51 protein-coding genes, 4 pseudogenes and 1 other annotated feature (1 of these 56 running past the window's edge) are annotated in these 57,671 nt (G+C 56.9%); of the genes and pseudogenes, 23 read left to right on the forward strand and 32 right to left on the reverse strand.

Annotated elements, in window-relative coordinates:
- Positions 1 to 224: 224 nt before the first annotated feature.
- The 3 genes from shn_RS30135 (at position 225) to shn_RS30150 (ending at position 2,416) form a co-directional block, all read left to right on the forward strand.
- A complete protein-coding gene (locus shn_RS30135; RefSeq protein WP_064334239.1) occupies positions 225 to 677 on the forward strand; it encodes an SgcJ/EcaC family oxidoreductase in 453 nt (150 codons plus the stop codon).
- Positions 678 to 773: 96 nt separating this feature from the next.
- Positions 774 to 1,720 (forward strand): IS630 family transposase gene (locus tag shn_RS35330; RefSeq protein WP_145926104.1). Its coding sequence is split into 2 segments (ribosomal slippage): positions 774 to 1,113 and positions 1,113 to 1,720, totalling 948 coding nucleotides; the frame shifts between segments, so codons are not numbered across the junction.
- 147 nt (positions 1,721 to 1,867) lie between these two features.
- The gene (locus shn_RS30150) at positions 1,868 to 2,416 is read left to right on the forward strand and encodes a YqhA family protein (RefSeq protein ID WP_084438671.1); all 549 of its coding nucleotides are present in this window, start codon (positions 1,868 to 1,870) and stop codon (positions 2,414 to 2,416) included.
- 145 nt (positions 2,417 to 2,561) lie between these two features.
- On the opposite strand, the pseudogene shn_RS35335 reads toward shn_RS30150, so the two are convergent.
- Both shn_RS35335 and shn_RS30155 read right to left on the reverse strand, forming a co-directional pair.
- A pseudogene (locus shn_RS35335) lies at positions 2,562 to 2,911 on the reverse strand (transposase); the annotation flags it as partial.
- Positions 2,889 to 3,471: pseudogene (locus shn_RS30155) on the reverse strand (Asp/Glu racemase); the annotation flags it as partial. The pseudogenes shn_RS30155 and shn_RS35335, both read right to left, overlap by 23 nt.
- Positions 3,472 to 3,928: 457 nt before the next feature.
- Between shn_RS30155 and shn_RS30160 the strand changes: the two are divergent.
- The 3 genes from shn_RS30160 to shn_RS30170 all read left to right on the forward strand — a co-directional run bounded on the left by shn_RS30160 (position 3,929) and on the right by shn_RS30170 (position 7,155).
- Positions 3,929 to 5,290, forward strand: a complete 1,362-nt coding sequence (locus shn_RS30160) for an NAD(P)/FAD-dependent oxidoreductase (protein WP_064334242.1) — start codon at positions 3,929 to 3,931, stop codon at positions 5,288 to 5,290.
- A 219-nt stretch (positions 5,291 to 5,509) separates the two neighbouring features.
- On the forward strand, positions 5,510 to 5,758 hold the full coding sequence (locus shn_RS36640; RefSeq protein WP_064334243.1) for a hypothetical protein: 249 nt from the start codon (positions 5,510 to 5,512) through the stop codon (positions 5,756 to 5,758).
- A gap of 17 nt (positions 5,759 to 5,775) precedes the next feature.
- A complete protein-coding gene (locus shn_RS30170) occupies positions 5,776 to 7,155 on the forward strand; it encodes an FAD-binding oxidoreductase (protein ID WP_245337528.1) in 1,380 nt (459 codons plus the stop codon).
- Positions 7,156 to 7,235: 80 nt separating this feature from the next.
- Here shn_RS30170 and shn_RS30175 read toward each other — a convergent pair whose 3' ends face one another.
- Entirely contained in the window at positions 7,236 to 8,900 is a 1,665-nt protein-coding gene (locus shn_RS30175) for an electron transfer flavoprotein-ubiquinone oxidoreductase (RefSeq protein ID WP_064334245.1), read from the reverse strand.
- Between the two features lie 111 nt (positions 8,901 to 9,011).
- On the opposite strand from shn_RS30175, the gene shn_RS36065 reads away from it, so the two are divergent.
- Positions 9,012 to 9,362, forward strand: a complete 351-nt coding sequence (locus tag shn_RS36065; RefSeq protein WP_145926105.1) for a hypothetical protein — start codon at positions 9,012 to 9,014, stop codon at positions 9,360 to 9,362.
- A gap of 98 nt (positions 9,363 to 9,460) precedes the next feature.
- Here shn_RS36065 and shn_RS30180 read toward each other — a convergent pair whose 3' ends face one another.
- The 3 genes from shn_RS30180 to shn_RS30190 form a co-directional block, all read right to left on the reverse strand.
- On the reverse strand, positions 9,461 to 10,390 hold the full coding sequence (locus shn_RS30180; protein WP_064334246.1) for an electron transfer flavoprotein subunit alpha/FixB family protein: 930 nt from the start codon (positions 10,388 to 10,390) through the stop codon (positions 9,461 to 9,463).
- A 77-nt stretch (positions 10,391 to 10,467) separates the two neighbouring features.
- Positions 10,468 to 11,217, reverse strand: coding sequence for an electron transfer flavoprotein subunit beta/FixA family protein (locus shn_RS30185; protein ID WP_024899813.1), 750 nt, complete (start codon positions 11,215 to 11,217; stop codon positions 10,468 to 10,470).
- Between the two features lie 306 nt (positions 11,218 to 11,523).
- Positions 11,524 to 12,873, reverse strand: coding sequence for an MFS transporter (locus shn_RS30190; RefSeq protein ID WP_084438673.1), 1,350 nt, complete (start codon positions 12,871 to 12,873; stop codon positions 11,524 to 11,526).
- A gap of 446 nt (positions 12,874 to 13,319) precedes the next feature.
- Between shn_RS30190 and shn_RS30195 the strand changes: the two genes are divergently transcribed.
- From shn_RS30195 to shn_RS30215, 6 genes are all read left to right on the forward strand, one after another.
- Positions 13,320 to 14,495 carry an NAD(P)/FAD-dependent oxidoreductase gene (locus shn_RS30195; RefSeq protein ID WP_024899816.1) on the forward strand — a complete coding sequence of 392 codons (1,176 nt, stop codon included), beginning with the start codon at positions 13,320 to 13,322 and terminating at the stop codon, positions 14,493 to 14,495.
- 112 nt (positions 14,496 to 14,607) lie between these two features.
- Positions 14,608 to 15,417 (forward strand): alpha/beta fold hydrolase, encoded by an 810-nt coding sequence (locus tag shn_RS37665; protein WP_371328634.1) that lies wholly within the window; start codon positions 14,608 to 14,610, stop codon positions 15,415 to 15,417.
- A gap of 122 nt (positions 15,418 to 15,539) precedes the next feature.
- A complete protein-coding gene (locus shn_RS30200; RefSeq protein ID WP_064334247.1) occupies positions 15,540 to 15,917 on the forward strand; it encodes a nuclear transport factor 2 family protein in 378 nt (125 codons plus the stop codon).
- 102 nt (positions 15,918 to 16,019) lie between these two features.
- A complete protein-coding gene (ndpC, locus tag shn_RS30205) occupies positions 16,020 to 18,035 on the forward strand; it encodes a 6-hydroxypseudooxynicotine oxidase (protein WP_024899819.1) in 2,016 nt (671 codons plus the stop codon).
- A gap of 194 nt (positions 18,036 to 18,229) precedes the next feature.
- Complete coding sequence (locus shn_RS30210; protein WP_064334248.1) at positions 18,230 to 18,523, forward strand: hypothetical protein; 294 nt, start codon at positions 18,230 to 18,232, stop codon at positions 18,521 to 18,523.
- 160 nt (positions 18,524 to 18,683) lie between these two features.
- Positions 18,684 to 19,397, forward strand: a complete 714-nt coding sequence (locus shn_RS30215; protein WP_145926107.1) for an IS110 family transposase — start codon at positions 18,684 to 18,686, stop codon at positions 19,395 to 19,397.
- Positions 19,398 to 19,808: 411 nt separating this feature from the next.
- Here the strand turns inward: shn_RS30215 and shn_RS30220 are convergent.
- The 3 genes from shn_RS30220 to shn_RS30235 form a co-directional block, all read right to left on the reverse strand.
- Positions 19,809 to 20,947, reverse strand: a protein-coding gene (locus tag shn_RS30220) for an IS3 family transposase (protein WP_168168997.1) whose coding sequence is annotated in 2 segments (ribosomal slippage) — positions 19,809 to 20,689 and positions 20,689 to 20,947 — 1,140 coding nt in all. Because the reading frame shifts where the segments join, the coding sequence is not laid out codon by codon here.
- Between the two features lie 142 nt (positions 20,948 to 21,089).
- Positions 21,090 to 23,300 (reverse strand): methyl-accepting chemotaxis protein, encoded by a 2,211-nt coding sequence (locus tag shn_RS30230; RefSeq protein WP_064334251.1) that lies wholly within the window; start codon positions 23,298 to 23,300, stop codon positions 21,090 to 21,092.
- A gap of 894 nt (positions 23,301 to 24,194) precedes the next feature.
- Positions 24,195 to 25,229 (reverse strand): extracellular solute-binding protein, encoded by a 1,035-nt coding sequence (locus tag shn_RS30235; protein WP_024899825.1) that lies wholly within the window; start codon positions 25,227 to 25,229, stop codon positions 24,195 to 24,197.
- A 370-nt stretch (positions 25,230 to 25,599) separates the two neighbouring features.
- Between shn_RS30235 and shn_RS30245 the strand changes: the two are divergent.
- Positions 25,600 to 26,798: pseudogene (locus shn_RS30245) on the forward strand (IS3 family transposase).
- Positions 25,884 to 25,986 (forward strand) — a sequence feature (AL1L pseudoknot). Its footprint overlaps the pseudogene before it by 103 nt.
- A gap of 292 nt (positions 26,799 to 27,090) precedes the next feature.
- Positions 27,091 to 28,167, forward strand: coding sequence for an IS630 family transposase (locus shn_RS30250; protein WP_064334252.1), 1,077 nt, complete (start codon positions 27,091 to 27,093; stop codon positions 28,165 to 28,167).
- 393 nt (positions 28,168 to 28,560) lie between these two features.
- On the opposite strand, the gene shn_RS30255 is transcribed toward shn_RS30250, so the two are convergent.
- From shn_RS30255 to shn_RS30295, 9 genes are all read right to left on the reverse strand, one after another.
- Positions 28,561 to 29,256: a TetR/AcrR family transcriptional regulator gene (locus shn_RS30255; protein WP_245337525.1), complete on the reverse strand. Its 696-nt coding sequence runs from the start codon at positions 29,254 to 29,256 to the stop codon at positions 28,561 to 28,563.
- Positions 29,257 to 29,416: 160 nt separating this feature from the next.
- The gene (locus tag shn_RS30260) at positions 29,417 to 30,451 is read right to left on the reverse strand and encodes an extracellular solute-binding protein (protein ID WP_064334254.1); all 1,035 of its coding nucleotides are present in this window, start codon (positions 30,449 to 30,451) and stop codon (positions 29,417 to 29,419) included.
- 31 nt (positions 30,452 to 30,482) lie between these two features.
- Positions 30,483 to 31,283, reverse strand: a complete 801-nt coding sequence (locus tag shn_RS30265) for an ABC transporter permease (protein ID WP_024899989.1) — start codon at positions 31,281 to 31,283, stop codon at positions 30,483 to 30,485.
- Positions 31,276 to 32,181 (reverse strand): ABC transporter permease, encoded by a 906-nt coding sequence (locus shn_RS30270; RefSeq protein WP_024899990.1) that lies wholly within the window; start codon positions 32,179 to 32,181, stop codon positions 31,276 to 31,278. Before shn_RS30270 ends, shn_RS30265 begins: the two co-directional genes overlap by 8 nt.
- 2 nt (positions 32,182 to 32,183) lie before the next feature.
- Entirely contained in the window at positions 32,184 to 33,299 is a 1,116-nt protein-coding gene (locus shn_RS30275) for an ABC transporter ATP-binding protein (protein WP_243016884.1), read from the reverse strand.
- Positions 33,300 to 33,433: 134 nt separating this feature from the next.
- Entirely contained in the window at positions 33,434 to 34,066 is a 633-nt protein-coding gene (locus tag shn_RS30280) for an isochorismatase family protein (protein WP_024899992.1), read from the reverse strand.
- A gap of 61 nt (positions 34,067 to 34,127) precedes the next feature.
- Entirely contained in the window at positions 34,128 to 35,156 is a 1,029-nt protein-coding gene (locus shn_RS30285) for a hypothetical protein (protein WP_064334255.1), read from the reverse strand.
- Positions 35,157 to 35,182: 26 nt separating this feature from the next.
- The gene (locus tag shn_RS30290) at positions 35,183 to 35,965 is read right to left on the reverse strand and encodes an alpha/beta fold hydrolase (protein WP_024899994.1); all 783 of its coding nucleotides are present in this window, start codon (positions 35,963 to 35,965) and stop codon (positions 35,183 to 35,185) included.
- Between the two features lie 12 nt (positions 35,966 to 35,977).
- Entirely contained in the window at positions 35,978 to 36,679 is a 702-nt protein-coding gene (locus shn_RS30295; protein ID WP_145926120.1) for an Asp/Glu racemase, read from the reverse strand.
- 586 nt (positions 36,680 to 37,265) lie between these two features.
- Between shn_RS30295 and shn_RS35345 the strand changes: the two genes are divergently transcribed.
- The 3 genes from shn_RS35345 (at position 37,266) to shn_RS30305 (ending at position 40,697) form a co-directional block, all read left to right on the forward strand.
- Positions 37,266 to 37,673, forward strand: a complete 408-nt coding sequence (locus shn_RS35345) for a Rid family hydrolase (RefSeq protein ID WP_024899996.1) — start codon at positions 37,266 to 37,268, stop codon at positions 37,671 to 37,673.
- 283 nt (positions 37,674 to 37,956) lie between these two features.
- Positions 37,957 to 39,354: an aldehyde dehydrogenase family protein gene (locus tag shn_RS30300; RefSeq protein ID WP_024899997.1), complete on the forward strand. Its 1,398-nt coding sequence runs from the start codon at positions 37,957 to 37,959 to the stop codon at positions 39,352 to 39,354.
- Positions 39,355 to 39,383: 29 nt separating this feature from the next.
- On the forward strand, positions 39,384 to 40,697 hold the full coding sequence (locus shn_RS30305; RefSeq protein WP_064334256.1) for an NAD(P)/FAD-dependent oxidoreductase: 1,314 nt from the start codon (positions 39,384 to 39,386) through the stop codon (positions 40,695 to 40,697).
- 106 nt (positions 40,698 to 40,803) lie between these two features.
- Here shn_RS30305 and shn_RS35350 read toward each other — a convergent pair whose 3' ends face one another.
- The 7 genes from shn_RS35350 to shn_RS30330 all read right to left on the reverse strand — a co-directional run bounded on the left by shn_RS35350 (position 40,804) and on the right by shn_RS30330 (position 46,596).
- A complete protein-coding gene (locus shn_RS35350) occupies positions 40,804 to 40,965 on the reverse strand; it encodes a hypothetical protein (RefSeq protein WP_245337526.1) in 162 nt (53 codons plus the stop codon).
- 46 nt (positions 40,966 to 41,011) lie between these two features.
- Positions 41,012 to 42,667, reverse strand: coding sequence for an IS66 family transposase (locus shn_RS30310; protein WP_064334257.1), 1,656 nt, complete (start codon positions 42,665 to 42,667; stop codon positions 41,012 to 41,014).
- Positions 42,668 to 42,712: 45 nt separating this feature from the next.
- Positions 42,713 to 43,060, reverse strand: coding sequence for an IS66 family insertion sequence element accessory protein TnpB (gene tnpB / locus shn_RS30315; RefSeq protein ID WP_064334258.1), 348 nt, complete (start codon positions 43,058 to 43,060; stop codon positions 42,713 to 42,715).
- On the reverse strand, positions 43,057 to 43,467 hold the full coding sequence (locus tag shn_RS30320; RefSeq protein ID WP_037407864.1) for a transposase: 411 nt from the start codon (positions 43,465 to 43,467) through the stop codon (positions 43,057 to 43,059). Before shn_RS30320 ends, tnpB begins: the two co-directional genes overlap by 4 nt.
- Positions 43,468 to 43,541: 74 nt before the next feature.
- Positions 43,542 to 43,817, reverse strand: a complete 276-nt coding sequence (locus shn_RS35355; RefSeq protein WP_245337527.1) for a plastocyanin/azurin family copper-binding protein — start codon at positions 43,815 to 43,817, stop codon at positions 43,542 to 43,544.
- Between the two features lie 65 nt (positions 43,818 to 43,882).
- Positions 43,883 to 46,132, reverse strand: coding sequence for a nicotine dehydrogenase subunit alpha NdhA (gene ndhA, locus shn_RS30325; RefSeq protein WP_084438676.1), 2,250 nt, complete (start codon positions 46,130 to 46,132; stop codon positions 43,883 to 43,885).
- Positions 46,129 to 46,596, reverse strand: coding sequence for a (2Fe-2S)-binding protein (locus tag shn_RS30330; RefSeq protein WP_024900002.1), 468 nt, complete (start codon positions 46,594 to 46,596; stop codon positions 46,129 to 46,131). Before shn_RS30330 ends, ndhA begins: the two co-directional genes overlap by 4 nt.
- 283 nt (positions 46,597 to 46,879) lie before the next feature.
- On the opposite strand from shn_RS30330, the gene shn_RS30335 reads away from it, so the two are divergent.
- Positions 46,880 to 47,548 carry a TetR/AcrR family transcriptional regulator gene (locus shn_RS30335; RefSeq protein WP_145926109.1) on the forward strand — a complete coding sequence of 223 codons (669 nt, stop codon included), beginning with the start codon at positions 46,880 to 46,882 and terminating at the stop codon, positions 47,546 to 47,548.
- A gap of 162 nt (positions 47,549 to 47,710) precedes the next feature.
- Here the strand turns inward: shn_RS30335 and shn_RS30340 are convergent, their stop codons facing one another.
- From shn_RS30340 to shn_RS30355, 4 genes and pseudogenes are all read right to left on the reverse strand, one after another.
- A complete protein-coding gene (locus shn_RS30340; RefSeq protein WP_064334260.1) occupies positions 47,711 to 48,613 on the reverse strand; it encodes an NADP-dependent oxidoreductase in 903 nt (300 codons plus the stop codon).
- A gap of 86 nt (positions 48,614 to 48,699) precedes the next feature.
- Positions 48,700 to 49,098: a DoxX family protein gene (locus shn_RS30345; RefSeq protein WP_024900006.1), complete on the reverse strand. Its 399-nt coding sequence runs from the start codon at positions 49,096 to 49,098 to the stop codon at positions 48,700 to 48,702.
- Positions 49,099 to 49,129: 31 nt separating this feature from the next.
- Entirely contained in the window at positions 49,130 to 49,510 is a 381-nt protein-coding gene (locus shn_RS30350) for a glutathione S-transferase N-terminal domain-containing protein (protein WP_024900007.1), read from the reverse strand.
- Positions 49,507 to 50,351, reverse strand: a pseudogene (locus tag shn_RS30355) (class III extradiol ring-cleavage dioxygenase). Before shn_RS30355 ends, shn_RS30350 begins: the two are co-directional and overlap by 4 nt.
- Positions 50,352 to 50,509: 158 nt before the next feature.
- On the opposite strand from shn_RS30355, the gene shn_RS30360 reads away from it, so the two are divergent.
- The gene (locus tag shn_RS30360) at positions 50,510 to 51,424 is read left to right on the forward strand and encodes a LysR family transcriptional regulator (RefSeq protein ID WP_035209847.1); all 915 of its coding nucleotides are present in this window, start codon (positions 50,510 to 50,512) and stop codon (positions 51,422 to 51,424) included.
- Positions 51,425 to 51,808: 384 nt separating this feature from the next.
- Here shn_RS30360 and istB read toward each other — a convergent pair whose 3' ends face one another.
- Together istB and istA are read right to left on the reverse strand one after the other, a co-directional pair.
- Positions 51,809 to 52,621 carry an IS21-like element helper ATPase IstB gene (gene istB / locus shn_RS30365; RefSeq protein ID WP_064334261.1) on the reverse strand — a complete coding sequence of 271 codons (813 nt, stop codon included), beginning with the start codon at positions 52,619 to 52,621 and terminating at the stop codon, positions 51,809 to 51,811.
- Positions 52,611 to 54,137, reverse strand: a complete 1,527-nt coding sequence (gene istA / locus shn_RS30370) for an IS21 family transposase (RefSeq protein WP_145926110.1) — start codon at positions 54,135 to 54,137, stop codon at positions 52,611 to 52,613. The genes istB and istA overlap by 11 nt, the downstream gene beginning before the upstream one ends.
- Before the next feature lie 50 nt (positions 54,138 to 54,187).
- Here istA and shn_RS30375 point away from each other — a divergent pair, with 50 nt between their 5' ends.
- Positions 54,188 to 54,445 (forward strand): hypothetical protein, encoded by a 258-nt coding sequence (locus shn_RS30375; protein WP_064334262.1) that lies wholly within the window; start codon positions 54,188 to 54,190, stop codon positions 54,443 to 54,445.
- Entirely contained in the window at positions 54,445 to 54,915 is a 471-nt protein-coding gene (locus shn_RS30380; RefSeq protein ID WP_064334263.1) for a hypothetical protein, read from the forward strand. The genes shn_RS30375 and shn_RS30380 overlap by 1 nt, the downstream gene beginning before the upstream one ends.
- An 87-nt stretch (positions 54,916 to 55,002) precedes the next feature.
- Here the strand turns inward: shn_RS30380 and shn_RS30385 are convergent, their stop codons facing one another.
- Complete coding sequence (locus shn_RS30385) at positions 55,003 to 56,151, reverse strand: RHE_PE00001 family protein (RefSeq protein WP_064334264.1); 1,149 nt, start codon at positions 56,149 to 56,151, stop codon at positions 55,003 to 55,005.
- 14 nt (positions 56,152 to 56,165) lie between these two features.
- On the opposite strand from shn_RS30385, the gene shn_RS30390 reads away from it, so the two are divergent.
- Positions 56,166 to 57,671: the 5' portion of a transposase gene (locus shn_RS30390; protein WP_064334265.1), read on the forward strand. 156 nt of this gene lie beyond the right edge of the window; the window shows 1,506 of its 1,662 coding nt (coding positions 1-1,506); it begins with the start codon at positions 56,166 to 56,168; the stop codon falls past the right edge of the window.

The following is a 57,671-nucleotide window of genomic DNA, read 5'->3' on the forward strand; positions in this document are numbered from 1 at the left end:
GTGACTCAGTAAGACTAAGCAACCGGATATCGCTCCGCCGAGCCGACTTCCGCCGCCGAAGAGCTCCCAATTGCGCTCAACTTATCCATATCGCGCACTGTTCGCGCCCGGCGACCACAAATCATTCGGAACGATCTGGACTGCAGATCTGGACTGCATAGGCTGGGATAACTACGTCGCGCCTCCGCATTGCGGATAGAAAACAAACGTTGATGGAGACTGAGATGAAAAGGCACTTACTCGCCGCTTCCTTCGCGGCTCTGCTGGCGACGCCGGCCCTTGCCACCGAATGCACGCCGATCACTAAAACACAGGTCGAGCATCTGTTTGATCGATGGAACGCCTCTCTATCGACGCTTGATCCCGAAAAGGTCGTAGAAAATTATGCAGCTGATGCCCTTCTTCTGCCTACGCTTTCGAACAAACCACGCCTGACCCAGAAGGAACGCGCCGAATACTTCGCTGAATTCCTGCAAAAGCATCCCAAGGGGGAAATCGACAGCCGGACGATCAAACTCGGCTGCAACGATGCCATCGACACGGGCATCTACACCTTTACGTTGAAGGACGGCACCGAGGTCCCTGCGCGTTATACCTTCACCTACGAATTCAAGAACGGCAAATGGCTGATTTCGTCGCATCATTCTTCTGCCATGCCTGAAAGAGAGCCTAGCTGAGCTTTTAGAGCGGTTCCCTGACTGATTGAATCTGTAGGGGCTTTGCAAATCAGCCGTGTTCTGATTCAAACTATCTGCCGATGGAGGTCGGCGGATATGTCAAAAGCCCTTTCTGTCGATCTGCGTGTTCGCGTGCTTGCTGCGGTTTCCGCTGGTGCTACCCACCGTGAAGCTGCTGAACGGTTCGGCGTGAGTGCCGCAAGCGTCAGCCGCTGGCGAAATCTGCAACTTCGCCAGGGCGACGTGCGGCCCGGTCCTCTTGGTGGAGATCGAAATTCTCGCAAGACAGAGGCCCATGGCGAGGCGATCATGGCATGGCTTGCAGAGCACCGTGATGGAACCTTGTTCGAACTGCGCGATGCGCTTTCTGCCCAGGGCGTGACGATCAGCAAATCGGCTTTGCATCGGTTTCTTGTCCGGCACGGCCAGTCTCGCAAAAAAAGACTGGCCACGCGGTAGAGCAAAGCCGTCCCGACGTCCTGGAACAGCGCCAGCAGTGGTTCGATGATCAACTGGACCTTGATCCTGCCAAGCTCGTCTTCATCGACGAAACCTGGACCGCGACGAACATGGCGCGCACGCACGGACGCTGCAGGAAGGGAGAGCGCCTGCGAATGGGCTTCCCGCACGGCCACCGCAAGACCACGACGCTGGTGGCTGGCTTGCGCAGCACAGGAATGGTTGCGCCGCTCGTCATCGACGGGCCGATCAACGGAGAATGGTTTGAGGCCTATGTCACTCAGGTTCTCGTTCCGACCCTGAAGCCTGGCGATGTCGTCATCCTCGACAATCTCTCCAGCCATAAGCGACCGGCGGCGCGTGCAATGATCGAAGCCGCCGGTGCGCGCATGCTCTTCCTGCCGCCCTACAGTCCAGACTTCAATCCCATAGAGAAGGCATTCTCAAAGCTCAAAGCGCTCCTGCGCAAAGCGGCAGAGCGAACCGTTACCGGCCTTTGGGACAGGATCGGGAAACTGCTCGACCTTATCGAGCCTCAGGAGGCTCGGAACTTCTTCACGTCATGCGGATACGATCCAACATGAACGGGAAATGCTCTAGGGAGTGTCCGAATCACCGACACTCCCGCCTCCCTTTGCAATCAGAGAACGGGCGCCGAACCTTTAACCTCCTGAAGCAAATATAAAATCGACGATGAATCCTCTCCAGAAACCGAGTTGATATGTATAGTTATGAAGTCATTGCAAATGCTCATCGAGCGCGTCATCCTGTATAGACGCCGTATACTCGTTATTTTTTACTTTGGATTAGCTGCAGCGCTGGCGCTCTATAGCGTTTCATTCGGATTGAAATTCATCAAGCTAGCGGGTTCTGTTTTGGATGCCAGCGCAGAAGACATGATCCTGTCTATACTATGGCTGATTGATGGCGCATTGGTCGGCGGGCTGATCGTTATGGTGATGATTTCTGGCTACGAGAACTTCGTAAGTCGATTTGATGAAGCGGAGAAACACTACGACCGCGAGGTCTCGTTCATGGGTAAGCTTGATTCCGGGAGCTTGAAGATTAAGGTCGCTTCATCCATCGTTGCTATCTCGTCGATACATCTGCTTCAAATTTTTCTGAACGCGGGCCAATACGAGAGCTCCCAGCTCGTGGTATTGACCGGTATACATCTGGCGTTTGTGGTGTCCGCTTTGCTGATGGGGCTGCTTGAAAATATCATGAAAAACACGCATAGCTTGCATCGCATTGGCGCTGCAGCATCCCCTTTTGAGTAGAGAGCCAAGATTGCTGTGGGGCGACCTCGCCATCATCCGGGTGGCGGGCGGATCGAACTGAGCGCGTTCAACGCAGCGGGCGAAAGCCCGCAACGTGCCGGCGTGTTTGCTGAAAAGAGTAGCCGAGCGAGTGGCGCAGTTCGATGTAACCTTCGGCCTTCTCACGGAGGAATTCTGCGACTGAGAAGAGGCCCATGATGTCGCCGAGCGCCTGCGTAATCGTATCGAAGCTGCGAGCGGCTCGCTTTCGCAGAAGCGCTTTGAGTTTTGAGAATGCCATTTCGATGGGGTTCAGGTCCGGCGAATAAGGCGGCAGGAAGAGAAGCCACGCCCCTTTCGCCTTGACCAACTGTTCGGCACGCTCGCTTTTATGGAACCGACATTGTCGAGGATGACGACATCGCCTTTTGACAACGTCGGGGCAAGCTGGGTGTCGACCCATGTTTCGAAGATGCGGCAGTTCATCGGCGCATTGACGATCCATGGCGCGCTCAGCCGCCAGCGAGGGCATCTGAACGCAGGCGGACAGCACGATGGCATTGACATCGCTCGTGTCCATCGAACGGACAATGCCGGGCAGCTTCATCGGATCGTGTGCGGCCACCGCGAGGTTGTCGGAAATTTCGAGCGCGCGCCATACGCTGACCTCGATGCCTTCGTTGCGGATGTAGTCCACGACGAGCTCAGTGAGCGGCTTCATGTAAGGCGCGACGAGCGCGATTTTCTTCGCGCCCATCGCCTGGATGCCCTCGACCAGCGCACCGGCCGACGTCACCACTGGTGCGGGATTGCCGTTGTCGACCGTCGCCTTGTGCAGGCGCTCCCGTGACTGGCGATGGTAGCCATGCCCCATTGCCATGATTGCTACCAGACAGGCATAACCCATAACATCGACGCGCGCGTCCGAAAGTTCGAGGGGCAATGGTCGCTGTCCCTGTGGCCTTCAATTCCTCGGCGGTTACATGCTTCATCCGCATGCGGGAGGAGTGAAAAGTGAACCGCTCTGGCGACACGAGTTCGCGAGCCCGCAATAGTGCCGGTATTTTCGTTTCCATCGTGATGTTGGAGCTCGGAACGATCTGACCAATACGAAAGCGCTTCATTTGCTGGACCCTTGTTTCGAGTAGGTTTCACCACATTAATTATTCATACCGTGAAATATCAAGACAAGGTAAGCCCCAAAACGCCAAATGCTTTCATTATTCCATCCGGCCAGAGAGAGTTTTGGGTGGCCTCAAAGCGATTTGCGTCAACAGATTGATTTAAAAGTTATTTTCTCAAGTTTCCCAGCCTCATCGCCCGCCTTCCGCGCTAACCTTTTATTAGAAACGGCGACATCTGAATGGCGCGCAGAGATTGAACGGTGCTTGCCGTATACCCAGTCGTAATATAACTTTGAATAATAAATTCGGGCGCTTGAGGAGGCGATCTTACGGGCTTCACAAGATCGCGACTGCCGCATCGGCGAGCCCGTCACCGATCACGGCATGCCGTCATTGAGGGGGAATTTGCATGGAACAAGAAACCGATTTCGACGTCATCGTGCTTGGTGCCGGCTTCGCCGGCGTCACGGCGGCCCGCGAATTGAAGAACAACGGCCGCAAGGTCGCCGTGCTTGAGGCGCGAGATCGCATCGGCGGGCGCGCCTGGACGTCGGACCTCGACGGCCATAAGGTTGAGTTGGGCTGTACGTGGATCCACTGGTTCCAGCCCTATGTCTGGGCAGAATTCGTTCGCTCCGGCCTGAAGCTGCATGAAGATCCCTGGTTGCCGCCGCTCACCATCTGGGTAGACGGCAAGCCGCAGGACATCGAGTTCCGTGAGTTCCGGGCGATCCTTCAAAGTGCCTGGAAGAAATTCGCCGGCGATACGCCGGATGGTCCGCGCATGGACAGGCCCTACAGTCTCGAAGCGATCGCAGAGGCTGAGGAACTCGACACGCTGAGCGTTCAGGACGTACTCGACCGGATGGGCCTATCGCCGCTCGAGAAAGCAGCCTTCGCCGCTGAGGTGAGTGCCCAGACGAACGCGCCGCTGGACCAGTCCGGATACCTGTCCCAGCTGCGCTGGTGGTCCATTTCCGGCTGGGATATTGGGCTGATGATCGATTGCCTCGCCCGCTACAAGGTCGACAGTGGCGTTACATCCCTCATCACCTATATGGCGGAACGCGCCAATCTCGACATCCGCCTCAACTCCCCCGTCGCCGACGTGGTGCAGGACGAGCGCGGCGTCACAGCGACGACCCGTGACGGCCGTCGCTTCACGGCGAAGAAACTAGTCTGCGCCGTCCCGATGAACTGTCTGAAAAACATCCGGTTCACGCCGGCGCTTGCGCAGGACAAACTAGTCCTTTCGCACGAGGAACATGCCGCAAAGGGCATGAAAGTACTGTTCCGCACGGAAGGCGAAGCCACCGGCCATGCCGTCATCGCTCCGCCCGGCACACCACTTAGCCTCCTCAACCCCATCCGTGTAGAGGGCGAAACCCGCATCTACGTCGGCTTCGGCACGGATGGCGCGGCTTTCGACCCGAAGAACCTCGACGAAGTCAACGCGGTGCTTGCCAGCCTTCACCCCGAATTGAAGGCAGTTTCGACCACCGGGCACGACTGGGCAAACGACGAGTTCTCACTTGGCACCTGGCACATGGCGCGGCCGACACAGAACGTGCGGATCGCAAAGGCCTTCAAGACGCCGGACGGCCATGTCCATTTCGCCGGCGACTATCTCGGGCGAAATTGGGTAGGCTTTATGGACGGCGCAATCGAGTCCGGCCTGCTAACTGCGGACAAGGTGGAAACTGAAATGCGCTCTGCCTCAAACCCAACGTCCTCACGTCGCTTTAAGGCGCCGCCCGGTCTCACTGGCTAACGCCGCATCGAGTGAAGCCACTCTGCCTTGATCATATCTTAATTTTCGACCAGGAACTGGCATGCCAAAGAAACCGCTATTTTTCCACATGCTTCCTGAGATGGAGAAGCACTATTGTATGTCAATGGCCGTTCGTGCCGGCGATTATCTTTTCATCGGTGGCCTGACGTCCACAGATGACGAGGCAACGAAATCCATGCCGACGACCCGGCCGCGCAGATGAAGCGGATCTACGAGATCCTCGGCAGCACCCTGCCAAAGTCCGGCGGCGCGCCGCGCGATGTGGTCAGCGAAACCATCTACTACAATGTCAGTGTGGACGAGTTCAACGAGACGCTGTTCCCGCATCGCCAGGCCTTCTACGGCGAGGAGGGGCCCTCGGTCGCGGGCATGGAAGTAGTCGGCTTTACCAGCCCGGCGATCCGCGTCGAGACGACGGCCGTCGCCTATCTCCCCCAGTCAAACTGACACGAGGCACTGTGATCATGCAGGCTCACGGATCAGCGCCCCATTCGGGAAAATCCTTCTGGCTGCATGACTACGGCATGTATGCCCCGAACCATGCCGTGGATGGGCGGATCGATTGCGATGTCGCCATCATTGGCGGTGGAATCGCCGGTATGTCCACTGCCTGGCATGCGGCGAAGGACGGTACCGGCCGCATCGTGCTGATCGAAGGCGAGATCGTTGGTTTCGGGGCCAGCGGCCGCGCCGCTGGCTGGATCATGCCGCAGTTCGGTATGGATCAGTTCACTATCCGCCGAAAATACGGCCTCGAGCGCTCGAAGGCGGCGTTCGATTACTGTCTGCGCGCGATGGTCTATACACGCGAGATCATCGAGAGCAACGGGCTCCAGTGTGACTACCGGCATCCGGGTCTGATGCGGGTGGCCTTCGACGAACGCTGGGTAGACGACGCCCGCGCCCTGCAGGCGATGTATTCCGAGTTCGGCATGCAGGGGCTGCAGTGGATGGACGGGCCTAGCTTGCAGGCGGAATTTGCCGGCAATCCGAATTTCAAGGCGGCATTGTTCGATCCCAATCTTGGCCTGCTTAACCCCTGCAAGCAGGTGCGCGAACTGAAACGCCTCGCGGAAGCCGCCGGCGCGCGTGTCTACGAAAACAGCCCCGCCATTCACATCGAGCGCCTGGCATCGGGCGTCCGGATCGTCACTCCGCGCGGGGAGATTCTTGCAAGCACGGTGGTGATCGCGACCAACGCTTTCACCCACATGCTTGAAGGCCCTGTCGGACGCGAGTTACGCCGGTTTCAATCCCCGGTCTTCGCACGAGGCGCGGTGACGGAGCGCCTGACGCCCGCACAATGGCAGGCGATCGGTTGGCAGCGCGGCAATGCGATCGAAAGTACGCTCGACCTGTTCCACTACATGGCGCCCACCGCCGACGGTCGTATCCAGTTCTACTGGATCTATTACGGCGGGCACTCGATGTTCGGCGAAATGGAGCCGACGGCCAGCGCGGAGGGCGGAGAAGTTTCACTGCAGCATCTCAAGCGGATTTTCCCGCAGTTGAGCGATATTCGCATCGCCCAGACTTGGGGCGGGCACATGTCCGGGACGATGGACCTGGTGCCGCACCTGACGACGCTCGGCGACCGGCGCGTGATCTATGTTGGCGGGTGCTGGGGCCATGGGCTGGCGATCAACCATCTGCACGGCCAGACCGTCTCGCACATGCTCAACGACGTCAGCAGCGACCTCACCGATTTCTGGATCGTCAACCGGACGCCGCGGAAATGGCCGCCGACCCCTTTTGACTATCTGGGCAAGGGGCTGGCTTGGAGCGCGCTGCGGAGAAAGGCTCGCCGGCAACTGGTGGGCTCCATTTTCGAGGCACCAGAATGAGGTGCACTGCCTAAAGGCAACATACGAAACGGTTGCCGGAGAAGACATCATCTATTTTATAAGCCGATGCTGTGCAAAATTCACATGTTCGGATAGACCGGGCCTTCGCCGCCCTGCGGCGGCACCCAGTTGATGTTCTGGTTCGGGTCCTTGATGTCGCAGGTCTTGCAGTGCACGCAGTTCTGCGCGTTGATGACGACGACCGGCTTGCCGTTCTTCTCCACCCACTCGTAGACGCCAGCCGGACAGTAGCGCGTCGACGGGCCGGCATAGATGTCGTGCTCGGAGCGCTTCTGCAGGCTCATGTCCTTGACCTGCAGATGCACCGGCTGATCCTCCTCGTGGTTGGTGTTCGACAGGAACACCGAGGACAGACGATCGAAGGTCAACACGCCATCGGGTTTCGGGTAATCGATCTTCGTGTGCTTTGCTGCCGGCTCGAGGCTCTGCGCATCGCTCTTGCCGTGCTTCAGCGTGCCGAACAGCGACAGACCGAACAACTGGTTGGTCCACATGTCGAGACCGCCGAGTGCCACGCCGATCGCCGTGCCGAATTTCGACCACAGCGGCTTGACGTTCCTGACCCGCTTCAGGTCCTTGCCGATATCGGTCTGGCGCCATTCGTTCTCGATCTCGACCGGCTCGTCATTGGCCCTGCCCGACGCGATCGCTTCTGCCAGTTTGTCAGCCGCCAGCATGCCAGACAGCACCGCATTGTGGCTGCCCTTGATGCGCGGCACGTTGACGAGACCGGCCGAACAGCCGATCAGCGCACCGCCTGGGAACGACAGCTTCGGCACCGACTGGTAGCCACCCTCGGTGATGGCGCGAGCGCCATAGGACAGCCGCTTGCCGCCTTCAAAGGTGCCGCGGATGGCCGGATGGGTCTTGAACCGCTGGAACTCCTCGAACGGGAAGAGGTATGGGTTCTTATAGTTCAGGTGCACGACGAAGCCGACCGCGACGAGGTTGTCTTCCAGATGGTACAGGAACGAACCACCACCGGTCTTCATGCCGAGCGGCCAGCCGAACGAGTGCTGCACCAGGCCCGGACGGTGGTTCTCGGGCTTAACCTGCCAGAGCTCTTTCAGGCCGATGCCGAACTTCTGGACGTCGCGGTCTTTCGACAGATCGAACTTCGAAATCAGCTGCTTGGCGAGCGAGCCGCGCACGCCCTCGCCGATCAGCGTGTATTTGCCGAGCAGCGCCATGCCGCGGGCGAAGTTCGGTCCCGGCTCGCCGTTCCTCTCGATACCCATGTCGCCGGTGGCAACGCCGATGACGGCACCCTCGTCGTTGTAGAGCACTTCGGTTGCGGCAAAGCCCGGATAGATTTCGACGCCGAGTTCTTCCGCCTTTGTCGCCAGCCAGCGACAGACGTTGCCGAGAGAGACGATGTAATTGCCGTGATTGTTCATCAGCGGCGGCATCAAAAAGTTCGGCAGGCGGATCGAGCCGGCCGGGCCCAAGAACAGGAAGTGGTCGTCCTTCACTTCGGTCTTGAACGGACGGTCGGCGTCCTTGCGCCAGTCCGGCAGCAGCCGGTCGATGCCGATGGGATCGACGACGGCGCCCGACAGGATATGCGCGCCGACTTCGGCGCCCTTTTCGAGCACGACGACCGAGAGCTCCGGATTGACCTGCTTCAGCCGGATCGCCGCTGAAAGCCCCGCAGGTCCCGCACCAACGATCACAACGTCGAATTCCATGCTTTCGCGTGCGGGGAGTTCCATTTCTTCGCTCATGTCAGTCTCTCAGAACTTTGGCGGCCTGCGTCGAGTTTGCGATAGGGATGATCGCCGTACTCGCCATCAGCGGAGGGTGGTCATGGGGCCGATGCCGCGGGGACGGGCGTGATGACACTCCAGACCTTCGCGCACTCGCCGGAAGGCGACGTCGCCGACGAGGCAGAACGTGCCCCTGTCTGGGGTGTCAGAGCGGGATTGAACACCACGTCTATTGCCGTGGCACCAAGCTCTATCCAATCGGCGCCGGCCGGCCGAAGCTGGCAAATCCGCCCGACGTTCCCGTCGCAGGGATGCATGTCCGAAGAAGACATCAGGGGCGATTTCGCACCCATGACACTTGCGATCGGTGCGATCATCGAACTGCGACCTGTCCGAGATGTAACCTCGCGATTTGGCGAGGTAGCCGGTGATCGCGGCCACGATGCGGTGGATCGACTGCACGATGCTGTCAGGACGTAGATTTTTCATCCAAAGATCTTCTGGAGCAAAAGAAATCAAAAGGATGACGCAGCCTGAAAGCCACGCCATCCGTCGCTTGGGAGGCGATGTTAAATCAGTCAAAGCGCCTTCTGCAGTTCGGGCAGGACATCGAACAGATCGCCAACGAGACCGTAATCGGCGACCTGGAAGATCGGCGCTTCCTCGTCCTTGTTGATCGCGACGATCACCTTCGAATCCTTCATGCCGGCCAGATGCTGGATGGCGCCAGAAATGCCGCAGGCGATGTAGAGGTCGGGGGCAACAACCTTGCCGGTCTGGCCGATCTGCCAGTCGTTCGGCGCATAGCCCGCATCGACAGCAGCGCGGCTTGCACCGACGGCAGCACCCAGCTTGTCGGCGATCGGAAGGATCACCTCTTGGAACTTCTCCGACGAGCCGAGTGCACGGCCGCCCGAGATGATGATCTTGGCAGACGTCAGTTCCGGACGATCCGACGAGGACAGCGCATCCTTGACATGAGTCGAGAGACCCGGGTTCGCGGCGACCGAGATGGTCTCGACCGAAGCGCTGCCGCCCTCACCGGCTGCGGCGAAAGAGGCGGTGCGAACCGTGATTACCTTCTTCGCATCGGACGACTTTACCGTCTGGATGGCATTACCGGCATAGATCGGACGCTTAAACGTGTCAGCAGAGACGACCTCAATGATTTCCGAGATCTGCGCGACGTCGAGCAGGGCGGCAACGCGCGGCAGCACGTTCTTGCCGACGGAGGTCGCAGCCGAGACGATGGCGTCATAGGAGCCGGCAAGCGACACGATGAGCGCTGCCAGCGGTTCGGCGAGGTTGTTGCCGAGGCTTGCATCGTCGGCGAGCAGGACCTTCGTCACGCCCGAGAGCTTTGCAGCCGCATCGGCCGCAGCCTTGGCACCAGAGCCGGCGACGAGCACATGCACGTCGGAACCGATCTTCGATGCTGCCGTCAGCGCCTTGGCGGTCTGGTCGGAAAGGGTTGCGGTGTCGTGATCTGCCAGAAGAAGAATGGCCATGGTTGTGTTCTCCCTTGATTCCTTCGGTTCATGCCCTTGTCCGAAAACCGGTTCCCACTTTTCGGGGCATGAACGCCTTAGAGCACGCCGGCTTCGGTCTTGAGCTTTTCGACCAGCTCGGCGACCGACTTAACCTTGACGCCTGCCTTGCGGCCCGACGGCTCCTCGGTCTTCAGCACCTTCAAGCGCGGGGCGGTATCGACGCCGAAATCGGCCGGCGACTTCTTGTCGAGCGGCTTCTTCTTCGCCTTCATGATGTTCGGCAGCGAAGCATAACGCGGCTCGTTGAGGCGCAGGTCCGTCGTGACGACGGCCGGAAGCTTGACCGCAATGGTCTGCAGACCACCGTCGACTTCGCGCGTCACCTCGGCCGAACCGTTGCCGATCTCAACCTTCGAGGCAAACGTCGCCTGTGGCCAGCCGAGCAGCGCCGACAGCATCTGACCGGTCTGGTTCGAATCGTCGTCGATCGCCTGCTTTCCGACGATGATCAGGCCAGGCTGTTCGGCTTCCGCGACCCCCTTGAGGATCTTGGCGACGGCGAGCGGCTCGACGGCATCATCAGTCTCGACCAGGACGGCGCGATCCGCGCCCATGGCGAGCGCCGTGCGCAAGGTTTCTTCCGCCTTGGCCGGACCGACGGAGACGACCACAACTTCCTCGGCCTTGCCGGCTTCCTTCAGGCGCAGCGCTTCCTCGACCGAAATCTCGTCAAACGGGTTCATCGACATCTTCACGCCGTTCAGGTCGACGCCCGAACCATCCGACTTCACGCGGATCTTTACATTGTAATCAACAACGCGCTTCACTGGGACAATGATCTTAATGCCGGAGTTTATTTGCATGTTTCGAAGCCTTTCTTACTTTCCTAGGTTCAAAATTCTGAAGAGCCTCATTGACTAGATTCCCTTATCTTGCGTTTGCCATTCAACCCCATTGCTTTCCGCTAAAGCCGCCGAAACGTCCGACAACATCTTTGAGTCCTGTTTGCTCGCCAGCAGCAACCCTTCGCCAACACTTCGGCTTTCGGCTAAGTGCAGCAATACCGCGAAACTCGCCGTTATCCGGTATGTAAATGGAGCACGATGGGTGAATGACAGCTCCACCGCCATTCACCTTCAAAAATCAACGCATTAATTGACGTCGCGCAGGTCAATGCCCCTAGTTTCTTTCCAAGTTGCCACCACGCCCGCCGCTATTAGAACAACGATAACGACATACAGGTTAAAGACCCAAGAGAGTTGTTGGCTAGAAAACCAACTGCTCAAGTATGGTGCTGTGCCGCCAAACAGAGCAAGTGAAAGAGGGAGAGAAATACCCATAATGCGCGACCGGTACCGTGTTGGAACACGTTCAGCGATGATTGCGGGTAGCGTACCACCAATACAACCAGTAACCGAGAGCATGACGCCCTGTGCGACAAATAGCGTCCAAGGCTCACTGGATATGAAGCTAATTAGCGGAAATGTTAGCACTGCTACTGACAGAAAATAGAATATGGTGACGGGCTTCCTGCCGATTCGATCGGAAACGTATCCCCATACAGGAACGGCGATGATATAGGGAATTTGTGCAAACAAACTCGCTGTGAAGGCGCCGCTTGGATCCATGCCACGCTGCGTTATCGCGAACACCGCAGCGTACGCGGTCCAGAGATAATATGGCAGGCCGACGCCGGCTTGGTAGAAGAAAATCCCGACAGCACGTGATATAATTTTGCTTCTCGGCCAATCGGAGGTCTCGACCGGATTAGGGGAACCCTCCCCTTTTGAACCTACGAAATCCGTCAGTACGTCGCTTTCCATCATGCTCTTTCGCAGAAACAACACGAGCACGGAAAGCAGAGCACCGAGGAGAAACGGAATACGCCAGCCCCACGAGTCCATGTCTACGGCATCAATTACCCGGGTCAAGACCACACCAAGCAGCGTAGCGACTATGCTGCCGATGCCGACACTAAAGAACATGCTGCTCGTCCACAGGCCCCGCCGCTCCTTTGGAGCGATTTCCGCAAGATATGCGTAGGAAGCGGTCGCCTCACCCCCATGAGCAAAACCTTGCAACAACCTAGCAGCCAATACGATGAGAGACGCGAATCCGCCGATAGCGGCATACGTTGGGGACACGGCAATCAAAAGACTACCGAAACCCATTAGTACCATGCTTGTCAACAGCACGGATCTGCGCCCCAGGCGATCCGCTAGGGCTCCGAAGACAATACCTCCAAGCGGACGAGAGATGAAGCCGACCGCAAAAATCGCCAAGGTGCTCAACAAAGCTGAGACAGGATCTTGGGTGTCAAACATTGCCTTAGCTATGTAAGGCGCGAAAACCGCATAGATCGTCCAGTCGTACCACTCGAGTGTATTGCCCAGGCCAGTCGCGACTAATGACTTCCGTCGGAGTACATTACCCAGCCCAGGCGAACGACCGACGGTTTGCACTTGTATGCCTGCATCAGATGACCCAACGTCCACGCTCATGAATTCCTCCCCGCGTTCCGTCAAAACCCATTAAGTGCAGCCCCCTTCGAACAGATCAGAGGGTGTTGCGACTCTTGACGCCGACTTGGTCGGCGAAAGACACGATAGCGCCGGCCTCAATAAATTACAATATTGAATAATTAATTTGCCTCGGAAAGGCAGCTTCGCGTGTCGACTCGGCTCCCCAAATCTACCGTTATGTACTGGTCGCAGGTTTACGTGGATGCTCAATGGCAGACCGTTGAGCGCAACCCAGTCGTCTTGACATCAGCGCGGTTTCTAATTATTCAATTTGTGAATTCACTGCGGGCGAGTATCGTTCGATCGGAGGGCAGCGGCAACTGGCGTGCCATGTTTGGCCGGCGCGGCAGCGTCGACGTAAATGTGGTGACCTTCAATGCCCGTTGGGTCAGCGACCACCATTTTCAAAGGGAGCGAGAGTTAATATGAGCGCACATGTCGTTGTCGTCGGTGGCGGCCCAACCGGGCTTCTTACCACGTTAGGCTTAGCACGTTCCGGTATGCGTGTGACTGTCTTGGAAGCAGAGGCGAGGCCCAACGATAGTCCTCGTGCGCTTGTTTACCATTCATCTGTTCTGCCACATCTCCGAGATCTAGGTGTGCTCGATGATTGCGTGAAGGCTGGCTTCCTTCGGCAGGACCACGCCTGGCGCATCCACGAAACCGGCGAGATGATTCGTTGGGATATCGGGTGTCTTGAAGGCGAGATCGAATTCCCCTACGCCCTTCATCTGGGTCAAGATAAGCTTTCACTTATCATTCTCTCGCATCTGCAGAGGTTGCCGAACGTAGAGATCCACTATTCGACCACTCTGGCTGCATGCGAACAGAACAGTAGTGGTATTCGGGCGACGATTGTAAAGGATGGAGTTAACGAGACCATTGACGCCGACTGGTTGATCGGGGCCGACGGCGCCACCAGTTTTGTTCGGCGAGAGGTTTTGAAGCTTAACTTCTTCGGTATCACGTGGCCAGAACGTTATGTCGCAACTAATACACGCGTAGATCTGGATCGGCGTGGCTATTCGAAGACGACGATGCAGATCGATCATGTCTACGGTTCGGTCATCTGTAAAATCGACACGAGCGACTTCTGGCGCGTGACATTTATGGAAGACCCAGCGCTTCCAGTCGAGGAACTCCCTCAGAGAATTGCAAAGGTGTTGCCGAGTTTGCTTACCGGCGGCGTTCCGTTCGAGGTGGAGGCATTTTCGCCCTACCGAATGCATCAACGCTGCGCTGATCGAATGCGGGTAGGGCGCATTATGCTAGTCGGTGATGCAGCGCACATCACCAATCCCACAGGGGGGCTAGGGCTGACAGGGGGTATGTTTGACACATTCGCGCTCGTCGAGGCCCTGACCCAAGTTGTTCACGATAACCGTAGCGAAGACATATTGGAAACCTACGATAGAGACCGTCGTTTCAAGTTTCTTGAAATTGTCTCGCCGCGCGCATCTTCAAACCTACGTAACATGTATCATATGCTACCTGGCCAGCAGAAAGAGCAGTGGATCGAGGAGGCGCGTGCGATCGCTGCGGACAGAGACAAGATGCGCGTCGTGATGAAGTTCCACGAACAGATGCGGACAGTATATTGAGCAATCTAACACCATTGGCCCTCGCAGACTTCGGGGGAGATTTCTCACAACGTCCCGCAACCTGCACGCGGGCGAGACTTATCCCGGTCCAACTGCCTATGTCGAATGGTTCGTGCCCGTCGAACCAAAAAGCGTATCGATTACATTCGTACATGGCGGTGGTGGACAAAGTTCGGAGTTTCTGCGCACTCCGGATGGGCGGCCCGGCTGGGCGCACGCCTTTCTGCGCGCGGGATATCCCGTATACTTGCTTGACCGGCCAGGACATGGGCGAAGCCGCTGGGATAGGCGCGTACTTGGCAGTGCGACGGAACCACCTAGTTATGAGCAACTCGGTCCACGTTTTTTTGAAGCAGCGAAAAGCCAACTTTGGCCGGGGGCTGAAAAACACACGCAATGGCCCGGCGGTGAGACCCCTGTTGATCGCTTCATGGCGAGTCAAGGGCCAATGGCAACAAGTCTCGCCGCAAGCCAAGAACACGTGGAAGCTATCGCGCAGGGCCTATTCAGCATGGTTGGGGACACAGTTTTGCTCAGCCACTCCGCTGGTGCGCCGTGCGGATGGGCATTGGCGGCAATTGGTGGCCCATCAGTGAAGGCTATCGTTGCGGTGGAGCCACTAGGCTGTCCTGGCTTCAAACACCCCCTAGGCCAATTTTCGCACGGCCTCAACGCGGCACCCCTTTCCGGGGAGCATGATCCATTCATGCGGCCGATCGCGGTTGTAACAGGTGAAGCAAGTTGGATGCGTGAAGCAAATGCACAAGCAGCAGACTACATCCGGGGCCGGGGAAACCATGTCGACCACATTCGTCTTGAAGAGAAAGGCATCTTCGGGAATGGTCACATGTTAATGTCTGAGTATAACTCCGACGATATAGCTCGGGAGATCATAGATTGGCTCGCCGGTCATGTGAGCTGAGCCCCGACTTGTCTTCTTTGCGCAGTTAATACTGCGCCCCGAGGTGGACTGACCATCTGGTCATTCTTTCGGTGATAGCACTCGAACCTTTCGGATTGCAGGAATCTATTGGAGGATTGTAAATGGAAAATCTTATCGCACAGGTTGAGTCCTTTATGGATACGTTCAACACACGCGATTTCTCGAAGACGCTCGATTTCTTCACCGACGCTAGTGTATACGTGGACCCTTTCGGTGTTCAGCACAGTGGACGCGCAGCAATTGGACAAGCGCTTGCGCCGAGTGATCAATTTTTGAACGCCTCCACAAAATACGACATCACATCCACGTCCATTGACGAGCATACTTCGACTGCGACCGTTACATGGACCCTAGTAATAACATCCGATGGAAACACCTCTGCCATCGACGGTCTCGATATTCTTCGCTTCCGCGAGGGAAAAATTGCAGTTAAAAATGCGTTTTGCAAAGCGCGCGAGATCTCAACCCGCACGATCTGAACACCGGCGGTTTGTAAGCATTAACTTCTTCGCCATCTTAAATTGTCAGCGCACCATCATTAGCGTTGTACAGCATACCCGACACCGATTGGAGCGTCTCTCATGCGAGATCCACGTTATGACATCCTGTTCGAGCCCGTTCAAATTGGTCCCGTCAGAACCAAGAACCGATTCTACGTTGTACCTCATGCTCTAAGTATGGGTATGTCCTCCATCGACGGAATGATCGCGTATCGAAAAGCTCGGGCCGAAGGAGGATGGGGCGTCGTATGCTTGGAGGAAACGATGATTCATCAAACCTCTGACCATGCACCGCTCCCGGACCCCTGTTTTTACAGCGACAGTCATGTCCCCCAACTAGCACGCGTTGCCGCAGCCATAAAAGAACATGGTGCGTTGGCCGGCGTGGAACTCGCACATGCAGGTGCGTCGGGACCGGCCGCCTCCCATCGCGAGCATCCATTATCTCCTACCGCCAAATTCCCCCACTACTATTACAACCCGATCACAGCCCGTACAATCGACAAGCAGGATATTGCCAACTTCAGACGCTGGTATCGCGATGCGGCAGTGCGCGCTAAATCGGCCGGATTTGACATTGTGTATGTCTACTGCGCTCACAATTTGTCCCTTCTGCAGGACTTCCTTGATGTAAAAACAAACAAGAGAACCGACGAATACGGTGGGGTCTTCGAAAATCGCGTTCGACTGCTTCGCGAAACTCTTTCTGACGTGAAGGATGCGGTTGGCGACACTTGCGCGGTTGCGGTCCGATTTGCGGTAGAAGACAGGCGACGGGCATCAAATATTACCGCACTTGAAGACGGGCGGCGCGTTGTTGAAGCACTATCGGACGTTCCTGACCTGTGGGATGTCAATGTTAGTGATTGGCCGTGGGATAGCGGAAGCAGTCGCTTCTTTGAAGAAGGGCAGCAAGAGCCGTTTATCGATTTTGTTAAGAGCGTAACGAACAAACCTGTTGTAGGTGTTGGGCGATTTACGTCTCCTGACGCTATGGTCAGCCAGATTAAGCGGGGCGTTCTGGATTTAATCGGGGCCGCCCGACCTTCAATAGCCGACCCCTTCTTGCCAAACAAGATAGACGAAGGACGCCATGATGATATCCGTGAGTGCATAGGATGTAATGCTTGCACAGCAGAGGTTATGACATACGTCCGTATTCGCTGTACTCAGAACCCGTCAGCAGGAGAAGAGCATACTTTAGGCTGGCATCCAGAAAATGTGCCTCCTGCCGATGACCCATCCAAGACGATTCTTGTTGTGGGTGGTGGTCCCGCGGGTCTCGAAGCGGCCCACACACTTGCGAAACGCGGTTACCAGGTTTCTATCGCAGATGGAGGATCGGAGTGGGGGGGCCGTCTGGTGCGAGAGCGTAAAATGCCTCGCTTGAGTGCCTGGGGGCGCGTGGTGGATTACCGTGTTGGGCAATTGCAGACGATGCCCAATGCAAACATGTATCTCAACAGTGCCCTGACTGCTAACGACGTGATCGGCTTCGAAGCTGATCATGTGATCGTGGCGACCGGAGCAAAATGGCGCAAGGACGGGATCGGTCGCAATCACGATGAACCGATACCCGGCGCCGATCTCCCCCACGTGTACAGCCCGGAAGAAATCTTGGATGGCAACTTACCAAGCGGTGAGGTTGTCGTTTATGATGAAGACTACTTCTACATGGCAACGGTAGTGGCTGAGCGCCTTGCCCGGGCGGGCTGTAAAGTAACTTACATCACGACTGCGAGCGATCCGGCACCGTGGACGATCAACACGCTGGAACTTGTCCACGTAATCAACTCAATGAACGAGATGGGTATTGAAATCGTTGTCGGAACCTCCGTAACTAGTATCTCGTCGGGCAACATTACGACGAGTCGTATTCTTACTGGTGTGGAATCCAGTAGAAAAGTGGACGCCGTCGTTCTGGTAACCGGCCAAGTATCCGATGATATTCTTTATCATGAGTTAGTTGCAAAGAAAGAAGCAGGAGAGATTGCGTCGGTCGAACGCATAGGGGACTGTCTTGGGCCGGGCCAAATCGCTCAGGCCACTAAAGATGGACGAAAGGCCGGCATTGAATTTTGCGGTACCGGTCGTTAGGTCTCTTTTAAATCATCTCTCTCGGTCTCGTAGGAATCCCGCACACATCTATTTGGTGCCTTCTATCATGGATCACGGCCGGATCTGGCTCGCAGCGTTCCGGTCGTAGGTTTGGCAAGCGAAGCAATTGCCTCTCCTCAGCGAGCTGACGAACTAGAGCACGGCGATGGGTCGATGGATGATTTTGACATCACTTGCTTCAGACGTTCTGGACAGCGTCCGCTTTGACGGTGGTGATGATGGCCAGAGCGCTGGGCGAGGATTCGCGGCTACGTGTTTTTAAAGCTGAAGATGACGGGGCATCGGCCCGTCAGGCGGCGGCCTGGCGGCGGCCCGGTTCGGAGTCGCAGTTTCGAGCGGATCCTCTGGATGCTCGAGCGAAGATCGGAGAACAGACGGCGCGGCTCAAAGCCGTCGTCGCGGGTCCAGCCTCGACGTATATGTGCAGCTTCATGATCGGGAAGGTGGAGGAGTTGCCGATGTGGTGACCGCGGGCAAATTTGTGGCGCCGGAGGCTGCGATTATGTAGCCGGTGCCGCGCCGCTTGAGCATCAATTTATAATATAATTCCAAGCTACCATCGGCTTCGGGTGTGGTTTGCGTGGCGAGAGCGCCTGGCCGCCGGTAATCGCATGAGGCTTCACTCCGGTGACACGGTCAGCCGTCCGCTTCGTTCGTGTGAAGAGTGAGGTGTCGCAGGCCGCGAGTATTGTCTTTCGCGCACGAGATCTGGTGGTGCGCCAGAAGACCCAGCTTCTCAATGCGATACGAAGCCATCTGGCGGAATTTGGTTACATCTTCCCGCAGGGTGCAGCCGCTTCTGCAAAGATGCAGGAGGTCATCGAGAGTGATGATGATCTGCCGCCCGCAGCTCAAGGCATCCTGCGTTCGTTGTGGCAGCATCTCTCATCGTGTGAAGCTCAGCTAGGAGAGTTCGACAAGGAAATCCAAAAGCGGGCGCGTGACGACCTTGATGCGCGTCGGTTGACTTCTGTGCCGGGGATCGGCCCCGTGACAGCGGCGGCAATCGCTGCCCTTGCTCCCGATCCCGCGACCTTCCGCAAGGGACGTGACTTCGCGGCATGGGTTGGCTTGACCCCGCTTGAGCGATCCACCGGAGGAAAGCAGCGGTTCGGACGAATATCCAAAATGGGCGAACGGACGCTCAGACGTCTGCTGATCATGGGCGCCAGTGCCGTCGTCTCCTGGGTGAGGCGTGGGAAGATCAATCCAAGCGCTTGGCTGGCAAGCATTCTGCACAGAAAGCCACCGATGCTAGCGATCGTGGCGCTGGCGAACAAGATGGCTCGCGTCGCCTGGGCAATACTGAAGCACGGAGGGTCCTACATGCAGCCAGCCTAGTGAATACCCGCGCAGCAATGAAGGTCTGAGGATCGCATGGCCGAAGTTTGAACGGGGCTCGGAGAACCAGATTGAGGATAAGTGCTGGCAGCACGTAAGCCTGAAGTGGACCGAGCTCGCGTAATCCATACTGGCTGGCGGCAGTGTTTCGCCGCAAAAGAAGCCGAACACATGTCCGCACCAAACTTCTACGCCATCACACAAAGATTCTTCTTGCGCACCCGGAGGCGTCCACACATGTCCTCAAGCCTGTGCTTACTGCTTATGCCGACTGTCCGGTCTAATTGAGGCACTTCAGTTTCAAGGGGCAATTCCAGATGTCAAGCTGGTGACCCTCGCCCCGTGAAAAACGAGGTGGCTCGGTTTGTCTGAACAGCTTCGGGCGTTTCGCTAAGTGGATTTCCGCCTCGATTATGCCGCCACCATCATTGGTGTCAGCGCGTTGAAGTAGGCCTGATCCGGCGTCCGCCGGTCAAGGGATGAATGTGGGCGTCTGGTGTTGTAGAAGTTCAGATATCGGGCGATGCCAGCGCGTGCCTCGGACACAGTCTTGTAGGCATGGAGGTAGACTTCCTCGTATTTGATCGAACGCCAGAGCCGCTCGACGAAGACATTGTCTCGCCACGCACCCTTGCCATCCATCGAGATGGCGATCTGTGACCTCTTCAGCACGGCGGTGAAGTCGATGGAGGTGAACTGCGATCCCTGGTCGGTATTGAAGATTTCCGGCCTGCCATGACGGGCAAGTGCCTCCTCCACGGCCTCGATGCAGAAGGCTGCTTCCATCGTGATCGACAACCGCCATGACAAGACCTTCCGGCTGAACCAGTCCACGACGGCGCACAGATAGACAAATCCCCGCGCCATGGGGATGTAGGTCAGGTCCATTGCCCACACCTGATTGGGCCGGGTGACTGCCAGCTTTCGTAGGAGGTAGGGATAAATTTTGTGCCCTGGCGCTGGTTTCGAGGTGTTCGGGCGGCGGTAGATCGCCTCGATGCCCATCTTCTTCATCAGCGTGGCGACGTGTCGCCGCCCGGTCTCCAGACCTTCTCCTCTCAAGAGCCCTTGCAACATCCGACTTCCGGCAAAGGGGTAGTCGAGATGCAATTCGTCAATCCGGCGCATAAGGGCCAGATCGCCGTCAGACACCGGACGAGGCAGATAGTAGACGCTGCCACGGCTGAAGCCGAGAAGCTTCGCCTGGCGCACGACGGATAGCTTGTGCTCGCGGTCGATCATTTCTTTCCGCCCAGCAATCCCGCCTTGCCGAGCGCACCGGATAAAAAATCGTTCTCCAGTGTCAGTTCGCCGATTTTCGCGTGCAGCGTTTTGACATCGATGGTCGGACCCGACGGCTCCGCTTTCGTTTCATCGCCGAACACACCTGTCGCCCCCTCAAGGAGCTGGTCTTTCCATTGCTTGATCTGGTTGGCGTGCACATCGAACTGCTGGGACAACTCCACCAGCGTCTGCTCACCTCGGATGGCGGCAAGTGCCACCTTCGCCTTGAAAGCCGGGCTATGGTTCCGGCGCGGTCGTCTCGTCATGGTCTCTCCTGTTCCCGGCATCTAAGCCGAAGTCAGGCAGAAACTCCACTTATCCCCGCTGTGCAGATTTCCCGAGCCAGCTCTAAACTTGCACCGGAGCGCGACCGGACTTGTATCTGAAACCATGCGAACCGGCGAGAACTCAAGCCACACGACGCTGCGGGATTTGTTCTTCCTTGCCGCGATTTTCAGAGAAATTGAAACGATTTACCGCTTCACTCAAGAGGCGCGCTTCATCTCGAAGCGATACACTTGCCGCAGTCGTTTCCTCAACCATGGCTGCATTTTGCTGTGTAACCTGATCCATCTGGTTTATCGAGCTACTGATACTTTTCAGGCCAACGGATTGCTCGTCCGCTACCACAGAGATTTGCCTTACATTCTCATTTATTGCTGTGATCTGCGCTGTGATCCTGCTCAAAGCGCGGCCGGCTTCTCCGACAAGTCCGCCCCCCTCTTGTACCTGCATCGCAGACGAATTAATCAGCACTTTGATGTCCTTCGCTGCTGCAGCTGACCGTTGGGCTAGTTCACGTACTTCCTGAGCGACGACGGCAAAGCCTTTCCCAGCCTCACCCGCACGTGCCGCCTCTACGCCAGCATTCAGGGCAAGGAGATTTGTTTGGAATGCGATCTCATCAATGACGCCTGTGATACGGGTAATCTCCAGCGACGATTGGCTAATGCTCTCCATCGACTGGACCGCGCACTCGACAATATCGCCAGTCGTAACTGCATCCTTGGTGGCAGCGCTGACGCTTGACGCAGCAGCGGAAGCTCTCGTCGCGCTTGCTTGGACCTGTTCCGTAAGTTCTGCCATCGCGGCGGCGGATTCTTCTAAGCCTGCCGCTTGCATTTCAGTCCGTCGCGCCAAGTCGGTCGCACTTGAGCTAATCTCCTCTATCCCTGCGTTGATATGACTTACGCCCCTGCCAACCACGCGGATTGTCTCTTCTAAGCTGGACAAAGCCGAGTTGAAGTTGACCCTGAGCTCGGCATATTCACCTCGGAACTCTTCCCGAATTCGGCAGGTAAGGTTACCCTGCGCAAGGTCCTTCAACGCTTCCCCGACCACACGCACTACGAGGCGCTGTTCTTCAAGCGCGTCCGCGCGAGCGGCCTCGGCGGTAGCGCGCTCACGCGCGTTTGCCTCTCTCACATTAGTCGCCTCTGTTTCCGCACGCTCTCCTTGGATGAGGGCATGGCGTAGCTTTTCCAACGCGGTTGTGACCGCTCCCATCTCATCCGATCGACGTGTATCTTTGGTTGATTCACTATAGTTCCCAACGGCCAACGCTTCCACAACTTTGACCAAACGCCCAATTGGACGGGCAAGCATTATTCTTGTCGTAACAAATAAGACGAGCGCTATTATAAATACTACAAAAAAGCCTGCCGAGACCATTAAGGTAATTTGTTCGTTCACCGCAGAGGCAATTACCGAAGTCGGAACGTCGACGCAGACAACCCACCGGACATTCAAATGCGGCACTTCGAAAGGAAGTAGGACGCGGGTGTAATTGACCCCATCGACCTCAACGTCTTCTACAATTCCAGTTTTCTGCTCGGTGATCGCCTCGGACAGTTCCTTTTGGCCTAGTCCATCATAATTCTTTGTTGTTTGGTCCGCACTGGGCGCTACGATCCACCGTTTTGCCTGGGAAATAACATATACTCGCCCTGACCCGAATGGCCTTTGTGCGCCAAGCTTGGCGGATAGCGCCGTTAGGTCTACGTCCATACCAGTCACACCAATAAGGCGATCTGCACTGACGACTGGATACGAGATCGTGGATAAGAGGAAAGATCCTTGCGCGTCGACCCAAACGTAGGGCTCCGTTAGGTGGCCCTGCCGGGACTTGGAAGCTACGTGGTAGTATTCAGCGCTATAATCGAGGGCGACTGGTGCCATCGATAGAGTCCCGCCGGGCTTTGTCCACGTAGGCGAAAACGCCCCATTACTTGCTGATCCAAGCGTCGTGTTTCCCTTGAACTCTGCCGCCTTTCCGTCAAAAGCGTTGGGCTCTTCCATGAACCAGCTGCTGAAAACGATAGTGGCTTGCGCTGTAGCACGTAGCATGTCGATCACCGCAGCACGATCAAGATAGTCTTTTTCTCTGCCTTGGCCGATCAAAGCTGCCATCGTGGATGTCGGAGCCGATAACGCTGTCATTTCCGCTGAAATGTCATTTGCCAATTTTGCAGCTTCGAGTTTAGCCTGCTGGACGGTCAGATGCTCTATCCGGCTCTTCGTAACCAAAACAAGGATAGCATTTGATAATACTAAGACTAGGGCTATCGCGGCAGCAGTAACAGCGATTAGCTTCAAAGCAAGAGACCGTTTCGTGCGCATTTTTGTAACCACCCCAATCTAATGAGCGAGAGTTTCAGTCAAACCAAGTCTAGCATTCTCCGCACACCGGTCGACCAGCACGTCTTGTTTGCCAATCGTGCGGAGGACAGCCGTTGCGTGCACCGAAGGAATAAAATTGCGCATCTACTTGTGACATCGATAGTCACGGATCAATACAAGGCCGTTGCATGGAACAAGGCGCGTCCGTTTCCAGGTGCACGACCTGTCGTATTCGCTTCCGGCGTCCACGCTCTTTTTATAACATGGAATAATTATCGTCGAGTTAAGACGAGACTCATTAGTTCGCTCAATCCTGGCAAAAGCCGCAGCGCCCCGACGTATTTACGAAGGTACCGGGTGAACCTGTTCCAAGATTAACAGACGCAAAACCGGTCCGACGCTGTGGATAGCGACTGATGGCCGTCCGCCGGTCTTCGAAGGACGATTAATGCGCGTGGCGTTATTGCGCACAGGCTTTTGACGACCGCGTTTCAAATCATGCGCAACGAGCGCCTAGCGCCCAGCGGGGCGGTTGCTAATGGCAGGAAACCGCATCGTTGATGACATCCCTACTTCCAGATGATGTATTGGCGAACAACGCAGGACTTGTCCGCTCCGTTTCGGAAGAATTTAAGAGTACGAGCGGAAATACGCTCTCTGACAAAGACAAACCCCAGCGAATGACTCCGGGATAAAGTTCAGTTAAGATTCATTTGGCAGTGAAGGCCACCCAAATGCCTAAGAGACCTAATCAATTAGCCAAGCGATACATTGAAATATAGTCGAACCCGCAGGAAGAGAGGAAGAGAGAAACCGGGCGCTGTTGATTGTATGCATTTGGCGAGCAAATTGCACGCCGGGTTGCTGTACCGGCGTGCTGCGAAGACTCGATGTCTACATTCTAACCTCTGACCAAATCGCGCCATACAGCTTTTGGATCGCGGGTGGGCAGGTCGTAGCCCAGTATCCCGCGCCTTTCAAATTGTCCGGAATTAGAAACTCCGGCGCTGAAGCAATTCCGCTCTTCATGAATTGATCCGAGCCGTCAATTCCATTTGCAAAGTTGGTGAAATCCGACTCAAGAGCGATGTTCTGCGGATCCATAATGAAATTGATGAAAAGCTTCGCGTTTTCCAAGTTTGGGGCGCCGGCTACAACGCCAATGTTATCCATCCAATACGGGAAGCCTGTTTGCGGGTAACCAAACGCGATATCTTTGTTCTGCAAGCGCTCCTGTAGAGCAACTCCATTCCAATCAGCCGATGCAGCGTAATCGCCTTTGATCATGGGTTCACGTGTCATATAGTCCATAGAGATCCAATGCTTCTTCGCCTCGAGAAGCTTATCCCTCACCTTCATCAGAAGGACTTTGTCATCGGTGCAAAGCTCTTTCCCGCCCAGATAATGGATCGCGAGCCCCATTATATCCAGCATTTCGGGCTGTACGTTGATTTTCCCCTTAAGTTCGTTTGGCGGATCAAATATAATCGCCGCTGTATTTATATCGCCTTGATATACTGACGTGTTCACACTGACTCCGACGACATTTATGAGCCATGGTGCTGTATATGCCCGACCCGGATCAAAAGGCACATCCACCCATTGCTTATTCACGTTTCGAAAGTTTGCCATTTCATTTGGATTTGACCTAAAAAGTAACCCCTCCCTAATGAAAATCGGGGTGTATGTAGATGCTCCAACAAAAAGATCGAACCCATGTCCACCAGCCTTTAATTTTGCCAAGGCGGTATCGTTTGTATCGTACTCCGAGATTGTAACCTTTACGTTGTATTCACTCTCGAATTTTTTGATCATTTCTGCGCTTGTGTAGCCACCATACGTATAAATGTTGAGTTCTCCATCCGCGTAGGCAACTTCACTTGCGAGGACTGTCGTCAAGGCAGCGATCAAGGCGGTTTTGGTTATCATGATATTTCCTCCCTATTGGCGGATGTCACCTTACACCGATCACAGGGCTAAGAAAAATTAATTAATCCAAATAGGAATTTTTTGGTCGGCCCGGGTCTCGCATTGGACGCGTCTGCCGAAAGTCTGATGCCAGCCGGCGCGGCATCTTAATCTGAAGATCAAGCAGTTTGAACTCGCGTCGGAGGATAACGAGCCTCTTGCGCGGAAGCCGATGCCTGCTACCCGCAGTGGGATGACGCACTTGGTAGACCGAAGCGCAGACCTCTGCCGGATGGCCCGCAACCAGAGCCGTGTTTGCGCCGAACCTCAGTTTAACGATCTGAAGCGCCCCGGCTTTGCTGGAGACCCCAACTCGTGAGAAGTAGGGTCTATGACAAGCAAGACGACGAACAAATTTTCTCCTGAAGTCCGCGCCCGCGCTGTTCGAATGGTGGTCGAGCATGAAGCGGAGCATCCTTCGCGATGGGCGACTGTGTCTTCCATTGCCGCCAAGATCGGCTGCTCGGCACATACGCTCAATGAATGGGTGAAGAAGGCCGAGGTAGACAGCGGCAAGCGTGCAGGTTTGCCGAGTGACGTTGCCGAGAAGATGAAGGCTCTGGAGCGGGAGAACCGCGAGCTTCGTCAGGCGAATGAGATTTTACGCAAAGCCTCGGCGTATTTTGCCCAGGCGGAGCTCGACCGCCCACTGAAGCGATGATTTCCTTCATCGACGAACACCGTGTCGATACCGGATCAATACTCCCCAGAAGTGCCGTTTGAATCTTCCCCAGTTTAGCGTTGCCGCCGGTCTTCCGGGGCGCCCGGAGCGACATGGCCATGAAGATCGAGATACGCCGGGTGTTCAACGAGGTCTTCCAGGTCTATGGCGTGCGGAAAGTCTGGCGACAGTTGCAGCGAGAAGGCTTCGATGTCGCTCGCTGCACCGTCGCACGGCTCATGAGAATGATGGGACTTCAAGGCATCATTCGCGGCAAGCCAGTCAAAACCACCGTGTCGGACAAGTCCGCTCCATGCCCACTCGACCGGGTGAACCGACAGTTCTTCGCTCCAGCGCCGAACATGCTGTGGTTATCCGATTTCACTTATGTCGCGACCTGGCAGGGCTTCGTTTACGTGGCCTTCGTCATTGATGCCTTCGCCCGCCGCATCGTCGAGTGGCGGGCAAGCCGAACGGTCCATGCGGCCTTTGTCCTCGATGCCCTCGACCAGGCACTTCATGAGCGGCGGCCCGTCCATCGCGGCGGACTGGTTCACCATTCCGATCGCGGCTCGCAATACGTGTCCATTCGCTATTCCGAGCGGTTAGCGGGCATCGAGCCTTCCGTCGGAAGTGTTGGCGACAGTTATGACAACGCTCTCGCCGAAACGATCAACGGCCTTTACAAGGCCGAGGTCATCCATTGACGGGGACCGTGGCGCAACTTCGAAGCCGTGGAGTTCGCCACGCTCGAATGGGTCGATTGATTCAATAACCGCCGCCTTCTCGAGCCAATCGGAAACATTCCGCCGGCCGAGGCGGAAGAACGATACTATGCCATGCTGGACGCACCGGCTATGGCCGCATAACTTAAACCAAACGGTCTCCGGCAAAGCCGGCGCGGTTCAAAGGCCAGAGAGAAGGCATCGTCTACAATCGCACTCTCATCGAACTGCCCGCCCCTAGGTGTCCACCCGCTTTGCGTCTCCCTGTCTCTTAATCCCTCTCAATCGAGTGGTACCACCGCTGGAGTTTTAACGCGGGGTCAGGCTAGGTCATGCAGCGAATTCTGGGTCCGAGCGAAACATCCTAGTGGATTGATCGCGACAAAAGAGTCCGATTTTGGATTCCCATCGGTTGTCGAATGTGCGACGGTCCAGCATGCGCTCCGGTATTGCATTTGACGTCACCGCCGCCGACAGGGCCCGGCTCGAAGCCATCGTTGCCAACCGCGGTTCGCCGCAGAAGCATGCGTGGCGAGCGAAGATCATCCTGATGAGCGACGACGGCTTGGGAACGGTGGCCATTATGGCGGCGACCGGCAAATCGAAGACCTGCGTCTGGCGATGGCAGGAGCGGTTCATGGCCGAAGGTGTGGATGGCCTTTTGCGCGACAAGAGCCGCCCGCCCGGCATCGCTCCACTCGATCCGGCACTGGTCGAGCAGGTGGTCGCGCTGACGTTGGAACCGCCCAGGCAGGAGGCCACGCACTGGAATCGCGCGATGGCAAAGGCCGTTGGGATCGCGGCCTCTTCCGTCGTCAAGATCTGGCACGAGCATGGTCTTGCGCCGCACCGCTGGCGCCGCTTCAAACTGTCAAATGACAAGGCTTTTGCCGAGAAACTGCACGATGTCGTCGGGCTCTACGTCTCGCCGCCGGCCCATGCCATTGTCCTTTCCGTTGATGAAAAAAGTCAGATCCAGGCGCTCGACCGGACGCAGCCGGGCCTTCCATTGAAGAAGGGTCGGGGCGGCACGATGACCCATGATTACAAGCGCCATGGCACCACCACCTTGTTTGCTGCCCTCAATGTTCTCGACGGCTCGGTGATCGGCCGCAACATGCAGCGTCACCGGCATCAGGAGTTCATCCGTTTCCTCAACGCGATTGAGGCGGAACTGCCGAAGGATAAGGCCGTCCACGTCATTCTCGACAACTACGCGACCCACAAACAGCCGAAGGTCCGCGCCTGGCTGGCAAGGCATCCGCGATGGACCTTCCACTTCGTTCCAACATCATGTTCATGGCTGAACGCCGTCGAGGGCTTCTTCGCAAAACTGACACGCCGACGGTTGACGCACGGCGTCTTCCACTCCGTCGTCGACCTGCAGGCGGCCATCAACCGGTTCATCAAAGAGCACAACCAAGAACCGCGCCCTTTCGAATGGAAGGCAGATCCCGAGGAAATCATTGCCGCCGTCAAACGGGGGCACCAAGTGTTGGAATCAATCCACTAGCGTCCGGAATAGTCACGGCGACGACCGAAGATGTGATTGGGCCGACACCTGGAACCTAGAACAGCCGACTTGGGACCGGAGCTGAACGACCAACCTTCGCCAGCTTCGTCTAATTTTTATCTATCTGCTTGATCAGGTTACCCATTGACTGATCAAGCTGTTCAAAGCATAGCGAGTATGTTCCGGCACCGATGATCGGCATTAAGCTTTCGAGGTGATCTCGGCCTTGCCCGGAGATAATAAGAATTCTGCAAGATGGTATCCCTCCGGCGTGAACCGCCTTGCGAGGTTCCGCGTCTCCCGTGAGTCTGCGCTCTTAAGAGTGGACTTAGGAGCGCATTGAGAACCCAAAACTGGACAAAGCTTGGGGCCAAGATCACTTCCAACGCCAGTTTAATCCGGCACAGGCGCTCTGAGGCCGGCGGTCAAGAACGCCGTTAGGTGCTTAAGCATCTCGTCTTTGCCGACTACACCTAGTTGACCGTCAGTTAGATCGTTCAACCGACCAAGATCATTCAACATGAACAGATAAGTGCCAACCAAGAACGCCATGCGTAGGCTGATAATGTCCTTCGGTATATCAGGGGTGAGGAGAGCTATCTCGTTGACAAATCGCTTAACGGATGAGTCGTAGACTTCGCGGCGGAGGCGAAAGGAATGCTCAGCCGGTTCAGCGTGAAGACGCGCCTGCAATCTGACGAACGCGGCACCCGCAGGGCCGCTGTGTTTCATCTCCCATTGAGGAGCGAGATAAGCGAGCACGATGTCCTCGACGCGCAAGCTCGTCGGACGGGCGAGCACCTCGTCAAGCAGTACATGGCGCCTCCCCGATAGCAATGCCCCGCGCCGACGATAAACCTCGTCGAACAGGTCCTCTTTGCTGCCAAAGTAGTACCGGATAAGAGCTTGGTTGACACCAGCTCTGTTGGCAATATCGCGCATTTTCGAGCCAGCGAACCCTTCGTCTGCGAAGATCAGTTCGGCAGCATCTAAAATTAGATCTCTATAATCAATCCCAGGCTTCGGCCGCCCAGGTTTGCGCCTTCCCTTGGAGGCTTTCGCTTGTTGTAGCATCACTTCTCCGCCCATTCGATGCACCAAAATATTAGTGAATTAAGGATGCGGATAATTAATTAACGGGGGAACGCGCCTAAGACAATGGGTAGTTGGCAGATCAGCTGTTACCCAACGAGCAACTGATTTATCGGCAGACCGCACGAAGCGGCCTGCCGACTCAAGTTTCCGCGGGCTACATTTTCAACTCTGTCCAAATCCTGCCATAGATTTGTTGAATTTCGGGAGAACAGGTCTCATTCCAGTATGAAAGACCAGCCAAATTCTCCGGCACCACGAATTCAGGTGACGTGGTCATTTCCTTATCCATGTACTGCTCTGAGCCGTCGATGCCATTGGGGTACTTGATATAGTTTGACAACATCGCCGCGTTTTGGGGATCCATCATGAAATTCATAAATAGCTTGGCGTTGTCGATATTTTTCGCATCAGCGAGAATAGCAAGGTTATCCATGGCCAATCCATAGCCGGTTTGGGGATAGCCATATGCAATGTCGGGATTGCGCTGCCTTTTGATAAAGGCCGGCCCACCCCAGTCACTCGTCACCGCAAAGTCGCCCTTTACCATCGGATCGATAGTATTGTAATCCATGGAAATCCAATGCTTTTTTGCTTCCAGCAGTTTATCACGGACCTTTTGCAGAAGGGCTTTGTCGTCGGTGCAAATCTTGTCGCCTCCAAGGTAGTGGATCGCCAGGCCCATAACGTCCATCATCTCGGGAATAATGTTGATCTTGCCCTGTAGTTCGGCGGGAGGATCAAATAGCAGCGCCGCCGTGTTGATGTCGCCCTTATAAATTGAGGTATTTACGCTAAGGCCGACCGTTGCCCACTCCCAAGGGATACTATACTCGCGGCCGCGATCGAAACTGACATCAATCCAGCGCTTATTAACGTTCTTGAAATTCTCGAGCTTGTTAGGTTCGGACTTCAACAACAAGCCCTCTTGGATGAAGATTGGGATATATGTGGATGCTGCGACGATCATGTCGAAGTCGTTTCCACCGGCCTTCAGCTTTGCCAGCGCCGTATCGCTACTATCGTACTCCGAAAATGTCACCTTGACGTCGTATTGTTCCTCGAATTTCTTGATCATCTCAGGGCTCCAAAGATCTCCCCAGCTGTAGATGTTCAAGATACCTTCTGCGGAAGCCGGAATTGATGTGAGTAGCACCACACCTGCGGCGATTGAGACTGCCATTCTATTCATGTCTGTTCCCTTTCTGTTTATGTTCATTTTATTACTTGCGCTGTCGCCCAAGTAAATAAGTCGCCACGACGAATAATATAGATACAAGTATTAGCGCCGTGGAGATTGCGTTGATTTCAGGTGTTACTCTTCGCCGGAGCTGGCCGAGCATATATGTGGGTAGAGTTTCTTGCCCGGCGGATTTCACGAACTCTGTAATGACTACGTTGTCGAGCGAAATGACGAAGGCGAGCATCCAGCCAGAAAGGAGGCCCGGCCAAAGCTGTGGCAGTGTGATGTGTCGAAAGACTTCCACTGGCCGGGCGTAGAGATCTGCACCGGCCTGCTCCAAACTCAAGTCCATCCCCTTAAGCCGCGCTCTAACCGGCATGTAGGCGAACGGAATGCAGAATGCTGAATGTGCGACGACAAGATAGAGCATGCCCGTGTAACCAGTGGTCACTTTTAGCACCGAAAAGAAGCTCAGCAGCCCGACCGCGGTCACTATTTCCGGGACCATTAGCGGCTGATTGACCACAGCAAGTGCCAATCCTTGTCCTTTCCACGGACGCGTTCGGGTAGTCGCTAGGGCGAAAAGAACCCCACTTGCCGTAGCGACGGTTGCGGCGACAGCTGCGAGTGTCAGAGAACGAGCAGCCGCCTCCTTTACTGCCGCGTTCTGCCATGCCGATGCGTACCAGCGGAACGAGAATCCCTCCCAGATGGAAAGAGCCTCGCCCGCATTAAAAGAGTACATGATCAATAGCACGATGGGCATATATAGTATCAGGAAGCATAGCATCGCTACTAGGTTAATGCCCGGCATATGACGAACGTTGAACGTTTTAGCCATTGACGCCCTCCTCCTTTTCCGTGGCACGCACGAAGACGATCATCGCAATTCCGACGATTATTAAGAGGGTCAGCGAAAGTGCCGAGCCGAGCGGCCAGTTGCGGAGTGCACTGAACTGCATCCCAATGAGGTTGCCCAACAACAGTTGTTTTCCTCCGCCAAGAACTGTCGTTATGACATAGTCGCCGAGACAAGGGATGAGAACCAGAACCACGCCGGCGACGACACCAGGCTTAACAACAGGCAAGATTATTTCGCGCATAATCTGAAATGGCCGGGCATACAAATCGTATCCTGCCTCCACTAAACGAAAGTCGAATCGCTCCATTGATGAGTAGATAGGAAGCACCATAAGCGGCAGGTAAACATATGTCATACCGAGCATGATCGCGGTCTCGGTATAGAGTATTTGGACTGGCGAACTGATTATTCCCAAGCCGACGAGCACGTTATTGAATACGCCCTCGTTCCGGATCAGTTGCATCATTGCGAAGGTCCGAATGAGCATGTTTGTCCAGAACGGCAACATTATCAACGTCAACCAGAAATCGCGGCGATGCGGTGGGCGAGTCGCGATGAAGTAGGCGGCAGGAAAACCAAACAGAAAAGTTAGGAGCGCAGTCATAATCGAAAGTTTTATTGACCGCCAAAATACCACCAGGTGTTCCGTCGCCCAATTGACTTCGTTAGTGAAGAAATCTCGCTTTAGGACGACATTCACCCAGCTCTCGGTTGAGAACGTCCAGTCGATCCCTCCGTATTCCCCGGGAGTGAGGAAGGAATAGATAGTTATCAATACGACGGGGATGATTGCGGCTAGGAGAAGAATCAACAATGCAGGTGTAATCAGAAGCGCTTGCGCCTTTGATATGGTCGGTCGTTTCACGGAGGGATGCATGGTTAGTCTCCCAGAATCTGGGCCGCGCCGTCACGCAAGCGGATGCCGACGCGATCGCCAACAGAAATAGCTTCGGTCGACGAGTCTGCATTTTGCGTTCGCGTGACAAAAACTCCGCCTTCGCGCACGCGGACGTGATATGCGGTACCAGTGCCAAAATAGACAATGTTCATCAACTCGCCGTCGAGATGACCAGCCCCAGCCGGGACGATCTCAGCATGTTCTGGCCGCACCGCCAGCGTTACCGGGCCAGCGCGTGACCCATCCTTCGGTGCTCGCGCTCGCAATCGTATACCTGGTTCGAATTCGATACAGGCGTCCCTACCGTCAACAGAAGATAAATTGACTGGAAGGAAGTTGGTTTCGCCTATGAAATCGGCAACGAAGCGATCTGCCGGTTGATCATATATTTCTCGTGGCAGGCCGATCTGCCGGACCTTACCGGCACTCATAACCGCAATACGGTCCGACATCGTCAGCGCCTCTTCCTGGTCATGGGTGACGAAAACGAAAGTAATGCCGGTTTGCGTTTGCAGGCGCTTGAGTTCGATCTGCATTTCCTTGCGTAGCTTGAAGTCCAGCGCGGATAAGGGCTCGTCCAAAAGCAGAACCTTCGGGTGGGGAGCCAGGGCACGGGCCAGAGCGATGCGCTGCTGCTGCCCGCCAGATAACTGGTTAGTCAACCGGTCGGCCATGCGGGTCATCTGCACAAGTTCCAACATTTCCGCGACAGTTCTAGCAATCTCATCCTTTGGCTTACGCAGCATTCGCAGTCCGAAAGCAATGTTCTGCGCGCAGGTCATGTGCGGGAAGAGGGCATAGGATTGGAATACAGTGTTTACAGGTCGTAGATACGGGGGTTTGTTGATCAGATTCTCCCCGTCGAGCGTCAATGTACCGCTCGTAGCGAAGTCAAAGCCGGCGATCATACGAAGTAGCGTCGTTTTCCCACAGCCAGACGGTCCAAGAAGTGTGAAAAATTCGTTTTTTCGGATCGTCAGGGATACACTATCCAATGCTGTGTAGGCGCCTGCCCCCACCCCGTAGACCTTGCTCACATCTTTGATTTCGATCATATTCCACCCAATTTGCTGCGTTCCCGGAACGTTTTTTGTCATCAAGGCGTCCACAGTGCGTGTAACACCTCTCATTTTAGCGTTTAAGCATACACCCTATCGCGCCATTTCAGATCATTTTAGCCCTAATAGGTGTTTTGTACGGCGCACATTCATTGCATAGCGGGTGCGGCGATCTAGCGATGCGTTCGTAGAGAGCCCAGCCAATTCAAGACGTCGACAGCATCGGTCACATCGGCGTATTTTTGCTGAATATCGTACAGACTTGCATCATGCGGTGACTGCGCCCGATCGGCGCAACAGTCGCGCGGCACCAGAACGTTGAAGCCGGATTGAACAGCGTCAACGACCGTTGCCCGCACGCATCCTGACGTCGTTGCCCCCGTTACTACGACGGTATCGACACATGCAGCCGTCAGTAGCGAGGCAAGTGAAGTGCCGTGAAATGCCGAGGCACCTTTCTTAGTTAAGATCAGATCTTCCGGTCGAACCCCGGTAGTTTCATCGATCTCGACCAGACGGCTGCCCTCAAGCAACGCCGACATACCCGACGCCTTCCTGAGCCAGGCAACGTTACCCACCTCACTTGGATGATATGAGATTGTAGTAAAAATCACGAGATATCCAGCGTCGCGCGCAACATCCGCTATACGGCGCGTCATCGCGATCTCGGTGCTCATATCAGCCGCAGTTGGGTACTGTTTATCGGTGAACCCGTACGTGAAATCGACAATCACAATCGCGGGACGCGAACCCCGCTCCACTGGTCGGCCGAAACCAGCCGCTTCGTATACTTCTTCCTGCGACATCGCGCGTCTCCTACTGTGTCCGAGATGCACCGCATTTTGAGGTGCATCTCGGACTTGATCTTTATCGTTCCATTTTCATGTCCGGCACGACGATATCCCCATCGATGACGATCGGTGCGTCATCAAGGAAGAGCGAGCAGTTGCGCATCGGGATGTCGAGGTGGCAGTGTGTGTCGTTTGGACCGCCAAGCTCGTTATTAGGGCCGGTCGAGAACATAACGTTTCCGTAGAACGAACGCGGCTCCATGCCCATGCCGCCTGGAAAGGCGCCCGGCACGAAGTTATGCCATTTTGCCTGGGGGTTCATGCCCCAGCCGACATGGCTCATGCCGTAACCTTTCGGATCCGCGAAAGACTGCATGTAAGACTTGACGATTTCGGCATCGAGGCCGCCACGGATGTCGGTGATCCAGCCCTTCTCGATTGTGTAAATGATGGGCTCACGCACATAGGTGTTTTGCGGCAATAAGATATCGCCCGGCGCGACTACGATCTGGCCGTCGACGCCATCGTCGTCGCCGCCGGTGAAGACAAAGCCAGACGGCCAGTGGTCCCACCGGCCTGGTTGGTCCGTGCACGCGTACTCCGTGATCGTGGGATAGGTGTTCAGCTTGTATGTAACGTCGGTCCCGTGCTGCGACGTGATCCGCATAACCTTGGCTCTCGAGAGGATCTCGCCACCAATTTCCACCTTCTCCCGCAGTTCCTTGTAAGGAAGCATGCGAGCCAGAAGTTCAGGCGGCTCAACCGCTGTCAACACGCGCGTACCGGCGGCCTGGATCGCCATCTGCTCCGGTGAGAACAGCAGGAAGATGCAGTCGATCAACATGTCGCAGTTCTTGAGGGCCTCAACGGCATCTGGCATCGCGGCAAGGCCGGTGACGCCAACATTCCAGCCACCCGTCGGCAAGGGCGCCGGCAGGCGCATGTGGTACATGTTCGCGCCAAGACGTTGGCCAGCGGCAAGAAACGCATTTGCATAGTCCAGTCGTTCATTGCCCTGCGTGAGCACGACAAGGCGCTCGCCGTCGCGCACGCCGGACATCTTCAACTGGTGGAGGCAGATTTCGGTGAAACTCGCGTGGTCCATTGCTCAGAATCCCTTTTTTTTGAAAACTATGCTGCAAAGTCCATGACTGCGGCGAGAAAGCCCTCCAGGTCGTCCCACGGGATCATGTGCCCCGCGCGCTCGACCGTTCGCACCTCGACTGCCGGTACGAGGCGCTTGATCTCCTCGACATCGGCCGGCTCTATAACCGCTGCACCGCCTGCTACCACCAGGCGCATCGGTAGGCGGAGCGCAGGCAGATCGGCGTGGATGTCATCGGAGTGAAATCCGTCGAAGGCGGTGCGGATCGCGTCCAGTTGGCAGGTGTGCAGCCACTCGGCACGAAGGGCGAGCTGTTCTTCGCTCCAGCTCGGACAGAAATGTTTCATCTCCTCCGGCGAGCAGCCGCGCTGGGCGAGCAGGATCGAGTCCTCGTACCAGCTCCATGATGCCGGATAACCCCGTCGGCCTGGCCCACTGACGGGTGGATCGACCAGAACCAGCCCCGAGAAGGCCGACGGACACATGCGAGCGGCACGTATCCCGGTTCGCGCGCCCATCGAATGCCCGAGCAGGATCGGTCGGTCGAGGCTCGCCGCTTCAGCGACCCGAACGGCGTCCTCTGCCATGGCATCGAGCGAGAAGTCGAGCGCACCGCCTTGTGACAAGCCACGCCCACGCACGTCAAGCACATGCACGTCGAACCTTGCGGCCAGCCGTTCGGCCACAAAGCCCCAAGTGATGGCCGGCGACGTGATGCCAGGAATGAGCAGCACCTGCGGTCCCGGCCCCTCATAGTGGAGCAAGTGCTGGCGAATGCCGTTTGCGTTAACGTTGTATCCCCGAGCCAATGCGCCCTCCCCTTAATAGGCACCGGAAAGCAGCGTGCCGCCACCCGGAATGCGCGTCTCGAGGTCGAGCGCCTTCAACAGCGACCACGTGGTGGCGATCGCCGCCGTCAAGACCGGTTTACGAGTCACCGCTTCCGCTTCGGAAACAGCCGCAAGCGAGGGCATCTGAACGCAGGCGGACAGCACGATGGCATCGACATCGCTCGTGTCCATCGAACGGACGATGCCGGGCAGCTTCATCGGATCGTGTGCGGCCACCGCGAGGTTGTCGGAAATTTCGAGCGCGCGCCATACGCTGACCTCGATGCCTTCGTTGCGGATGTAGTCCACGACGAGCTCAGTGAGCGGCTTCATGTAAGGCGCGACGAGCGCGATCTTCTTCGCGCCAATCGCCTTGATGCCCTCGACCAGCGCTCCGGCCGACGTCACCACCGGCGCCGGATTGCCGTTGTCGACCGTTGCCTTGTGCAGGCGCTCCTGCGACTGGCGATGATAGCCATGCCCCATTGCCATGATTGCTACCAGGCAGGCGTAACCCATCACGTCGACGCGCGCATCCGACAGTTCGAGCGCACACCGGTCGCTGTCCCTGTCCATGGCCTTCAATTCCTCGGCGGTTACATGCTTCATCCGCATGCGAGACGAGTGGAACGTGAAACGCTCTGGCGATACGAGCTCTCTGGCTCGCAACAACGCGGGTATCTCGGTTTCCATCGTAATGTTGGAGCTTGGAACGATCTGACCAATACGAAAGCGCTTCATTTGCAGGCCCCTTGTTTCGAGTAGGTTTCACCACATTAATTATTCAAAGAAAGAATTACAAGTCAAAAGTGGTTTGGGCCCATGAGGGACTCGACGCTTACCAAACCCACTGCCTGCGCCTTAAGCTCTAGTTTACCGCTCTTCTCACGTAACGTATTGTTTTCACCTCATGTTTGTCTGGCTATGTGATTTCGCCGCGGGTGATAGGGCCGCGGCATGGAGTCGCCACTCGGGCCACCGAAAGCCGCGGTGCCTTGATGACACTTGCCACGCATTTCAACTTAATATACCATTGAATAATTACGTTCGAACCCACCTTGTTGGGGAGTGGCGGCGCGAGAGTGGCTGCTTAAGCGGCATCCGCGAGGCTATTCTCCAATCCGAACGCCCATTTGCATGGACGGTGATCCTTTTTGCACTGGAGGAAGTGTTAGGCGCACAGTTCGGAGCCGAGATTTGGAGGGGGCGCTGTCTTTCATGTCGGCGAAGAGCGTGAAATACGCGCGTTGTGCGTGAGAGCCAAGAGGAGGTCAGAAATATGAAGCCGCAATTTTTCCACAGAATACCCGAGATGGAGAACGGTTATAGCATGTCCCTTGCCGTAAGGGCGGGCGACTATGTATTCATCGGCGGTTTGACAGCCACCGATAACGCAGGGAATGAACTATTTGCCGAGGACGCCGGTTCTCAGATGAAACGTATATATGAGATACTCGGAGAAGTGCTGCGGGAATTTGGTGGGACGCCTCAGGATATCGTAAGTGAAGTAATATTTTACAATGTTGGCGCGAAAGAATATACTGAACAGCTCTTTCCCCATCGGCAAGCATTCTATGGGCAACAAGGCCCCTCGGTTGTTGGCATGCAGGTGGTCGGTTTTATAAGCCCAGCAATTCGTGTGGAGACCACAGCCGTCGCATACCTGCCACGGTCGCGCGAGCCATGAACTAGCAGCGTGTTAGCCCCGAGGAGCGCCCGGCCCATCGGACGCCAGCGATCAGTTTTGTCAATGCTCTGGCCGCAGTCCGCTAGAAACAAGATCACGAGCCGCCTGTGTCGTCCAAGTTAGCGGCGACTAATTCAGCTCCATTTTGGTGCGTACCTGCAAAGGGCTGCCAATAGATCAAAGTCTTTCGAGATGCAGTCTCGTCAAAACGGGCTTGCTCCAGCTGATCGGTACGCCTGCCCATCTATAAGCCCGCCAAAAAGTCCAATAGGAGGAAAGAAAGGTGACAAACTTCAACATGCTAATAAACGGCCGTCTAGTGCCGGGTACCGGAGAAATGCCGGTCATCGACCCGTCCACTGCCGAAATGTTTGCGACAGCACCCTACGCCAGCACCACACAACTCGAAGAGGCTGTGAGATCAGCAAAGAACGCCTTTCCTGATTGGGCCGCAACATCGTTAGAGACCCGCCGCGCCTGCTTACTTCTACTGGCGGACAGGCTAGAGCAGGAGGTCGACTACTTTGCGCGGCTTCTTACGCGTGAGCAAGGTAAACCTCTGGCGGAGGCGACGTATGAGGTCGGCGCGACGATCCGCGGCATCCGCTATTTCGCAACGTACGAGACCTCACCGGAAATACGCAGCCATACGCGGGGCAAATATGAACTGCACCGCGTTCCGTTGGGTGTGATCGCTTGCGTTACGCCGTGGAATTTTCCGATGCTTCTCGCCAGCAATAAGTTCGGTGCCGCCCTCATCACCGGAAACACCGTGATTTTGAAACCTGCGCCGACGACGCCGCTAACCTCGCTAGAGCTGGGGCGACTTGCCGAAGGTATTTTTCCGCCCGGCGTCTTCAACGTAATCTCCGATCGAAACGATCTCGGCGCAAGACTCACCGACCACCCGGATGTTGCAAAGATCTCGTTCACAGGCTCTACAGCAACGGGCAAAAAGGTGATGGCTAGCGCTGCCGGCACGCTAAAACGGGTAACACTCGAACTCGGTGGGAACGATGCAGCAATTGTCCTGGACGATGTAGACATTGATCAAGTCATCCCCGGGTTGGTCTCCGCGGCATTTCTTAATGCCGGCCAAGTCTGCGTCGCGGCCAAGCGCATATATGTTGCAGGCTCGATTTATGATGAATTTGCCGCGAAGTACGCAATCGCTGTGCAAAAGCTGAAACTTGGCTGCGGCCTGGACGAGGACGTCAACCTTGGCCCTCTCCAGAACCTCGAGCAGTTCGAGAAAGTCAAAGAGTATCTCACCATTGCGGAAAAAGATGGCATCATCATCGCTGGCGGACGGGTAGCCAACAGACCAGGATACTTCATTGAGCCGACGGTCGTTCGCGACATTACGGACGGCTCGCGGCTGGTGGACGAGGAGCAATTCGGACCAGTGGCGCCGCTGATTTCCTTCACCGATGATGACGACGCCATCAGCCGCGCCAACGCGAGTCCATTTGGTCTCGGTGCGTCGATTTGGACCAGCAATCTTACGCGCGCGCGCGCACTCGCCATGAGATTAGAATCGGGAAATGTTTGGATCAACCAACACCAGGCACTCGCTCCGGATATTCCCTTTCCCGGAGCTAAGGAGTCCGGAATTGGACTGGAAGCCGGGCCGGAGGGTTTTCACGAATTCACACGCGTACAAATCCTCAACGCAGCTTAACTCATAAAAGTCGACGCAGGAGAAAGCACATGACAGAAAAGATATATGATGCAATCGTCGTAGGTGCCGGGTTTTCCGGTCTAGTTGCGGCACGGGAACTGTCGGCACAGGGCAGGTCGGTGCTGATTATCGAAGCCCGTCACAGACTTGGCGGCAGAACGCACGTCGTAAATTTCCTGGGTCGTCCCGTCGAGATAGGCGGTGCCGGCGTGCATTGGTGCCAACCGCACGTTTTCGCTGAGATGCAGCGCTACGGCTTCGGATTTAAAGAAGCTCCCTTAGCGGACCTGGATAAGGCTTACATGGTATTCGCGGACGGCCAAAAAATCGATGTGCCGCCTGCAACTTTTGACGAGGAGTATACCACCGCGTTCGAGAAGTTCTGCAGCCGCTCACGAGAGTTGTTCCCGCGGCCGTATTCGCCTTTGGACAATCACGAGGTCTCCAATCTTGACGGCGTGTCTGCCCGTGATCATCTCGAATCCCTTGGGTTGAACGAGTTGCAGCTAGCCTCCATGAATGCGGAGTTAACGCTTTATGGCGGCGCCCCAACCACTGAACTTAGTTACCCGAGTTTTGTTAAGTTCCACGCGCTTGCCTCTTGGGACACGATAACCTTCACTGACTCAGAAAAGCGATACCACGTGCAAGGCGGCACAAATGCACTTTGCCAAGCGATTTTCGATGACTGCCGCGCAGACTCTGAGTTTGGTGTGCCTGTGGAAGCTGTCGCGCAGACGGACAACGGTGTCACGGTGACTCTTGCGGATAAGAGGGTGTTTCGCGCGCTCACATGCGTGCTTACCTTACCGACCAAAGTTTACGCAGATGTTCGTTTCGAACCACCACTACCACCCGAAAAGCGCGCATTTATCGAACACGCCGAGATGGCTGACGGTGCGGAGCTTTACGTCCATGTACGCCAGAACCTTGGTAACACATTCACTTTCTGTGATGACCCTAACCCATTCAACGCTGTGCAAACTTACGCATATGATGATGAACTTGGGACGATCCTCAAGATCACGATTGGCCGGCAATCGTTGATTAACCTCGAGAATTTTGACGCGATTGCTGCCGAAATACGCAAAATCCACGGCGACGTCGAGGTACTTGAAGCGCTACCATATAATTGGGCAATGGATGAGTACGCCCGCACGAGCTACCCCGCCATGAGGAAAGGTTGGTTCTCTAGATACAAGGACATGGCAAAACCGGAGAACCGTCTATTCTTTGCTGGCTCTGCCACTGCGGACGGATGGCATGAGTATATTGACGGTGCGATAGAGAGCGGAATCCGAGTCGGCCGGGAAATTCGGCACTTTATGAAGGCGACCGCTTAATATTTATGCCTGGGCTCCGTGCTTGACGGAGCCCAGGCATAAGGGCCCCACTCTAGAAGGTCCCTATTTCATCTTGCGTTAACGTGTCACCTTCTGCAAAGCAACTTTATTTCTCTGCCTCGATCGAGGCAATAATTTGCTCCACGATTTTCTTTGCCTTACCATTGAACTTTAGCGACTTAACTTCTTCCAAATTTGCTGGCTCTCCGGCAACGATCGCGCCGATCATGCCCATCGCAAAGTGCGGGGTGCACTGGTAGACGTACACGCCAGGGACATCAATCTTAACGTAATCCTCCGGTGGAGGCCGCAGGTTATGCCGCTTGAGCGTTCAGCGTGTCTTGCTGCCAGTTCCACGGAAGCAATTGCTCCAGCCTGGTGATCGGCGTGTCGGCGATGCGGGCGAGAACGTCGGCAAGCCATGCCTGCGGATCGATGTCGTTGAGCTTGGCGGTCGTGAGCAGTGTCGCCATGAACGCGGCACGGTCAGCACCACGGTCCGATCCGGCGAAGAGCCATGACTTCCTGCCGAGCGCGAAGCCTCTGAGCGCGCGCTCGGCCGCATTGTTCGTCAGGCAAATCTGGCCGTCATCGAGGAATGACGTGAAGCCATCCCAACGCTTGAGCATGTAGTCTATCGCTTCTGCGACGGGAGAACTGCGCGATAGCTTTGCCCGCTCGGTTTGGAGCCAGCCGTGCAGCTCTTCGACGAGTGGCTGGCTGTCCTTGCGCCGGCGCTCCAGGCGCTGGTCGGCGGCAAGCCCGTTGATCTCCCGTTCGATGTCGAACAGACCATCGATCCGTTTGATCGCTTCCAGAGCCATGGGCGAGATCGGCGCGGCGTTCCTTCCACGTTTGGCGTTTGCCGCAATGTCGGCGAGCACGAAGAACTTGCGCCGCGCGTGCGCCCAGCACAGTGCTTGCGTCAAGGAACCGGGATCGCGGTCTACCTTGAACAGCGGATTGTAACCGCCATAGGCATCCGCCTGCAGAATGCCGGTGAAGGTCTTCAGATGGCGTTCCGGATGCTCCTGCCGCCGGTCTCGCGATGCATAGTAGAGTGCCGCCGGCGGTGATAGCCCTCCGAACGGCCGGTCATCCCGGACATAGGTCCAGATGCGGCCCGTATCGGTCTTTCCTTTCGCCAGGATCGGCACGGTGGTGTCGTCGCCATGCAGCCGCTCGGCCGCCAGAACATGCGCCTCGATCAGCGGATGGATGGGCTTCAACGCCGCGGCACAAGCACCAACCTGGTCGGCCAGCGTCGACAAGCTGAGGTCGACGCCCTCGCGGGCATAGCGTTCGCTCTGGCGATTGAGCGGCTGGTGCTGAGCGAACTTCTCGAAGAGGATCATCGCCAGCAGGTTCGGCCCGGCAAAGCCGCGGGGCGTCACATGGAAGGGGGCCGGCGGCTGCGCAATCTTCTCGCACTCGCGGCAGGTGAACTTCTCCCGCACCGTCTGGATGACCTTCCACTGACGCGGAATGACCTCCAGGGTCTCGGTAATGTCCTCGCCGAGCTTCGACAGCTTGGCCGAGCCGCAGCAAGGGCAAGCCGTCGGGGCGGCGATGACGACGCGTTCGCGCGGCAGGTGTTCGGGAAACGGTTTGCGTGACGGCCGCTTGCGCACGAAGGCCCTGATGGCCGAGGTTTTGGCTGCGACCTCTGCGGCCAGCTCATCTTCACCGGCGTCTGCTTCAAGCTCCTCGAGCTGCAATTCCATCTGTTCGAGGAGCCGTGCTTTACGCTCGGACCGGCTGCCGTAGAGCTCCCTTCGAACCTTGTCGATCTCCAGCTTCAACCGCGCAATCAGCGCCTCAGAATGCGAGACAAGCGCCTTTGCGTTGGTAGCTTCAGCCTTGGCGGTCGCTGCTTCCGCCTCGGCAGCAACGCGCCGGGCGCGTTCCTGAGCCAGCAGTGCAAGCGCACTGGCAAGGTCGTCCGGAAGCTCTTCGGTCGCATCGCTCATGACCGGATGGAATCATATTCGACCCCGCCATTCCAGTGCTTTTGTTCACCCGGCCGACGTCGGCCGCCAGGTCTTTTGCGGCATCCGCCAGTCGATACCCTCCAGCAGATAACCGAGCTGCGCGGGCGTGATCACTACCGTGCCGTCGGCCGCTGAAGGCCAGATGAAGCGTCCCCGTTCCAGCTTCTTTGTGAACAGGCAGGCCCCCTGGCCGTCATGCCAGATCACCTTGATCAAACCGCCGCCACGGCCGCGGAACACGAACAGGTTCCCACACATCGGATCACGCTTCAGCGCCTCCTGTACCATCAACGACAGACCCGGAAAGCCTTTGCGCATGTCGGTATGGCCTGTCGCCAGCCAGACCTTTACACCTGTAGGGACCGGGATCATCGCAGTCCCAGCACACAGTCGAGAATACGGCCAAGCGCTTCGGTATCGATGTCGCTATCCACGCGGACGCGTCGGCCACGACCAAGCTCGATCGTTACATCGCTGCGCTTGCGTCGGGGATGGGATGGTGCGGGTGGCTCCGGTATAGCGGGCGAGCCTGCCGAAGCGGTCTCAGACACGATTACCGGCACCAACATGCTTGCCGCCCCTGCCGACGGCCCATCGACCTGGCAAAGCTCCTTGCGCCAGCGGAAGAGCTGGCTGACATGGATGCCGGCCGCGCGGGCAATCTCCGAGATCACCGCATCAGGTTCAAGACAGGCAGCGACCAACTGCTCCTTCTCCTCGCGAGACCACCGCCGACGGCGCTCAACAGACGTGATCACTTCAATCGGATGCTTCGTCATAGGACTATCCCTAGTGTTTGCACTAGGACTTCCGATGTTAAGCCTCACCTCACAAGGCGGCCCTCACCGTGGGCTTACATCTTAACTGAAATCTGATTGTTGATCTTGCCATTCCATGGCATTGCCCCATCAGGAATGGCATTCTTGATAGAGGCGCTGTTGTGCCCCTTATCTTTCAGGATAAATGTGACTGTGTCGCCGGGCTGGACGTGTAGAACCCTTGGTTCAAACGCCATGACTGTTCCGTCGGCCGCTTTGTTTGTCATTTCCACTTGGTGATCTGCAGCCCACAATACAGTAGGACGCAGGAGTGCAGACGCTGCAGAAAATACTATGGTGTGAAAATTCAAGAGTTCTTCCTTATGATTGTAAGAGCCGCTGGGCAACGGCTCTTAACTGTCGGCGCGCCGAGTTTCTATACTAACGACAGTTCCTTGATCGGTAGGGACCTAATCCTCGGTCCGCCAGCGTCAGCGATGGCGTTAACCAAGGCGGCAATCGTGATTGGAACGGCATCCTCCCCAACGCTCTGCGGCGAGCCCTCGCTTGGCAGCAGATTTATTTCGATCTCCGGCACCTGAGCGATGCGAAGGATCGGGTAATCATAAAAATTGTTCTGCTGCACCTGGCCGTTCTCCAAGGTGATCTCGCTATAGAAGGCGTTCGTCAAGGCGTACGAGATGCATCCTTCAAGCTGCTGCCTTACAATATCCGGATTGATGATAGTGCCAGCGTCGATGGTAATCGCGACCTTATCTACACGGACGGAGGCGTCCTTGATCGTTACGTCCACCACCGCCGCCTTCGACGACGACTCGTAGCCAAGGTAATAAGCGGTGTCGCTCACCGCTATGCCTCGGCCCGAGCCATTCTTTGCGCGCCCACCCCAGCCAGCTTTCTCGGCAGCCGCATCGAGGACCCGACGCAGAGTCTTTGAGCGTGCGACTGCGATGTCGTACTGCTCAAGGTCCTTCGGGATGAGGGATGGGTCGAGCAACGCCCTATACAAATCAACGGAGTCCTTATGTGCCAATACCGCCAGTTCGTTGAGAAAGCCGAAGTTCATCCACAAGTGCTGCGTCAACCCCACCCCCCTCATCCATCCGAACGGAATGGGTGTAGTCTTGTCGCGTTGGTAGGCAATATGCATGTTAGGGAAGAAGAACGGAAAATGCGTTCCACCATAGGACTGTAACGCCGCCTGTGCGCTAGCGATCCGGCACGACCAGGTGTCGATGTTTCCATCTTCGTCGAGCGCACCTGCGAATTTCACGACTGTAAGCGGTGTATAAGTGCTGTGCTTGATGCATTCCTCTCGACTCCAAAGCACTTTCACCGGCGTTCCTGACATTGCTTTGCCGATCTGAACTGCCTGATAAACGAAGTCGTTCTGGACACGTCGGCCAAAACCGCCGCCGCACTGCATCAGGTTGAACTTTACGTTCTCCGGCGCCAAGCCCGTCAGTTCAGTCGCAATTCGATGCGCATCGTCGGCATATTGGCTCCCGGCCCACACGGTCGCTTTGGATTTCTCAATTAGTACTGTGCAGTTAAGCGGCTCTAAGGGCGCGGGATCCATGAAAGGAAAAACATATTCAGCTTTCAGTGATAGCTTAGCTTCTTTGATCCTTTTGCCGACGTCACCCGTCTCAACCAAGACAGGCAACTCACCACTTGCCTGCGTGGAAAGCGCTGTCTTCAACTTATCTGACGTCAAACCAGCATGGGATCCGCCATCCCACTCAATCTCCAATGACTCCAGCGCGGATTTGGCTTCCCACCAGCTATCAGCGACAACGGCGACCGTATCATCAATATTTACCGCCGCCGCCCAGAGATCGGGGTCCTCTCCATCCGGTACAGGCGAATTGTAGCCGACAAATCCGCCTTTAATTTGGACGATCTGAGGATTACCAGGCAAGTCCTTCAGTGCCTCGTCGTCGACCCGCACCAACTTACCGCCAAAGACAGGGGATTGCTGCACGGCGGCGTAGCGCATACCTGGCAAATCAATATCAATGCCGTAAACAATCTCTCCGCGTGTTGCAGGCACAGTACTTAAGGGGGATATCGGCTTGCCAATGAAGCGTCGATCGGCAACCGATTTGTATACGACCTTCTCAGCTAACGGAGGAGTCAGCTTAACCGCTGCTGCGGCAACGTCGGCATAATTTACGCTGCGGCCGCTCTTGCCATGGTGCACTTGATTCCCACCAGTCGTCAGCTCTTCCGTCGGGACCGAAAGGCGTTCTGCGGCCGCTTCAAGGAGCATGGCCCGCACTTGCGCTGCCGCGAGCCGCGAGGGTGCAAAGAGATAATGTGCGGACAAACTTCCAAGTGTCGTGGTCCAGACGTAGGGCGTGCCGCGAGCCTTGCTAATGGCGGGATCGTAAAATGCCACAGACATCTTTTCCCAGTCTGCATCCAACTCTTCGGCAAGCATCTGCGGAATTGTCGTCGTTACGCCTTGCCCTACTTCGGTTTGCGGAACCGTGTAGGTCACTGTGTTGTCCGGGTTGATGACGATCCAGGATAGTATTTCCACCCCTTCGGTTGCTGGCGCGGTACTTGACTGCGCGCCTGAGCGGGTAATCGGGAAGAGCACCGCCCCTGCAAGTGCTCCCGTGCCAAGTAGAAATGCGCGACGATTGACAGAGACGCTCATTGAGCTGCTCCTTTCAGCATAGCTGCAGCGGCATGAATGGCCGCGCGGATGCGAGGATAAGTGCCACACCGACAGATATTGGTGAGCTCCCTATCGATGTCCTCGTCTGTCGGCGAGGGGTTCTTGGCCAAAATATCGGATACGGCCATGATCATGCCGGACTGGCAATAGCCGCATTGCGGCACGGCATGCTTGATCCATGCCTGTTGAACCGGATGGGAATGATCAGCGCTCAATCCTTCGATCGAAGTCACCGATCCCCCCGCAACACTTTCGACGGTAGTTATGCAGCTTCTTACGGCCTCGCCGTTGAGATGAACGGTGCATGCACCGCACTCGCCGACGCCGCAGCCGAACTTAGTGCCCTTAAGCTTGAGGTAGTCGCGAACGACCCAAAGCAGTGGCGTAGCCGGATCGACATCGACCGAACGCGCGCTGCCATTAACAGTAAAATCGACTTTCATTTTTTTCACCTCCGGAGTGTGGTCCCGTTTGTCGCAGATCGTGTTTTGTGGCAGCTTGCCAAAATTATTCACAATAGTAAATACATTTGGTTCCTCTCTAAACGCGCGACGGATACGAATAGAATGGTGAAGAAGATAGGCATCGAAAATTCGACATTTGGCCCTACATTGACGGGATTAACGATTCCGGATAATTCCACACTTGCCTAAATTAAGTGCGTAAGCCTGTGGTCATGTGTGTTTCCATGAAACGGAATCAGGCTTTTAAAAACACGGAATGTGCATGCGCAAACAACCCCACCAGCGCCGCCGGCCTGGCCGCCCCTCGCATGATGGTGACCTTAAAGAGACTATCCTGGACCACGCCGAGATTGTTTTTGCGGAGCGGGGATACTCTGGGGCGAAGACGCGCGAAATAGCGGCGAATGCTGGGGTAAATCAAGCGCTTATCCGCTATTATTTTGGAGACAAGGAATCGCTTTTCGATGAAGTTTTCCGGCGGCGCGGGGGTATATTGTCGGGTACCCGACATGTTCTGCTCGACAAATTGCTGGAAGAGGCTGAGCGCCCAGCTGTCGAGGCAATCGTAAAGGCCTATCTGCAGCCCCAGTGGGACATGAAGTACAGCAACGAGAACGGCGCTTCTTTTGTACGCCTGCAAGCCCGTCTGCATGCCGAGCAAGAGGAGCACGCTCTCCGCCTACGCCGTGAGGTTTATGACGCCTCTGTTCGACGATACATTGACGCTCTCCAAACCGCGATGCCTGGCATACCGCGTGATCTTTTGAGCGTACGCATGGCGTTCCTAGTAGGCACCTACATGTTCATGCTGAACGACCTAGGCCGTATCGGCGACCTGACAGAAGGAAAGGTCTCATCGCTCAGTAAGGAGGCTATGCTCGAGAACCTCGTCGCCTTCCTCTCTGCGGGGTTACGGGCGCCGGCCAGCTAAGTTGATTGGCGTAGGCTACAATCGAGGACTGACGCGGGTGCGTAGCCACTCCGCATAGGCTGGCTGGCCCATTTCGAGAGGTTGATCTGGCACCCCCGCCAACGACCCGCCCAGAATTGGCGGATCGAGGGAGCATTCAAGGCGGAGCCGCGTCGGTCTTTCTCAGTGTCTGAGAACGACTTTTCCGCGAGCCCCTGCCGCCACCGCGTTATGGGCCGCACCGATCTGATCCAAGGTCAGGGTCTTGGAAATCGGGATCACCAGCGATCCGCTGACGGCGGCGACCAGCACTGTGTCGAGCATGGCCGCGTCGGTGCGGTGGTAAATTTCAAAGATCGTAACCCGGTTGCCGGCATTGGCGCCTTCGGGTACTGGAACGATGCTCGCAACCTTGCCGCCGTCGCGAACATTGCCGATGAGGTGGTCGGCCACCGGGCCAGCGGTGCTGATCGCATAGTCGAAGCTCGGGCGTGCGGTGGGAACCGTGATATCGAGCACCTCGCCAGCCAGTTCCTGACCTTCGTGCAGCCGTTCTGGCCTGACGCCGGCAACCGGCATTGCGCCGATCTCCTGGAGATATTGGATGGCGGAACGTCCGACCGTGCCAAGGCCGCCTGAAACGAGGACCCGGTCTCCAGCCTTAACGTCGATCGCCTCGACGGTCTGCCGGCCGGTAAGGCCTGCCTTCACCAACGAGGCACCCTGCTCGAAACTCAGGCCTGCCGGCAGTTTCGCCACGGATGTGGCCGGAACCACTCCGAATTCTGCATGCGCCCCTTTGCCGTTTGCCGCGAAGTCGGCGACAACCCGCTCTCCGACCACGAAGCCGGTCACGCCTTCGCCAAGTTCGGCGATGGTGCCGGCGGCGTCGCCGCCGAGCACTGCCGGCAGTTGAAGCGGAATGAATTGGGCCATGTAGCCCTGGCGGAGAATAAGGTCGAACGGATTGACGGCGGATGCCTCGATCTTGATCAGGACTTCGCCGGGTCCGGGGGCCGGTGTCGGAATATCCCCGATTTCGAACTGATCGACATCACCGTAGGATTTGAGAAGTGCGGCTTTCATTTGTGGCTCCATCTATCGTTTCGTGTGCGCGAGGGGCCCGCCGCCCGACGGCAGCCAAGCCCCTGCGTTTCCGGATGGCGGCCGTCTCAGGCCATGGCGGAACGACGAGCGCTGTCGAGCGTCCACGCGCCACCGCCATTCGCGGCGATGAAGAGGAAGATAAAACAGTACAGGATCGCCGGCTCGCCCATATTCAGGGACGGCCAGAAGCCATAGGGCGTGTGGACCATGAAGTAGGCGATGGCCATTGTGCCCGAAGCAATGAATGCCGCGATGCGGGTCTGATAGCCGACGATCATCAGGATCGAGGTGATCACCTCGATGACACCGGCGATGATCATGATGGTCGGAAGCGGATAGGATACGCCCTGTACAGGACCCGGAAACTGAAGCAACTTCATCGTTGCGTGCTCGAGGAACAGAAGGGCCGCCATGATGCGCAGGGCCGTGAGGGCGTAAGGCGCCCATTTGCTGATATTGGTCATTGAGGTTCTCCAAAGAAGTTTTTGTCAGCGATTAGGCGGCGGAAGCCGCCTTCTTGAGCTCCATGTTTTCCTTCCAGAGCCTCATCGAAATTGCGAACACGCCATCGACGTAGTTCCGGTAGACCGTCATGCCGGCCGGATCGCGGCCCGTCTTGGCGGCAAAAAATTCAATGATGTCGTCGGATTCTGCGATGTAGCGGCCGGGCTCAAGCTGGGCGGCGGGAAAGCTCACCTTGTCGAGATGCGATTGAAGCTCCGCCCGGATCGTTTCCTCCTGCTCCGTGCCGGGCACGAAATTGCGGCTTTCGACTTCCGAGGCCAGTCCCGTTTCCAGAAGGAACAGGCGGACCTTGAGGCAGAAGGGGCAGTTTTCCTTGAGGTAGATGACCGGTTTGAAGGTTTCGCTGGTCATTGCGCGTCTCCATTTGATTGCGGGGCTGAGGGGGCGTGTCCGAAGCGGAAGCTCGATGCGGTGAGCCCGCCTCCGAAGTCTTTCTGGTGATAGGTGGTGGCGCCCGGTTCGTCCTCGGCGGCGCCGACCACCACCATCAGCGGGATGAGGTGGTCCTCGCGCGGATGAGCCGCGCGGGCAGCGGGCGCCAACTCCCATTCGATCAGCCGCTCGGTGCGCTTGTCGGATGGCGAATTGACCAGCGTCTCCTGGAGCCAGGCGTCGAAACGGCGGGACGGTTCGTATCCCCAGGTGCCGCGCATGGCCGACAGGTTGTGATAGCTGAGACCGCTACCGATAATCAGGACGCCTTCATCACGAAGGGGAGCGAGCGCCCGGCCGACATTGATGTGCAGTGCCGGATCGTAGCCCCCATCCAGCGAAAGCTGGACCACCGGAACATCCTCGTCCGGATAGAGTGGCTTCATGATGCTGAAGGTGCCGTGATCGTAGCCGCGCGTCGGATCAAGCGCCGCTTCGATAGCCCTTGCGCGCAACCGCTGTACGCGATTGGCGAGGTCCGGCGAGCCCGGGGCTTTGTAGGTGATGTGATAGAGGTGCTCCGGAAAGCCGTGGTAGTCGTAGACCATGCCGGGCTCCACGCCCGAGGAATGGCAAAGCCCTTTTCCTCCCAGTGGCCCGAAACTACCAGGATCGCCTTCGGCTTGTCGCCGAGTTCGGCGCGCATGTCGATTAGCGACTTCTCCAGCACGTCGAACATACGGCGGAACTCGCCTGTCATGTATGGCCAGGGACCGCCGCCATGGCTGATGAAATAAGTCGGGAGTCGAGAATCGGTCACCGGATTATCCTTCACAACATACCGTGAATGCCGCGGCTCGTGGCGCCGTTGGAAAAGCGAGCCTCCGACGACGCCTGTTGAGGAAGAGTTTGATTTTTTCTCAGTCGTTGATCAATGTGACATTTATTGAAGAACTATTTCCTGGATGTTGATGATCGATGGATACGTTGACGAGCCTGCGGGTGTTCTGCACCGTTGCGGAACTGAAAAGCTTTACTTCTTCCGCCACTCGCCTCGGCATCTCGCCGGCTATGGCGAGCAAACATGTGATACAGCTCGAAAGCCGGCTGGGGACGCGCCTGCTCAACCGAACTAGCCGCCGTGTCAGCCTGACGGAAACTGGACGGCTCTACTTCAATCAGACCAGGCAGATGCTCGAAGGGTTGGACGAGGTGGAGGCGGCCATCGGCAATGTCATGGTGGCGCCCCGGGGCACACTCAAGCTGAGCGCGCCGGTATGGACGGCAAGCGCCTACTTTGCCGATATGCTGGCAGAATATAAACGGCGTTATCCCGACGTCTGCCTGGACGTGGATCTAAGCGGCCGGATCGTCAATCTGGTGGACGAAGGCTTCGACCTAGCCTTGCGGGCAACCACGCGCGATCGGCTGGATCCCGGCCTCGTCGCCCGCCCGCTGGCCGATGTCGAGTTCATCCTGCTGGCCTCGCCTGATTACCTGAAGCGAACGGGACGGCCGCGAAGTATCGCCGAACTCAATGGCCACGCGATGCTTCGCTACAGCGGCGTCAACCTGGGCGAGAGCATGTCGCTGGAAGGGCCCGAAGGCCGGCAGAACGTCACGTTCCGCAATGTGATGCTGAGCGACAACGAGACCGTCCTGTACCTCGCGGCCCTTCGGGGAATGGGTCTGGTGTTCCTGCCGAAATGGATGGTGGACGAGGATATTGTCGCCGGCCGGCTGGAGACGGTGCTTCCATTTGCGCTTGGCTTCAGCAGCACGCTTCACGCCGTCTACCCAAGCCGAAAATACCTTTCAGCAAAGGTCCGCACCTTCATCGACTTTATGACGGCGAACTTGCAGGGACTAGAAAAAACACCCTTACGCAGTTAGCCTATCCGAATTCACAGAAATACAGAAATCGCCGAATTTTGCCCCCCATAATCGCTTAACGCAGTTTCCGACGATCCTTAATCGCCACTTAGATTCTCCCTCGGTTGCTACCGACGCCACAAGCGCGAGTGCGCACCTACACCTACGACTGGCATCGAATATCGATGCGTCAAGATCGATTTGTGTGGCTCGTTATCACCGTTTTGGTAGATCACCCACCTTTCTGCTTGAAAATTCCACATCACGAAGCTGCGGCGCGTCCTATCGAATTAACAATTCCTATTGTGATTAATTTTGTTTCAACGGGACGCTGGGACGTGTATTGTCCCCTTGTTGATTTGCACTGAGAGCTGACCCGGGATTTGCGCCGAGAAGTGACCCGCCTTAGGTATCGTTCGTGTCGGTCGTGGTGGTCAAGTTCCTCCGTTTCTCCTTCGTCGTTTTGGGCTCATGCGCTGAGCTGTTTTTGAACCGGAAGCTGTCGTTTCCGGTTTCGAGGATGTGGCAATGATGCGTGAGCCGGTCCAGCAGCGCGGTGGTCATCTTGGGGTCGCCGAAGACGCTGGCCCATTCGCTGAAGCTCAGGTTGGTGGTGATGATGACGCTGGTGCGCTCGTAGAGTTTGCTCAGCAGATGGAAGAGCAATGCGCCGCCTGATGCACTGAACGGCAGGTATCCCAACTCGTCGAGGATCACGAGATCGGAATGGACGAGGCGATTAGCGATCTGCCCAGACCGACCCTGCGCCTTCTCTTGCTCGAGTGCGTTGACCAGCTCGACCGTTGAGAAGAACCGGACCCGTTTATGGTGATGCTCGATGGCCTGGACACCAATCGCGGTTGCAATGTGTGTCTTGCCCGTGCCGGGACCGCCGACCAGAACGATGTTGTTGGCGTCATCGAGGAAGTCGCAGCGATGAAGCTGTTGCACGAGCGCCTCGTTGATCTCGCTGCTGGCGAAGTCGAAGCCGTTCAGATCGCGGTAGGCTGGGAAGCGTGCGGTTTTGAGCTGATAGGCCGTTGAACGGACCTCTCGTTCCGCGGTTTCCGCCTTGAGAAGCTGGGACAGGATCGGAATGGCAGCCTCGAACGCCGGCGAACCCTGCTCGGTCAAATCACCGACGGCGTGGGCCATGCCATGCATCTTCAGTTGCCGTAGCATGATGACGATAGCACCGCTTGCTGGATTATGACGCATGACGGGCCTCCGTCTTTCTCAGCGCATCGTAGCGTTCGACATTGGCCTTAGGCTCGTTGGTGAGCGTTAGGGCCTGAGGCGCGTCGATGGTGGGTGGCGTGAAGGATTTGCCATCGACGAGGCGATGCAGCAGGTTCAGCACATGGGTCTTCGTGGGGACGCCGCTCTTCAGCGCCATGTGCACGGCCGATAGCACGGCCTGTTCGTCGTGCTGGAGAACAAGCGCCAAGATATCGACCATCTCGCGGTCGCCACCTGGCTTCTTCAGGAGATATTGCTGCAAGCTCTTGAATGCATCCGGCAGCTCAATGAACGGAGCACCATTGCGCAGAGCGCCGGGCTTACGCTGCACGACCGCCAGATAGTGCCGCCAGTCGTAGATCGTCTGGCCCGGCCGATCGTGGGAGCGGTCGATGACGCGGCGATGCTCACAGACGATCTGGCCTTCCGCAGCGACCACGACACGATCCGGATAGACCCGCAGGCTCACTGGTCGATTGGCGAAAGAGGCCGGCACGCTGTAGCGATTGCGCTCCAGATGGACAAGGCAGGTCGGCGTGACCCGCTTCGTATATTCGACGAAGCCGTCGAATGGCCGAGAAACTGGCATCAATGCCAAGGCCTCCTCAGCCCAGATGTCGGCGATAGTGCCGCGTATCTGGCCATGCGGGGTCTTTGCCCAGAACGCCTTGCATCGAAGCTCAAGCCAGTCGTTCAGTGCTTCCAGCGATGGAAAGCGCGGAACAGGTTGAAAGAACCGATGACGTGCATCCTGAACGTTCTTCTCGACTTGTCCCTTCTCCCAGCCGGACGCGGGATTGCAAAACTCGGGCTCGAAGAGGTAGTGGCTGGCCATTGCCATGAAGCGCACGTTGACGTCGCGCTCCTTGCCACGGCCGACCTTGTCGATTGCCGTGCGCATGTTGTCGTAGATGCCACGGCCGGGAATGCCGCCAAACACGCGGAAGGCATGATTGTGGGCGTCGAACAGCATCTCATGCGTCTGGAGGAGATAGGCTCGGACGATAAAGGCCCGGCTGTAGCTCAGCTTCGTATGCGCGACCTGCAGCTTCGTCCGCTCATTGCCGATGATGGCCCAGTCCTCCGACCAGTCGAACTGGAAGGCTTCTCCGGGCTCGAAAGCCAGAGGCACGAATGTCCCGCGTCCTGTCGTCTGTAACTCTCTCTGCCGGTCTGCCTTCCATTCCCGCGCGAAGGCTGCAACACGGCAATAAGAACCGTCGTAGCCGAGGCTCACCAGGTCGGCATGGAGTTGCTTCAAGGTGCGCTTTTGCTTGCGGCCCTTTTTGGACTCCGTCTTCAGCCAGGCCGACAGCCGATCAGCGAACGGATCAAGCCTGCTCGGCCGCTCCGGGACCTTGAACTTCGGCTCCACGCCGTTCAGGCGCAGATATTTGCGGATGGTATTCCGGGATAGGCCGGTCCTGCGGCAAATCTCCCGGATCGATAGATGCTCTCGAAAATGCCAGCGCCGGATAACGCTCAGTAACGCCATGTCGATCACTCCAGAGCCCCCACTGAAACCTCGCGAGGGATGATTGAAACATGGGTCAAATCTCAGTGATAATTTCCCGCAATCCCGGGTCAGCTCTCAGTGCAAATCAACAAACACAGTTTGTGCCGTGGCTGAAGCGTGCATGCCACGAGCCGATCCAGTATCTCACTGTCTTCCGGCGCGGCAGGCCGGAGATCGAACGGCAGGCGCATGCCACCGGCGACGTTATTGAAACCATAGACGGTCTGAAGGTGGCGGGAGAGGCGTTCTTCAACGGGTTCCAGCTCGAAGAAGAGGAGGCGGTCTAATGGTGCCCTTCAGGGTTAGGAAGGACGCGAAGTCTTGGTTCAAAGACCTGTATCGAGACAAAAGTTTCAAAATCGACTTCGACACCTTTTACTTTTGCTTTATCGCTGGCGTCGCAACGGGTCGGAAGCGGGCGATGGCAGGCGAGGACACGTCCGAGATGATTGATTACTTTCCCCAGCCCTACGGCGCGAGCAGCAAGATTCTCGTTGGCCTATTCCTGTCAGCTGAGATGGAGAAACTAGGACTAGTTATGACCGAGCGCGAGCGCGTGCACCTTGAGATCGCCAAACTGGTGCGCCATGACTCCAGCAACCACCTCACCGCCGCTGGCGTCGGCGAATTCAGCCAGTATGCGCATGGCGGATTCGACGTACTGCTCGAGTGGTTCGACGATCGGCCTCGTTCGCTCGACACGTTCGAGCGGCAATTCAAGCGTAAACTCGACGCGCAACTATCGAATGTCGGCTAACCACGTTTTCCATGCGCTTCTGATTGGACCATCCATTCGCGCATCGAACAGTAACGATCGACGAAGTTAAGCAGTGTCGCCCTGCCTTTAAAGCGCTCCCCACGCTCGAAACCTCCCCCGCCCAGTCATCTCCCTGAGGCCGAGCTCTATCACGATCCGCCGCGCCGCCTGCGGCGTGATGTCGAGGGTTTTCGCCACCATCCCGGCTGACACTAATGGCTTCGCCATCACCAGTTCAACCAGTTCGGGCAATTTCGAAGACGTCCGGCGTCCGTCCAGCTTTCGCTCGCACATCGTGCGCGCCAACGCCAGCCGGTCATGCTCTTTCAAGCCAATCTCGGCGGCAGCAAGAAGGCCATGGGCAATGGCTAGCATCCGGGTTTCCCGGTCGCGATGCCGGCGCCGATCGACAGGAATGGTTTTGAGGCCTATATTGACGGCGGCAAGATGGGCGCCGGTGGTGATGCCGGCCTGCCGCAGGATGGACGCGGCAAAAAGCCGGCCAAGCCAGGGCGCGTGCTGAAGCACGGACAGTTCGTTCCAGGCATCGAGAGCGATGATCGCCTGCAGGACCGCGGGCAGGTTTTCGGTCTGCCGCAACACGCCGCGCCATTCGTCGAGCCGGGCATCCTCGTCCCAGTCGAGATCATACACGAGGGGGTCTCGTTTGCGGTTATCGGCCGGAGGTCGACCCGGCTTCCTGGCTTGTTCGATTGCAGCTTCGGATCGGGCGAGAAGCGCATCAATGACGGCATAGTCGACACCCGGCAGATTTTCCACACCGTCACCATCTTCCCCCTCCCCTTCCGGGTCGGCAACCGCGCGCCGGATCGTGCCGGTGGGTTCCCTCGTCTCAGCGCCGACCGAATTGATGTCCGACGTCTGTCGCAAAGTTCGGATACCCTCTGCCGACAAGGCCCAGTCCGGTGACTGGCCAGAAATGCGCCGGCGGGTGCGCAACACGTCACGGGCGATAGTGAGTTCGTGGGTGGGTGTTCGGATGTCGCGGGTGGCATCGTGCAGGACGAGGTCTTCGAGATGGACGAGTTCGCCGTCGATCCACAGCGACGCGCAGGCGTCGCCGAAATGGGATCGTTCGATCCATCCTGCGCCCACCGGCGAGCGGGCGACCCGCTCATCGAGACGGGCCAGTGCGATACCAGCGTCGGAAGTCGGCCGGAGCAGTACTTGGAGCAAATCCGGGGGCACGAGGGATTCCCGTCTTTTGGAAATCATGATTCACTCCCTGCATGACGAAGCGCCGCCTGCCCATGGCCGAGCATGCCGATACGCTGTCGCTGAAGGCGCTGCGGGAACTCGTGACGGGTCTGGTGGAACGGGCTGATCGAGCGGACATCCGGATCGAGAAGCTCGAGGCCGAAAACCAAAGGCTTCGTGACGAGAACGACCAGCTCAGGATCGACAACACCCGGCTGAAGGTCGACAACCAGCTTCTGCGCGATGCGCGGCTGAAGAACCTGCCGCCGCGCCCGCCGTTCAAGCCATCGGGCATGGAGAAGGCGACCAGCGACACGATGGTTGCCGGCAAGGACAAGCCTGCGCGGCGTCGCGGGCCGAAGGCCGACACCAGGCGCGTCATGCGCATAGAGGTCCTGTCTGCCAACGCCCCACCAGGATCGCGTTTCAAGGGCTACAGGGATTGCGTGGTGCGCGATCTGATCATGCGGCCCGATGTGGTGCGCTATCGGCGCGAATGCTGGGTGACGCCGGACGGACAGAGGATCATTGCACCGCTGCCAGCCGGTGTAAAAGGCGGTTACGGTGCCAACCTGCAGCGCTTCTGCCTGATGCTCCACAGCCATGGCCAGGTCACGACACAGCGCCTGACGACCCTGCTCAACGATGTCGGCGTTGAAATATCGAAACGCCAGGTCATCCGGTTTCTGACGCAAGGGTTGGATGGCTTCCATGCAGAGGATGCCGCCGTGTTGCATGCCGGCCTGGTCTCGGCGCCCTTTGTCACGGTCGACGACACCGGCGCCCGCCATGGCAATCGCAATTTTCATACGACGCAGATCGGCGGCGAGCATTTCTGCGCCTTTCGCACGGCGCCGTCGAAATCGCGGCTGAACTTTCTCGCCCTGCTGCGCGGCAACTATCAGGACTATGTCCTCAACGATGCTGCCTTCGCCTTTATGCAAGATCGACAGGTGGATCCTGCCCTTGTGGCGCGATTGAGAGCGCCTGAGCCACAGCATTTCGCCAATCAGGTCCCGTTTCTCGAGCATCTCGCGGCCAAGGGCATCGACATTTTTGACGGGCAAACAATTCGCCCGTTTGCCGCGGCCGGCATCTGGGGTGCTATCCGCCATCATGGTCTGGTCGGCAATGCGGTGATCGTCTCCGACGACGCCGGCCAGTTCAGGGTCGGTACCCATGCTCTGTGCTGGGTCCACGCCGAACGGCTGCTGCATAAGCTGATGCCGGCGACGCCGGGCCAGGTGAAGCACGTCGAAACCCTGCGCACGCTCATCTGGCATTTTTATAAAGCGCTGAAAGCCTATCGGCGAAAACCCTCTCGAAGTGCCGCCCGCGGCCTTCAGCTGAGGTTCGATCGGATCTTCTCCATTCGCACCGGCTACGGCGAGCTCGACGCCCTGCTGAGCCGGCTGGGGCGCCGCAAGGCCGAGCTGCTGCGCGTTCTCGAGCGACCCGAAATCCCGCTCCATACCAATGCGTCGGAAAGGGATCTGCGCGGCCTTGTCATTAAGCGAAAGATATCGGGCGGCACCGTC

This window comes from Shinella sp. HZN7, assembly GCF_001652565.1.
In the GTDB taxonomy this organism is placed as follows: domain Bacteria; phylum Pseudomonadota; class Alphaproteobacteria; order Rhizobiales; family Rhizobiaceae; genus Shinella; species Shinella granuli.

Bases quoted from the DNA above. Each gene is read 5' to 3' on its own strand.
- shn_RS30135 (WP_064334239.1), top strand. From the start codon at position 225: ATGAAAAGGCACTTACTCGCCGCTTCCTTCGCGGCTCTGCTGGCGACG.
- shn_RS30150 (WP_084438671.1), top strand. From the start codon at position 1,868: ATGAAGTCATTGCAAATGCTCATCGAGCGCGTCATCCTGTATAGACGC.
- shn_RS30160 (WP_064334242.1), top strand. From the start codon at position 3,929: ATGGAACAAGAAACCGATTTCGACGTCATCGTGCTTGGTGCCGGCTTC.
- shn_RS36640 (WP_064334243.1), top strand. From the start codon at position 5,510: ATGAAGCGGATCTACGAGATCCTCGGCAGCACCCTGCCAAAGTCCGGC.
- shn_RS30170 (WP_245337528.1), top strand. From the start codon at position 5,776: ATGCAGGCTCACGGATCAGCGCCCCATTCGGGAAAATCCTTCTGGCTG.
- shn_RS30175 (WP_064334245.1), bottom strand. From the start codon at position 8,900: ATGAGCGAAGAAATGGAACTCCCCGCACGCGAAAGCATGGAATTCGAC.
- shn_RS36065 (WP_145926105.1), top strand. From the start codon at position 9,012: ATGACACTCCAGACCTTCGCGCACTCGCCGGAAGGCGACGTCGCCGAC.
- shn_RS30180 (WP_064334246.1), bottom strand. From the start codon at position 10,390: ATGGCCATTCTTCTTCTGGCAGATCACGACACCGCAACCCTTTCCGAC.
- shn_RS30190 (WP_084438673.1), bottom strand. From the start codon at position 12,873: ATGAGCGTGGACGTTGGGTCATCTGATGCAGGCATACAAGTGCAAACC.
- shn_RS30195 (WP_024899816.1), top strand. From the start codon at position 13,320: ATGAGCGCACATGTCGTTGTCGTCGGTGGCGGCCCAACCGGGCTTCTT.
- shn_RS30200 (WP_064334247.1), top strand. From the start codon at position 15,540: ATGGAAAATCTTATCGCACAGGTTGAGTCCTTTATGGATACGTTCAAC.
- ndpC (WP_024899819.1), top strand. From the start codon at position 16,020: ATGCGAGATCCACGTTATGACATCCTGTTCGAGCCCGTTCAAATTGGT.
- shn_RS30230 (WP_064334251.1), bottom strand. From the start codon at position 23,300: ATGCGCACGAAACGGTCTCTTGCTTTGAAGCTAATCGCTGTTACTGCT.
- shn_RS30235 (WP_024899825.1), bottom strand. From the start codon at position 25,229: ATGATAACCAAAACCGCCTTGATCGCTGCCTTGACGACAGTCCTCGCA.
- shn_RS30250 (WP_064334252.1), top strand. From the start codon at position 27,091: ATGCGCTCCGGTATTGCATTTGACGTCACCGCCGCCGACAGGGCCCGG.
- shn_RS30255 (WP_245337525.1), bottom strand. From the start codon at position 29,256: ATGGGCGGAGAAGTGATGCTACAACAAGCGAAAGCCTCCAAGGGAAGG.
- shn_RS30260 (WP_064334254.1), bottom strand. From the start codon at position 30,451: ATGAATAGAATGGCAGTCTCAATCGCCGCAGGTGTGGTGCTACTCACA.
- shn_RS30265 (WP_024899989.1), bottom strand. From the start codon at position 31,283: ATGGCTAAAACGTTCAACGTTCGTCATATGCCGGGCATTAACCTAGTA.
- shn_RS30270 (WP_024899990.1), bottom strand. From the start codon at position 32,181: ATGCATCCCTCCGTGAAACGACCGACCATATCAAAGGCGCAAGCGCTT.
- shn_RS30275 (WP_243016884.1), bottom strand. From the start codon at position 33,299: ATGACAAAAAACGTTCCGGGAACGCAGCAAATTGGGTGGAATATGATC.
- shn_RS30280 (WP_024899992.1), bottom strand. From the start codon at position 34,066: ATGTCGCAGGAAGAAGTATACGAAGCGGCTGGTTTCGGCCGACCAGTG.
- shn_RS30285 (WP_064334255.1), bottom strand. From the start codon at position 35,156: ATGGACCACGCGAGTTTCACCGAAATCTGCCTCCACCAGTTGAAGATG.
- shn_RS30295 (WP_145926120.1), bottom strand. From the start codon at position 36,679: ATGGAAACCGAGATACCCGCGTTGTTGCGAGCCAGAGAGCTCGTATCG.
- shn_RS35345 (WP_024899996.1), top strand. From the start codon at position 37,266: ATGAAGCCGCAATTTTTCCACAGAATACCCGAGATGGAGAACGGTTAT.
- shn_RS30305 (WP_064334256.1), top strand. From the start codon at position 39,384: ATGACAGAAAAGATATATGATGCAATCGTCGTAGGTGCCGGGTTTTCC.
- shn_RS30310 (WP_064334257.1), bottom strand. From the start codon at position 42,667: ATGAGCGATGCGACCGAAGAGCTTCCGGACGACCTTGCCAGTGCGCTT.
- tnpB (WP_064334258.1), bottom strand. From the start codon at position 43,060: ATGATCCCGGTCCCTACAGGTGTAAAGGTCTGGCTGGCGACAGGCCAT.
- shn_RS30320 (WP_037407864.1), bottom strand. From the start codon at position 43,467: ATGACGAAGCATCCGATTGAAGTGATCACGTCTGTTGAGCGCCGTCGG.
- ndhA (WP_084438676.1), bottom strand. From the start codon at position 46,132: ATGAGCGTCTCTGTCAATCGTCGCGCATTTCTACTTGGCACGGGAGCA.
- shn_RS30330 (WP_024900002.1), bottom strand. From the start codon at position 46,596: ATGAAAGTCGATTTTACTGTTAATGGCAGCGCGCGTTCGGTCGATGTC.
- shn_RS30335 (WP_145926109.1), top strand. From the start codon at position 46,880: ATGCGCAAACAACCCCACCAGCGCCGCCGGCCTGGCCGCCCCTCGCAT.
- shn_RS30340 (WP_064334260.1), bottom strand. From the start codon at position 48,613: ATGAAAGCCGCACTTCTCAAATCCTACGGTGATGTCGATCAGTTCGAA.
- shn_RS30345 (WP_024900006.1), bottom strand. From the start codon at position 49,098: ATGACCAATATCAGCAAATGGGCGCCTTACGCCCTCACGGCCCTGCGC.
- shn_RS30350 (WP_024900007.1), bottom strand. From the start codon at position 49,510: ATGACCAGCGAAACCTTCAAACCGGTCATCTACCTCAAGGAAAACTGC.
- shn_RS30360 (WP_035209847.1), top strand. From the start codon at position 50,510: ATGGATACGTTGACGAGCCTGCGGGTGTTCTGCACCGTTGCGGAACTG.
- istB (WP_064334261.1), bottom strand. From the start codon at position 52,621: ATGCGTCATAATCCAGCAAGCGGTGCTATCGTCATCATGCTACGGCAA.
- istA (WP_145926110.1), bottom strand. From the start codon at position 54,137: ATGGCGTTACTGAGCGTTATCCGGCGCTGGCATTTTCGAGAGCATCTA.
- shn_RS30375 (WP_064334262.1), top strand. From the start codon at position 54,188: ATGGGTCAAATCTCAGTGATAATTTCCCGCAATCCCGGGTCAGCTCTC.
- shn_RS30380 (WP_064334263.1), top strand. From the start codon at position 54,445: ATGGTGCCCTTCAGGGTTAGGAAGGACGCGAAGTCTTGGTTCAAAGAC.
- shn_RS30385 (WP_064334264.1), bottom strand. From the start codon at position 56,151: ATGATTTCCAAAAGACGGGAATCCCTCGTGCCCCCGGATTTGCTCCAA.